Source organism: Sphaerisporangium fuscum (assembly GCF_018531465.1).
Taxonomy (GTDB): domain Bacteria; phylum Actinomycetota; class Actinomycetes; order Streptosporangiales; family Streptosporangiaceae; genus Sphaerisporangium; species Sphaerisporangium fuscum.
Genome location: NZ_JAHDTF010000035.1, coordinates 1 through 57,671, shown reverse-complemented (window position 1 = coordinate 57,671; position 57,671 = coordinate 1). Strand labels below are relative to the sequence as shown.

Annotated in this window: 45 protein-coding genes (1 of these 45 running past the window's edge); 19 read left to right on the top strand and 26 right to left on the bottom strand. The window is 68.0% G+C overall.

Annotated elements, in window-relative coordinates:
- From KIK05_RS36990 to menC, 4 genes are all read left to right on the top strand, one after another.
- A protein-coding gene (locus tag KIK05_RS36990; protein WP_214415520.1) for a metallophosphoesterase family protein crosses the window boundary here: on the top strand, positions 1–84 show its end. It extends 657 nt beyond the left edge of the window; 84 of the gene's 741 nt are visible here — the last part of the coding sequence; its start codon lies beyond the left edge, outside the window; its stop codon occupies positions 82–84.
- A 257-nt stretch (positions 85–341) separates the two neighbouring features.
- Positions 342–1,469, top strand: a complete 1,128-nt coding sequence (locus KIK05_RS36985; protein WP_214415519.1) for a M20 family metallopeptidase — start codon at positions 342–344, stop codon at positions 1,467–1,469.
- A complete protein-coding gene (locus tag KIK05_RS36980) occupies positions 1,466–2,374 on the top strand; it encodes a GNAT family N-acetyltransferase (RefSeq protein WP_308250267.1) in 909 nt (302 codons plus the stop codon). The genes KIK05_RS36985 and KIK05_RS36980 overlap by 4 nt, the downstream gene beginning before the upstream one ends.
- A complete protein-coding gene (gene menC / locus KIK05_RS36975; protein ID WP_214415518.1) occupies positions 2,371–3,471 on the top strand; it encodes an o-succinylbenzoate synthase in 1,101 nt (366 codons plus the stop codon). The genes KIK05_RS36980 and menC overlap by 4 nt, the downstream gene beginning before the upstream one ends.
- Before the next feature lie 8 nt (positions 3,472–3,479).
- Here menC and KIK05_RS36970 read toward each other — a convergent pair whose 3' ends face one another.
- The 9 genes from KIK05_RS36970 to xylA form a co-directional block, all read right to left on the bottom strand.
- Positions 3,480–5,066, bottom strand: a complete 1,587-nt coding sequence (locus KIK05_RS36970) for a PucR family transcriptional regulator (protein WP_214415517.1) — start codon at positions 5,064–5,066, stop codon at positions 3,480–3,482.
- 52 nt (positions 5,067–5,118) lie between these two features.
- Positions 5,119–6,444 (bottom strand): serine hydrolase, encoded by a 1,326-nt coding sequence (locus tag KIK05_RS36965; protein ID WP_308250266.1) that lies wholly within the window; start codon positions 6,442–6,444, stop codon positions 5,119–5,121.
- Positions 6,393–8,273: a S9 family peptidase gene (locus tag KIK05_RS36960; protein ID WP_214415516.1), complete on the bottom strand. Its 1,881-nt coding sequence runs from the start codon at positions 8,271–8,273 to the stop codon at positions 6,393–6,395. The genes KIK05_RS36965 and KIK05_RS36960 overlap by 52 nt, the downstream gene beginning before the upstream one ends.
- A gap of 103 nt (positions 8,274–8,376) precedes the next feature.
- Positions 8,377–8,739, bottom strand: coding sequence for a DUF742 domain-containing protein (locus tag KIK05_RS36955; protein ID WP_214415515.1), 363 nt, complete (start codon positions 8,737–8,739; stop codon positions 8,377–8,379).
- Entirely contained in the window at positions 8,739–9,125 is a 387-nt protein-coding gene (locus KIK05_RS36950) for a roadblock/LC7 domain-containing protein (RefSeq protein ID WP_214415514.1), read from the bottom strand. The genes KIK05_RS36955 and KIK05_RS36950 overlap by 1 nt, the downstream gene beginning before the upstream one ends.
- 2 nt (positions 9,126–9,127) lie before the next feature.
- Positions 9,128–11,365 (bottom strand): sensor histidine kinase, encoded by a 2,238-nt coding sequence (locus KIK05_RS36945; protein ID WP_214415513.1) that lies wholly within the window; start codon positions 11,363–11,365, stop codon positions 9,128–9,130.
- Positions 11,366–11,497: 132 nt separating this feature from the next.
- Positions 11,498–12,235 carry a DUF998 domain-containing protein gene (locus tag KIK05_RS36940; RefSeq protein ID WP_214415512.1) on the bottom strand — a complete coding sequence of 246 codons (738 nt, stop codon included), beginning with the start codon at positions 12,233–12,235 and terminating at the stop codon, positions 11,498–11,500.
- 99 nt (positions 12,236–12,334) lie between these two features.
- On the bottom strand, positions 12,335–13,720 hold the full coding sequence (gene xylB / locus KIK05_RS36935; RefSeq protein ID WP_214415511.1) for a xylulokinase: 1,386 nt from the start codon (positions 13,718–13,720) through the stop codon (positions 12,335–12,337).
- The gene (xylA, locus tag KIK05_RS36930) at positions 13,717–14,868 is read right to left on the bottom strand and encodes a xylose isomerase (RefSeq protein ID WP_214415510.1); all 1,152 of its coding nucleotides are present in this window, start codon (positions 14,866–14,868) and stop codon (positions 13,717–13,719) included. The genes xylB and xylA overlap by 4 nt, the downstream gene beginning before the upstream one ends.
- 133 nt (positions 14,869–15,001) lie before the next feature.
- Here xylA and KIK05_RS36925 point away from each other — a divergent pair, with 133 nt between their 5' ends.
- Together KIK05_RS36925 and KIK05_RS36920 are read left to right on the top strand one after the other, a co-directional pair.
- Positions 15,002–16,168: an ROK family transcriptional regulator gene (locus KIK05_RS36925; RefSeq protein WP_214415509.1), complete on the top strand. Its 1,167-nt coding sequence runs from the start codon at positions 15,002–15,004 to the stop codon at positions 16,166–16,168.
- A 362-nt stretch (positions 16,169–16,530) separates the two neighbouring features.
- On the top strand, positions 16,531–17,040 hold the full coding sequence (locus tag KIK05_RS36920; protein ID WP_214415508.1) for a VOC family protein: 510 nt from the start codon (positions 16,531–16,533) through the stop codon (positions 17,038–17,040).
- Between the two features lie 32 nt (positions 17,041–17,072).
- Here the strand turns inward: KIK05_RS36920 and KIK05_RS36915 are convergent, their stop codons facing one another.
- Positions 17,073–17,447 (bottom strand): STAS domain-containing protein, encoded by a 375-nt coding sequence (locus tag KIK05_RS36915; RefSeq protein WP_250564065.1) that lies wholly within the window; start codon positions 17,445–17,447, stop codon positions 17,073–17,075.
- 85 nt (positions 17,448–17,532) lie between these two features.
- Positions 17,533–20,451, bottom strand: a complete 2,919-nt coding sequence (locus KIK05_RS36910) for an AfsR/SARP family transcriptional regulator (RefSeq protein WP_214415506.1) — start codon at positions 20,449–20,451, stop codon at positions 17,533–17,535.
- Between the two features lie 232 nt (positions 20,452–20,683).
- On the opposite strand from KIK05_RS36910, the gene KIK05_RS36905 reads away from it, so the two are divergent.
- Positions 20,684–21,580 (top strand): M23 family metallopeptidase, encoded by an 897-nt coding sequence (locus tag KIK05_RS36905; protein WP_214415505.1) that lies wholly within the window; start codon positions 20,684–20,686, stop codon positions 21,578–21,580.
- 319 nt (positions 21,581–21,899) lie between these two features.
- Here KIK05_RS36905 and KIK05_RS36900 read toward each other — a convergent pair whose 3' ends face one another.
- Positions 21,900–23,120 (bottom strand): MFS transporter, encoded by a 1,221-nt coding sequence (locus KIK05_RS36900; protein ID WP_214415504.1) that lies wholly within the window; start codon positions 23,118–23,120, stop codon positions 21,900–21,902.
- 132 nt (positions 23,121–23,252) lie between these two features.
- Between KIK05_RS36900 and KIK05_RS36895 the strand changes: the two genes are divergently transcribed.
- Entirely contained in the window at positions 23,253–23,972 is a 720-nt protein-coding gene (locus tag KIK05_RS36895; RefSeq protein WP_214415503.1) for an ArsR/SmtB family transcription factor, read from the top strand.
- Here the strand turns inward: KIK05_RS36895 and KIK05_RS36890 are convergent, their stop codons facing one another.
- On the bottom strand, positions 23,973–24,302 hold the full coding sequence (locus KIK05_RS36890) for a hypothetical protein (RefSeq protein ID WP_214415502.1): 330 nt from the start codon (positions 24,300–24,302) through the stop codon (positions 23,973–23,975).
- A gap of 119 nt (positions 24,303–24,421) precedes the next feature.
- On the opposite strand from KIK05_RS36890, the gene KIK05_RS36885 reads away from it, so the two are divergent.
- The gene (locus tag KIK05_RS36885; RefSeq protein ID WP_250564064.1) at positions 24,422–24,973 is read left to right on the top strand and encodes a hypothetical protein; all 552 of its coding nucleotides are present in this window, start codon (positions 24,422–24,424) and stop codon (positions 24,971–24,973) included.
- A gap of 3 nt (positions 24,974–24,976) precedes the next feature.
- On the opposite strand, the gene KIK05_RS36880 is transcribed toward KIK05_RS36885, so the two are convergent.
- Positions 24,977–25,951, bottom strand: coding sequence for an ArsR/SmtB family transcription factor (locus tag KIK05_RS36880; protein ID WP_214415501.1), 975 nt, complete (start codon positions 25,949–25,951; stop codon positions 24,977–24,979).
- Positions 25,952–26,007: 56 nt separating this feature from the next.
- Here KIK05_RS36880 and KIK05_RS36875 point away from each other — a divergent pair, with 56 nt between their 5' ends.
- Positions 26,008–27,240, top strand: coding sequence for an MFS transporter (locus KIK05_RS36875; protein WP_214415500.1), 1,233 nt, complete (start codon positions 26,008–26,010; stop codon positions 27,238–27,240).
- 56 nt (positions 27,241–27,296) lie between these two features.
- A complete protein-coding gene (locus KIK05_RS36870; protein ID WP_214415499.1) occupies positions 27,297–29,648 on the top strand; it encodes an ATP-binding protein in 2,352 nt (783 codons plus the stop codon).
- Between the two features lie 18 nt (positions 29,649–29,666).
- Here the strand turns inward: KIK05_RS36870 and KIK05_RS36865 are convergent, their stop codons facing one another.
- Positions 29,667–30,137, bottom strand: coding sequence for a hypothetical protein (locus KIK05_RS36865; RefSeq protein WP_214415498.1), 471 nt, complete (start codon positions 30,135–30,137; stop codon positions 29,667–29,669).
- 339 nt (positions 30,138–30,476) lie between these two features.
- Here KIK05_RS36865 and KIK05_RS36860 point away from each other — a divergent pair, with 339 nt between their 5' ends.
- Positions 30,477–30,977, top strand: a complete 501-nt coding sequence (locus KIK05_RS36860; RefSeq protein WP_214415497.1) for a hypothetical protein — start codon at positions 30,477–30,479, stop codon at positions 30,975–30,977.
- A 90-nt stretch (positions 30,978–31,067) separates the two neighbouring features.
- Here KIK05_RS36860 and KIK05_RS36855 read toward each other — a convergent pair whose 3' ends face one another.
- Complete coding sequence (locus KIK05_RS36855) at positions 31,068–31,418, bottom strand: serine hydrolase (RefSeq protein ID WP_308250265.1); 351 nt, start codon at positions 31,416–31,418, stop codon at positions 31,068–31,070.
- A gap of 313 nt (positions 31,419–31,731) precedes the next feature.
- Complete coding sequence (locus KIK05_RS36850) at positions 31,732–33,303, bottom strand: alpha/beta fold hydrolase (protein ID WP_214415496.1); 1,572 nt, start codon at positions 33,301–33,303, stop codon at positions 31,732–31,734.
- 485 nt (positions 33,304–33,788) lie between these two features.
- On the opposite strand from KIK05_RS36850, the gene KIK05_RS36845 reads away from it, so the two are divergent.
- Together KIK05_RS36845 and KIK05_RS36840 are read left to right on the top strand one after the other, a co-directional pair.
- A complete protein-coding gene (locus KIK05_RS36845) occupies positions 33,789–34,871 on the top strand; it encodes a M48 family metallopeptidase (RefSeq protein WP_214415495.1) in 1,083 nt (360 codons plus the stop codon).
- Positions 34,872–36,089: 1,218 nt separating this feature from the next.
- On the top strand, positions 36,090–36,434 hold the full coding sequence (locus tag KIK05_RS36840; protein WP_214415494.1) for a hypothetical protein: 345 nt from the start codon (positions 36,090–36,092) through the stop codon (positions 36,432–36,434).
- Positions 36,435–36,466: 32 nt separating this feature from the next.
- Here the strand turns inward: KIK05_RS36840 and KIK05_RS36835 are convergent, their stop codons facing one another.
- Together KIK05_RS36835 and KIK05_RS36830 are read right to left on the bottom strand one after the other, a co-directional pair.
- The gene (locus KIK05_RS36835) at positions 36,467–36,703 is read right to left on the bottom strand and encodes a hypothetical protein (protein WP_214415493.1); all 237 of its coding nucleotides are present in this window, start codon (positions 36,701–36,703) and stop codon (positions 36,467–36,469) included.
- Between the two features lie 1,964 nt (positions 36,704–38,667).
- Positions 38,668–39,381, bottom strand: coding sequence for a restriction endonuclease (locus tag KIK05_RS36830; RefSeq protein ID WP_214415492.1), 714 nt, complete (start codon positions 39,379–39,381; stop codon positions 38,668–38,670).
- A 959-nt stretch (positions 39,382–40,340) separates the two neighbouring features.
- On the opposite strand from KIK05_RS36830, the gene KIK05_RS49580 reads away from it, so the two are divergent.
- Positions 40,341–40,817, top strand: coding sequence for a helix-turn-helix domain-containing protein (locus KIK05_RS49580; RefSeq protein WP_372455642.1), 477 nt, complete (start codon positions 40,341–40,343; stop codon positions 40,815–40,817).
- 232 nt (positions 40,818–41,049) lie between these two features.
- On the opposite strand, the gene KIK05_RS36820 is transcribed toward KIK05_RS49580, so the two are convergent.
- The gene (locus KIK05_RS36820) at positions 41,050–43,500 is read right to left on the bottom strand and encodes an ATP-binding protein (RefSeq protein WP_214415490.1); all 2,451 of its coding nucleotides are present in this window, start codon (positions 43,498–43,500) and stop codon (positions 41,050–41,052) included.
- A 152-nt stretch (positions 43,501–43,652) separates the two neighbouring features.
- Positions 43,653–44,066, bottom strand: coding sequence for a hypothetical protein (locus KIK05_RS36815; protein ID WP_214415489.1), 414 nt, complete (start codon positions 44,064–44,066; stop codon positions 43,653–43,655).
- Positions 44,067–44,568: 502 nt separating this feature from the next.
- Between KIK05_RS36815 and KIK05_RS36810 the strand changes: the two genes are divergently transcribed.
- Complete coding sequence (locus KIK05_RS36810) at positions 44,569–44,898, top strand: hypothetical protein (RefSeq protein WP_214415488.1); 330 nt, start codon at positions 44,569–44,571, stop codon at positions 44,896–44,898.
- A 172-nt stretch (positions 44,899–45,070) separates the two neighbouring features.
- Here KIK05_RS36810 and KIK05_RS49575 read toward each other — a convergent pair whose 3' ends face one another.
- The 4 genes from KIK05_RS49575 to KIK05_RS36790 all read right to left on the bottom strand — a co-directional run bounded on the left by KIK05_RS49575 (position 45,071) and on the right by KIK05_RS36790 (position 48,842).
- Positions 45,071–45,346 (bottom strand): CPCC family cysteine-rich protein, encoded by a 276-nt coding sequence (locus tag KIK05_RS49575; RefSeq protein ID WP_372455644.1) that lies wholly within the window; start codon positions 45,344–45,346, stop codon positions 45,071–45,073.
- A 453-nt stretch (positions 45,347–45,799) separates the two neighbouring features.
- Positions 45,800–45,940: a hypothetical protein gene (locus tag KIK05_RS36800; RefSeq protein ID WP_214415486.1), complete on the bottom strand. Its 141-nt coding sequence runs from the start codon at positions 45,938–45,940 to the stop codon at positions 45,800–45,802.
- Positions 45,941–46,353: 413 nt separating this feature from the next.
- Positions 46,354–47,307: a restriction endonuclease gene (locus KIK05_RS36795; RefSeq protein ID WP_214415485.1), complete on the bottom strand. Its 954-nt coding sequence runs from the start codon at positions 47,305–47,307 to the stop codon at positions 46,354–46,356.
- A 179-nt stretch (positions 47,308–47,486) separates the two neighbouring features.
- Positions 47,487–48,842: a hypothetical protein gene (locus KIK05_RS36790; protein WP_214415484.1), complete on the bottom strand. Its 1,356-nt coding sequence runs from the start codon at positions 48,840–48,842 to the stop codon at positions 47,487–47,489.
- A gap of 2,305 nt (positions 48,843–51,147) precedes the next feature.
- Here KIK05_RS36790 and KIK05_RS36785 point away from each other — a divergent pair.
- The 3 genes from KIK05_RS36785 to KIK05_RS36775 all read left to right on the top strand — a co-directional run bounded on the left by KIK05_RS36785 (position 51,148) and on the right by KIK05_RS36775 (position 56,968).
- Positions 51,148–51,459 carry a trypco2 family protein gene (locus tag KIK05_RS36785; RefSeq protein ID WP_214415483.1) on the top strand — a complete coding sequence of 104 codons (312 nt, stop codon included), beginning with the start codon at positions 51,148–51,150 and terminating at the stop codon, positions 51,457–51,459.
- A gap of 4 nt (positions 51,460–51,463) precedes the next feature.
- Entirely contained in the window at positions 51,464–55,585 is a 4,122-nt protein-coding gene (locus KIK05_RS36780; protein ID WP_214415482.1) for a S1C family serine protease, read from the top strand.
- Between the two features lie 613 nt (positions 55,586–56,198).
- Positions 56,199–56,968 (top strand): IS5 family transposase gene (locus KIK05_RS36775; protein WP_214415574.1). Its coding sequence is split into 2 segments (ribosomal slippage): positions 56,199–56,496 and positions 56,496–56,968, totalling 771 coding nucleotides; the frame shifts between segments, so codons are not numbered across the junction.
- A 50-nt stretch (positions 56,969–57,018) separates the two neighbouring features.
- Here the strand turns inward: KIK05_RS36775 and KIK05_RS36770 are convergent.
- The gene (locus tag KIK05_RS36770; RefSeq protein ID WP_250564063.1) at positions 57,019–57,579 is read right to left on the bottom strand and encodes a tetratricopeptide repeat protein; all 561 of its coding nucleotides are present in this window, start codon (positions 57,577–57,579) and stop codon (positions 57,019–57,021) included.
- Between the last annotated feature and the right edge of the window lie 92 nt (positions 57,580–57,671).

The following is a 57,671-nucleotide window of genomic DNA, read 5'->3' as shown; positions in this document are numbered from 1 at the left end:
GAGCAGTGGGTGGCCGAGTACGTGACCGTCACCTACTCCGACACCGAGGCGCTGAAGGTCTTCGCCGAGCTCGAAGGACGCTGAGCCCGGCCACCGGCCCCCACGTGATCTTGGACGAACGGACGAAGGAAGGCGCGGGTCTTCGGAGCGTGGTACGAATTGCGCCGCGCCCGGCCTGACGTACGGTCGCGGTAAGCACAGATCGGAGGGTCGACCTTGTCCGGTGAGCCACACCGCCAGGCCGTCGTCGCGGGTGCCCGCGACGGCCGGGCCGGCCACGGTGAGACCATGAAGACGTCCGGCGGCCGGAGGCCGTCCCGTGCCGGGTTCGGGGCGCTCCGGTGAATCTCGCCACCATGCTGGACGACCTGGGCGAACTGGTGTCGTGCGAGTCGTTCTCCGCCGACCACCAGGCGGTGGCGCGCAGCGCGAAGGTGGTCGCCGCGCAGGGACGCGCGAGGCTCGGGGCTCCCCCCGAGACGATCGTGATCGACGGGGTCACGCACCTGCGCTGGAGCTTCGGCGCGCCGCGTGTGCTGCTGGTGGGTCACCACGACACGGTGTGGCCGATCGGCTCCCTCCGGACGCGTCCCTGGTCGGTCACCGACGGCGTCGCGACGGGGCCGGGCGTGTTCGACATGAAGGCGGGGCTGGTCCAGATGTTCCACGCGCTGGCCACGCTGCCGTCCTTGGACGGGGTGTGCGTGCTGGTCACCGGGGACGAAGAGGTCGGATCGCCCTCCTCCCGCCCCCTGATCGAGGAGGCCGCACGCGGCTGCGCGGCGGCGTTCGTCCTCGAGGCGAGCGCCGACGGGGGCGCGCTGAAGACCGCGCGCAAGGGCACCTCGACGTACGAGCTCGTGGTGCACGGCCGCGCCGCCCACGCCGGCCTCGACCCCGGCAAGGGCGCGAACGCCGCTGTCGAGCTCGCCCACCAGATCCTCACCGTCGCCGGCATCGCCGGCCGCGTGAACGGCGCCGCCCACACCCCCGGGGAGGCCGCCGGAACGGCGCGGGAGACGACGGTCACGCCGACCGTGCTCTCCGCGGGGACGACGGTCAACACCGTGCCCGCGCTGGCCCGCGTCGCGGTGGACGTCCGGGTGCCCACTCTCGCCGCGCAGGCGCGCGTGGACGAGCTGATACGGGCGCTGGCTCCCCGCACGGCCGGAACGCGGCTGGAGGTCCAGGGCGGCCCGAACCGCCCTCCCCTGGAGGGCTCCTCGTCGGCGGAGCTGTTCGCCCTCGCCCAGCGGGTCGCCACCGGCCTCGGGCTCCCGCCTCTCCGGGGCGTGGGCGTGGGCGGCGCGTCCGACGGCAACTTCACCGCCGGTGTCGGCTGCCCCACCCTCGACGGGCTCGGCGCGGTGGGCGGCGGCGCGCACGCCGAGGACGAGCACGTGGTCGTGGCCGAGATGCCCAGCCGAGCGGCCCTGCTCGCGGGCCTGATCCAGGCGGTGGGCCGGTGAACGACGTGGTGGTGCGCGAGCTCCACACCATCGAGGAGTTCGAGGAGGTCTTCCGGTTGTTCGACGCCATCTGGCGGCCCCAGCCGGGAGCCGCCCCGCTGACCGTCGAGTTGATGCGGGCGCTGTCGCACTCGGGCAACTACGTGGCCGGGGCCTACCGGGGCGACCGGCTGGTGGGCGCGTCCGCCGGCTTCCTGGCGGCTCCCCCGGGGCAGGCGATGCACTCCCACGTCACCGGGACCACGGCCGGGCAGGGGGTCGGCCTGGCGCTGAAGCTGCACCAGCGGTCGTGGGCGCTGGCCCGGGGCCTTTCGACGATCACGTGGACCTACGACCCGCTCGTGCGGCGTAACGCCCACTTCAACCTGGTCAAGCTCGGGGCCCGGCCGGAGGAGTACCTGCCGTCCTTCTACGGTCCGATGGACGACGCGATCAACGCCGGCGACGAGTCGGACCGGATGCTGGCCGTGTGGCGGCTTTCGGATCCGGCGGTGCTGGACGCCGTACGGGGCCGGCCGCGCCGCGTGGAGGTCCCCGAGGGGGCCGTGGTGGGCGTGGCGGACGCCGGGGGCGGGCCGGTGACGGGACGAACGGACGCCGCCACCGTGCTGGTCGCCGTGCCCGAGGACATCGAGACCCTGCGGCTGAAGGACCCGGCCGCGGCCAGGGCGTGGCGTCTGGCCGTGCGCGAGGTGCTCGGTGGCCTCCTGGCCGAAGGAGCCCGCGTCACCGGATTCCACGACAAATCCTGTTACGTGGTCGAACGCGGCCCCAGCCTGCCGGAAGGGCCGGAACCCCCCGCGTGGCCCGTACGCCGCGGGCTGAGCCACCCGGCATCCTGGAAGACGCCGCCTGGGCGGCGAGGCATCGAAGGGAGAGGCGGCGCACGCCGCACACCACCATGAAGATCACTGGAATCGAGCTGCGGCGGATCGCCATGCCGCTGGTCGCCCCGTTCCGCACCTCCTTCGGGACCGAGACGCGACGCGACGTGCTCCTGCTGCGGGTCGTCACACCCGACACCGAGGGATGGGGCGAGTGCGTGGCCATGTCCGCCCCGCTCTACTCCTCCGAGTACGTCGACGCGGCCGCGGACGTGCTGCGGCGCTTCCTGATCCCCGCCCTGCCCGCGCAGGCCGACGCCTACGCCGTCGGCCGGGCCCTGCACCCGTTCAAGGGCCACCGCATGGCCAAGGCCGCCCTGGAGACGGCGGTGCTGGACGCCTGGCTGCGCGGCACCGGCCAGTCGCTGGCGTCCTTCCTCGGCGCGACGGCCGACCGCGTGGCCGCCGGGGTGTCGGTGGGCATCATGGACTCGATCCCCGAGCTCCTCGACGCCGTCGCCGGATACCTCGACGAAGGCTACGTCCGCATCAAACTCAAGATCCAGCCCGGCTGGGACGTCGAGCCGGTGCGCGCGGTGCGCGAGCGGTTCGGCGACGGCGTGCCGCTTCAGGTGGACGCCAACGCCGCATACACCCTCACCGACGCCTCCCACCTCGCCCGGCTCGACGAGTTCGGCCTGCTGCTCATCGAGCAGCCGCTCGCCGACGACGACCTCGTCCAGCACGCCCGGCTGGCCAGGAAGATCGCCACCCCGATCTGCCTGGACGAGTCGATCGAGTCCGCCGAGCACGCCGCGGCCGCCATCTCCCTGGGCGCCTGCTCGGTGGTCAACATCAAGCCCGGCCGGGTGGGCGGCTACCTTGAGGCCCGCCGCATCCACGACGTGTGCCGGGCCCACGGCGTGGCCGTCTGGTGCGGCGGCATGCTGGAGACCGGCATCGGACGGGCCGCGAACGTCGCCCTGGCCGCCCTGCCGGGCTTCACCCTGCCCGGTGACACCTCCGGCTCCCGCCGCTACTACACCACCGACATCACCCCGCCGTTCGAGCTCGAGGACGGCCACCTGACCGTGCCCACCGGCCCCGGCATCGGCGTCGAGCCGATCCCCGCCCTGCTGGACGAGGTCACCACCGACACCGAATGGATCACCCTCTAGCCGTCCCGCTACGACCCGAAGATCCGCATCTGGAGCATCACGGCCAGCCGCGCCTCCGGGTCGTCCAGGTCGAGGCCGCTGATCTCGGTGAGCCGCTTCAACCGGTAGCGGAAGGTGTTGGTGTGCACGTGGATGCGGGCCGAGGCGGCCTTGACGTCCCCGAACGCGTCCAGGTACGCCCGCAACGTGTCCACCAGGTGGCTGTCGTGCTCGGCGTCGTGGGCCAGGAGCCGCTCGTACGGCCCGGTCGGGGCCTGCTCCTCGGCCTTGGCCAGGTCCGACAGCTGCAGGAGCAACGCCTCGAAGTGCACGGCCGTGTACCCGGCGGCCTCACCCGCGCTTCCCCGCGCGCGCAGCACCCGCAGCGCCCGGTCGGCGTCGGTCCGTGATCTGGCCACATCGGTCAGGTCCGCCGCCAGGCGTCCCACCCCGATGTTGGCCCGGTGGCGCGGCCCGACCCTGGTGAGGAAGCTCTCGGCGATCCGGACCGCCCGGGCCTCCTCGTCCCCCTCGGCCGAGTGCAGCGGCAGCACGGCGTAGGCCACCGAGCCGACCAGCGCGGCGGCCGCCTTGGGGTGGATGGCGCCGACGTGCAGGGCCAGCGCGTCGCAGAACCGCTGCCTGTCGCTCTCGCGCCGCGCGACGTCGACGTACGGCTCCTCGACGAGCTGGGCCGCCAGGACGCACAGGCGTTCGCTGGCGACGCCGAGCCGCCCGGCGGCCTCCACGGCCTCCTTGCCGCCCTCCAGCACCGTCGACAACAGGTCGGCGTGGAGGCGCCGCCGGGTGTCCGACCCGGCGCGCTGGCGGAGCAGCTGCAGCGCGACGACCTTCGCGGCGTCGGCCAGGGCACGTTGCCGCTGCTCGCTCAGCGGCTCCCGTACGGCCGCCCAGATCGAGCCGAGGATCTCGTCCCCGGAGCGGACGGCCACGGCCGCGCGGTTGATGCTGTCGCCCTCCAGCTCCATGTAGACCGGCTCCCGGCTCTGGTAGAGGCGGCGCAGCCAGCCGCGCTCCACCAGCATCCGCCGGTACCGTTCGGGCACCTGGCGGCCGAGGACGGTCTCCACCCGGCCGGCGTCGGCCTCCTCCTGCCGCTCGGAGTAGGCCAGCACCCGCGAGGAGCGGTCCTCGATGGTGACGGGCGCGTCCAGCAGGGCGCACACGGCGTTGGCCAGCGAGAACAGGCCGTCGGACGGGGTCTCTCCGGGTTCGGCGAGGTCGTCCTCGGCCAGCAGGGAACGCAGCAGCGCGGCGACCTGCGCCCACGAGGCGGCGCGGGTCAGGCCGAGCAGTGCGACGCCGGTCTCCAGGACCTTCGCCCGGACGAGCTCGTCGACGGCCACCGGCTGCTTGACGACGATGCCCGCCGCGCCGCCGGCCGTCTCCAGCAGGGCGAGGATGCGCTCCACCGAGTCGACGCCGACGGCGAGCAGGATGTCGCCCTCCATGACCGGCAGCTCGTCGAGCGGGTCGTAGATCTGCACACCGGTGACCTCGGTGTCCAGCTCGCCGGGCGAGGCGGCCACGTCCAGCACGGTGCTGCCCAGGTCTTCCAGGATCCGCCGCAGGCTGGCGCGCGGACGTGCCGTCATGTCGCCATACTCACCCGCCGCGACGCTCACCCGCAACGGGCCGCCTCGCTCATCAGGCGACCTTCGGTGTGGCGCGCACGCCGAGGTGGACGTACGGCGTGCCGTCGGCGAGCCGGTAGAAGACGGCCGACAGCCAGTCGGGCTGGCCCTCCGGGCGGCCGACGAAGGTGGTGTCGTCCACCGGGACCAGGTCGAACTCCATCGGCGGCTGCATGCCGGCGAGGGCGCCGGTGGCCTCCATGCGCAGCCGGAGCGTGCCGTCGTGCACGGTCAGCGTGATGCGCGCGCCCGCCCTCTCGTACACCCCGGCGTACCGCTCGACGTCGGTCTCGAACGGCACGGCCGGCGGTCCGAGCACGGGCGGCACCTCCAGGCCGAGCAGCTCGCCGAACAGTTCGGTCGCCAGGGCGTGCTGGAAGGCGGCGGTGTGCCCGCCGTTGGCCAGCACGCACGCCACCGTGCCGGTGTCGGGGATAACCCACAGCATGGCCGCCTGGCCGATGGTGTTGCCCCCGTGGGACAGCACCCGGTGGCCCTGCCATTCGTCGAGGATCCAGCCGATGCCCCACTGCTTGCCCAGCGTGTGCGGGTTCGGGATGTCGACCTGCGGCTCCCACATCGCCCGCGGCTCGGCGAGCAGCCCGGTGCCCAGGTGGGCGCGGCCGAAGGCGACGACGTCGGCGGCGCGGGCGCAGATCAGCCCGGCCGGGCCCGCCGAGCGCATGAGACCCCAGACCGGCGCGGGCGCCCCCTCCATGTGTCCCATGGCCGCGCGGAAGCGCAGCACGTCCTCCGGAAGGGTCCAGGTGTGGGTGAGCCCCAGCGGCTCGATGACCTGCTCGCGCAGCGCGGCGTCCCAGACCTTGCCGGTGAGGCGCTCGATGACGCGGCCGGCGACGGTGAAGCCGGAGTTGCAGTACGACTGGGTGGCGCCGAGCGGGTGGTTCTGGGCGAGGTCGGCGCAGGCGGCGACGTACCTCTCGATGCAGTCGTCACCGCGGCCGGTGTCGAGGAACAGGTCGCCGTCGATGCCGGAGGTGTGCGTGAGCAGGTGCCTGAGGGTGACGGTCTTGGTCACCTCCGGGTCGGCGACCTTGAACTCGGGAAGGACCTCCACCACCGGCGTGTCCAGCGTCAGCCGGCCCTGCTCGACCAGGAGCATGATCTGGGTCGCGGTCCAGACCTTGGTGACCGAGCCGATCTGGAAGAGCGAGTCGGTGGTCGTCTCGACGCCGGTGGCGACGTTGAGCACTCCCGCGGCGAACTCGTGCACCTCCCCCTCGTGCAGGAAGGCGAGGCCCGCGCCGGGAACCTCGTACCGGGCGGTCAGCTCGCCGAGGCGGGCGTGCCATCTGCCGGGATCCACTGTTCCAGCCACTGGAGGATCCTTTCGTTGTAGTCCACCCGGTGCGACGGGCGGCCGTTGAGGATGAACAGGTGCGAAGCGCCGGGGTAGCGGACCAGCCTGACCGGCACTCCGCGCTCGCGCAACGCGGCGAACCACTGCTCGGCCTGGCCGACCGGGCAGGTGTCGTCGCTCTCACCGTGCAGGAGGAGGGTCGGGGTGGTGACCCCGTCCACGTAGGTCATGGGCGACTGCCGTACGACGTCGCCCGCGCATTCGTGGAGCTTCAGGAGGAGGCCCGCGTCGGAGGGGCCCACCATGCTCGCGATGTCGCTCACGCACCCGCCGGGGACGGCGGCCCTGAACCGGCCGGTCAGCGTCGTCAGCCGGCAGGTCATGTAGCCGCCGTAACTGTATCCGGTCACCGCGAGCCGGTCGGGGTCGGCGACCCCCTCGGCGACCAGCTCGTCCACGGCGCTCAGGAAGTCGCCGGTGTCGGAGATGCCCCAGGTGCCGACGGTGGCGGTGTAGAAGTCCTCGCCGTACCCGTCGCTGCCGCGCGGGTTGACCGTGAGGACGGTCCAGCCCCGGGCGGCGAGCGCCTGGTGGTACAGGTGCGCGCCGTCGAAGACGGGCGCCCAGGTGTTGTGCGGCCCGCCGTGTACGTCCAGCAGCAGCGGCCCCGGCGTGGCACGGCTCTCGTCGCGCAGCACGAACCCCTCGACGGGAGTGCCGTCGGGGGCGGTGAAGGTGCGGGTGACCGGCGTGAACAGCTCGATGCCGTCGGGCGCGTGGCGGGTGAGACGGACGGGGGCGGCGCCGTCCGCCGCGTCGAGGATGTGAACCTCTCCCGCGCTGTGCGGGGTCGCGGCGACGTAGGCGATCCTGCCCGCGGCGACGCTGACCCCGGAGACGGACCGGTCACCGCCGATGATCTTCTCTCCCGGCGCGCGGTAGACGTGGGTGAACCCGCCGTCCCGGGCGCAGAAGATCAGGTCGCCGCCGAGGATCTGGGGCGCGGCGCCCGGGTAGCCGGGCGCGCCGGTCATCACGTTGCGGTCGAGGTCCGTCGCGACCTCCGTCAGGCCGTCCGCCGCCGCTTCGAACAGCCTGGTGTGGCCCACGGGGCCGCCGACGTGCCCGGCGAGCACCAGCCGGCCGTCCAGGCACCAGACCCCGGTGCACATCACGTCGCCGCCCGTGAGCCGCTCGGGCTCGCCGCCGGACACGTCCACCTCGTGGACCGCCCCGCCGGGGGTCAGATCCCGGTCGCGTTCCAGGTCGGCGGCGAAGAAGAGCCGCCGCCCGTCCGCCGCCCATGAAGGCTCGCCGGCGTCGAAGTCGCCGCGGGTGACCTGCCGGATCGCCCCGGTCGCCACCGTCACGACGAACAGGTGGGCGGTCAGGCCGCGGCGCAGGCCCACGCCGTCGGCCTTGAAGTTGAGGCGGTCGGCCACCACGGGCGCGTACGGATCGGGCTCGGTCCCGCTCGGGCCGCTGTAGGCGATGGCGTCCCCGGCCGGGGACCAGACCGGCGTGCCCGCCCCGAGCGGCGCGGCGGTGAGGACGGACGGCTCGCCTCCGTCGGCCGGCAGCAGGTGGATCTGCGGCCTGCCGTCCACCGGGCGCAGGAAGGCCAGCCACCGCCCGTCGGGGGACCAGCGCGGGGAGGAGTCGCGCGGCCCCGCCGTCAGGCGGCGCGGCTCCCCGCCCGGTGCGGCGAGCCAGATCTCCGAGACGTTCTCGTCCGTCTCTCGATCAGGGGTGGTGAGGACGTACGCCACGGCGTTCCCGTCCGGGCGGAGCCGGGGATCGCTCGGCACCGCGAGACGGTAGAGATCGCTGGGAGAAAGGCGAGCCATGCACGAACGCTAGGCGCCTGTTTCCGCCGCTTCTTCGTCCTCCAGAACGAACCGGCGCCCCTCTCGTCGTCCGGCCGTCCAACGATCGTCCCGCCGGAGGCGGTCAGAGGGCCTGGAGCCCCTTGATGACCTCCTGCAGCAGGGACGCCTCGGGGCGCTTGGCGACGGCGGCCGGGGGGCGGGTGGTGATCAGGCCGTGGGTGAGCAGGTCGCTGAGGAGCAGGCGCATCACGCCGAGTGGCAGGTCGAGGTCGGAGGCCACCTCGACCAGCGGCCGCGTCCGGCGCGCCAGCGCGAGCAGGCGCAGGTGCTCGGGGCCCAGTTCCGCCGTGTCGGGAGGCGGCGTGCCGGTGGCGACGACGAGCGTGAGCATGTCGAACGACGCCGCAGGCGGCGGGGTCCTGCCGCGGGCCAAGGCGTACGGACGTAGCACCGGCCCGTCGTCGATCAGCTCGGGTTCCTCCATCACACGGCGCCTCTCGGCTGCGTGGTCAGGTGCTGGCCCACCCTGCCGACCAGCCGGGCCATCTCGTAGGCGATCAAACCGGCGTCGGCGTTCATCACGCTCAGCACGGCGAGGCAGCTGCCGTTGCCGGCGGAGGTGACGAACAGCAGGGCCTGCTCCATCTCGACGATGGTCTGCCGTACGGCGCCGCCGCCGAAGCGCTGGCTGGCGCCTTTGGCGAGGCTCTGGAAGCCCGCCGCCACCGCCGACAGGTGCTCGGCGTCCTCTCTCAGCAGGCCGCCGGAGGCGGCGACGCGCAACCCGTCGGTGGACAGGATGATCGCGTGCCGGACGTCCGACACGCGTGACACGAAGTCGTCGAGCAACCAGTTCAGTTCCGTGGACATCGTCACACCTCCTCGCCGTCTCGTTCACTGTCGGCCCGGCCGCGCCGCCAGCCCGACTGGAGGGAGTTCAGCAGCGCTCGGGACTGTTCGGGGGACCGTTCCGGGAGCGGCCCGGACGCCTGCGGGGCGCTCGGGGGCTCCTGTCTCAGCTGCGGGGCCAGGTTGGCCTGCCGTACGCGCCGGGGCAGCCCGCCCTCGCCCGCCGGCGGCGCGCTGCCAGACTGGCGGCGGTGAGGAACGTCGGCCTGCTGGCTTCCGGGCGAGCCGGTCGCGGTCTCCTGCGCGAGCGGTTCGAACCGGGCGGGCGGCCGGGGAGCCGGTTCCCCCAGGCCGCTGAGGTCGTCCGGCGCCCGCTCGGGCGTCCTGATCAGGTCTTCCGGGAGGAGCACGATCGCTGTCGTCCCGCCGAACGGCGAGGGACGCAGCTCCACCTTGATGCCGCGCCGCGCCGCGATCCGCCCGATGACGTACAGACCCAGGCGTTCGGTGTCGGAGGGGTCGAACTCCGGCGGGCGCGACAGCTTCCGGTTCAGCGCCTCGCGCTCCTCCGGCGTCATGCCGAGCCCGCGGTCCTCGATCTCGACCGCGAAACCCCTGGCCACGAGGTCGCCGCGCACCGAGACCTCGGTGTTCGGCGGAGAGAAGGAGGTGGCGTTCTCCACCAGCTCGGCGCACAGGTGGATGACGTCGGCGACGACGTTCCCCCTGATGGCGGCCTGGGGCATGGGGTGGACGCGCACCCGGGTGTAGTCCTCGGCCTCGCCCACCGCGGCGCGCAGGGCGTCCATGACGGGCACCTCCTGCCGGAACGTACGGCCCGGCGACCCGCCCGACAGGATGACCAGGCCTTCGGCGTGCCGGCGCATCCGGGTGGTGAGGTGGTCGACCTTGAACAGGTCGCGCAGCGTCTCGGGGTCCTCCACGCGCCGCTGCATGCCTTCGAGTTGCTTGAGCTGGCGCTGGATCAGCGACTGGCTGCGCCTGGCCAGGCCGCGGAACGCCTTGCCGACCGAGACACGGAGGTCGGCCTGGTCGACCGCGGCGGCGACGGCGGTGCGCTGCACGCTGCCGAAGGCCGCCGAGACGTCGCGGATCTCCCTGGTGGTGGCCGCGAGGGCGAGCGGCGGGGCCTCGGCGTCGACGTCGACCTCCTCGCCCCGGCGCAGCCGCTCGATGACGTGCGGCAGCCGTACGGCGGCGAGGTCGGCGGCGGCGTCCCGCAGCTCGCCGAGTTCCCTGGTCAGGCGGCGGCCGACGCGGAGCGACACGACCAGCGAGACGATGACGCCCGCCAGCCCGAGCACCCCGGCGAGGCCGGTCCGGACGAAGGTGGCGATCGCCTTGGGTTGCGCGGAGGCGGCGAACGCGTCCCCGGCCTTGGTGAGGGTGACCAGGTAGGCGGCGTCGATCTCGTCGACCTGCGACCGCCACAGGGCGTGGGTGAAGGTCTGCTCCCGGCCCGCCAGGACGTTGTCCTCCATCACCGTGAACAGGATGTACTGCTGGGAGTCGGCCAGCTTGTCGAACGGGTCGCGGACGCTCTGCTCCAGTTCGGACACGCCCTGATCGAACAGGAACCGCCGGTTGGCGGCGAGCTCGGCGAACAGCCGTCGTTCCGGAGGCGACATGCGGCGGCGGGCGAGCAGCGCGCCCGCCGTCAGGGCCCGCTCCCGCGAGAGGAGGTCGTGGGCGTAGGCCATCGTGTTGAGGCTGCGGGCCTGCCGGTAGGCCGCGACGTCGTCGACGAACGCCATGCTGGCGATGAGCTTGTAGGCGGCGTCGGGGGTCTGCGAGAAGTCGCGGGTCAGCGTGACGAGGTCCGTCCTGCCGTTGTCGACGAGCGCCCGGGTGAGGTCGAGGCGGCCGATCATCGCCATGAGGTGCCCGAACCTGTCCCGCATCTCCGGGGTGACCAGCGTCGCCTGCGCCTCTTCGGTCAGCGCCTGCCGCAGGCGCTCCCTGGCCTTGTCGGTCTCCTGCCGCTGCTGGACCAGCGCGCTCTGGGTGACCGCGGAGCGCCGGCTGAGGTACTCGGCCGACAGGAGGTGCTCTTTCTGCAGGGCGATCGTCAGCTCCCCGGCCGGCTTGACGATCTCCTGGTAGAGGGTGTCGACCGAGAGCAGCTTGACCGATTCGCCGGTCGTGAGGCTCGCCACGAAGATCCACAGGGCTGCGAGCGAGAGGAGCGGGATCACGAGCAGCGCGGAGATCTTGAAGCGGATGGATCTGCTCGTTGCCATGGCACCTCATCGGTTGGCGGGTTGCCGTCAGGACCGGCAGCCGAGGGTGAAGATCGGCGACGAGACTAGCACTACAGAGGCTGATATTTCTTGATACAGATGTGATATTTCATGAATTGAGTGCTTCTACGGTCAGTGACGGGTCAGCAGCGCGGTGGCGGTCCGTCCGCCACTCGCGGCGTTCTCCGTGGTCACCGTCATGGCCGTCGCCGCGCGGCGTCCGCCTGTGATCATCTCCAGGGCCTGGGCCTGCACGTAGGTCCCGGCGTGGCGCAGCACCTCGACCGGCGGGAGACTCCACGCCAGGCGGGTCAGGTGGGCGGTGGCGAGCGCGAGCGCGGCGATCTCGATCGCCAGGAGCGCCCACTCGACCAGCCCGATCATCACGCGGTGCCCCGGCAGCGCGACGTACGTCAGCACCGCGAGCCCGCCCCCGGCGCCGAGGGCCAGCCATTCGAACGGCCGGGCCACCGCCCGCCAGCGCTCGTCGCCCGCGAACCGCCGCACCATCAGCGCGACCGCGCCGGCGAGGCTCATCAGGCCGGCCACCAGGACGATGTCAGAGAACGGCGTGCCGGGGAACACGGCCGCGCAGGCCAGCGCCCCCGCCCCCGCCGCCGTCAGGCGCTCGGGCCAGCCCGAGAGCGGCGCCCCCACGGCCCGCATGCCCGCCAGCAGGGCCACGCAGGACAGCCCGAGCAGCGCCATCGCGAAGACGCCCGCGCCGCCCTGGTCGAGGGCGGTGGCCTGGCCGATGGTCAGGTCGAGCACGTCACGGGAGGCGCTGGCGGGGCCGGACACCAGCATGATCGACGCGATCAGCAGACCCGACCCGGCGGCCAGGGGGTAGAGCGTTCTCAGGTGCCGCATGCATACAGACTGACCCGAAACGATCGCTTGGAACATCGGGTGCCGCCCCTGACCCACCCCTGAGACGATCTCGGGGTGAGTCAGGGTAGGGGGCAGTGCCTATGGCGCGCGGTGCGAGGGCGCGGTGACCTCCGCGTACCGGGCGCGCACCTGGGGCGCCGGGTCCGCCTCGAAGACCTCCGTCTCGCCGGCCCGCCACGCCGGGGGCTCGGGAGTGCCGGCGAGCAGCCACGCCGCCTGGCGGGCCGCCCCGTCGGCGACGTACTCGCCGGGCCGGGGGACGAGGACCGGACGCCCGAACACCGACGGCGCGATCGCCCGTACCGCCGCCGACCTCGCGCCTCCGCCGATCAGCAGCACCCGCCGGGGCTCCAGCCCGAGGGCGTCGAGCCCGTCGGCGAGGCCGCACAGCATGCCCTCCACGGCGGCCCGGGCGAGGTGCGCCGGGGTCGAGTTGGACAGCCGCAGACCGTGCACCGACCCCGTGGCGTCGGGACGGTTGGGGGTGCGCTCCCCCTCCAGGTACGGCACGAGTACGAGGCCGTCGGCTCCCGGAGGGGCCTTCAGCGCCAGCTCGTCCAGCTCCTGCGGCGTCACCCGCAGCATCGCCGCCGCCGCGTCGAGCACGCGGGCCGCGTTGAGCGTGCACACCAGGGGGAGGAACCGCCCGGTCGCGTCGGCGAAGCCCGCCACCGTCCCCGAGGGGTCGGCGCTGGGCGCGTCGGCGCAGGCGAAGACCGTGCCGGAGGTGCCGATGGAGACCACCACGTCACCGGGGAGCATCCCGGCCCCGAGGGCCGCCGCCATGTTGTCCCCGGTGCCCGGCGCGAGCCGCAGCCCGCCGGACTCCCCCGCCTGCCCGGTGGGCCCGAGCACGCGGGGCACCACCGGGGTACGGCCCAGGGCGAGGCCGAGCAGGTCGAGGCGGTAGTCGCCCGTCGCGGGCGACCAGTACCCCGTGCCGGAGGCGTCGCCCCGGTCGGTGGTGAGGGCGTCGAGCCCGGGGGATCCGGCCAGGCGCCAGGTGAGCCAGTCGTGCGGGAGGCAGACCGCCGCCGTGCGGGCGGCGTTCCCGGGCTCGTGCTCGGCCAGCCAGCGCAGCTTGGTGACGGTGAAGGACGCCACCGGCACGCTGCCGACCGCCTCCGCCCAGGCCTTCGGCCCGCCGGCCTCGGCGACCAGGTCGGCCGCCGCGCGGGCCGAACGGGTGTCGTTCCACAGCAGCGCCTCCCGGACGACCTCGCCCTGGTCGTCCAGGCAGACCATGCCGTGCTGCTGCGCGGCCACCGACACGGCCGCCACGTCGGACAGGCCGCCGGCCGCGTCGACGGCCTGCTGCAGGGCGGTCCACCAGTGCTCGGGGTGGACCTCGGTGCCCGGCGGGTGCGGGGCCCGGCCCTCGCGGACCAGGGCCCCCGTCTCCGCGTCGCGGACGACGACCTTGCAACTCTGCGTCGAGGAGTCGACTCCCGCGACGAGTGTCATCCGCGCACTCCGAGAAGGTGCTCGAGCGCGAGCTGGTTGAGCCGGGTGAAGTGGAAGCCGCGCTCGGCCGCCTTGTCGAGGTCGAAGTCGTCCTTGGCGAGGTCCTCGTAGGTCTCGCCGGGGGCGAGGGTGGGCTCGGCGAGCTCGGTGACCCGCGAGTTGCGCAGCGCCTCCTGGACCTCCGGGTCGGCCCGGAACGCGGCCGACTTGGCCTTCAGGATGAGGTAGGTGCGCATGTTGGCGGCGGCGGAGTCCCAGACGTCGGCGGCGTCCTCGGTGCGCAGCGGCTTGTAGTCGAAGTGGCGCGGCCCCTCGTAGCCGCCGTTCTCCAGCAGGTCGACCAGGAAGAACGCGCTCTTCAGGTCGCCGTGCCCGAAGACCAGGTCCTGGTCGTACTTCGGGCCGTGCTGGCCGTTGAGGTCGATGTGGAAAAGCTTGCCGTGCCACAGGGCCTGGGCGATGCCGTGCACGAAGTTCAGCCCGGCCATCTGCTCGTGGCCGACCTCGGGGTTGAGCCCGACCATCTCGGGGTGCTCCAGCTCGTTGATCAGCGCGAGCGCGTGGCCGATCGTCGGGAGCAGGATGTCGCCGCGCGGCTCGTTGGGCTTGGGCTCCAGGGCGAACCTGATGCCGTACCCCTTGTCGAGCACGTACTGGCACAGCAGGTCCAGGCCCTCCTTGTAACGGTCGAGAGCGGCCCTGACGTCCTTGGCGGCGTCGGACTCGGCGCCTTCGCGCCCGCCCCAGCAGACATACGTCGTGGCGCCCAGCTCAGCCGCGAGGTCGAGGTTGCGCATGACCTTGCGGAGGGCGTACCGGCGGACGTCGCGGTCGTTGCTGGTGAACGCGCCGTCCTTGAAGACCGGGTGGGTGAACAGGTTCGTGGTCGCCATGGGAACCTCGAGGCCGGTGTCGCCGAGGGCCTTCTTGAAGTTCGCGATGGCCTTGTCGCGGTCGGACTCGGTGGCGAGGAGGTCGTCGTCATGGAATGTCACGCCGTAGGCGCCCAGCTCGGCGAGGCGGTGCACCGACTCCACGGGGTCGAGGGCCGCGCGGCTGGCGTCGCCGAAGGGGTCGCGCGCCTGCCAGCCGACCGTCCACAGGCCGAACGTGAACTTGTCTTCCTTCTTGGGTGCGTACGCGTCCACCGCTGCCCTCTCCCCAATTAGTCTATGTTGTGGACTAAATATCGGACGCCACTCGCCGCAGGTCAAGAGGGACGCGTCGGCGAGTTCACCGAGAGAGGTTCCGCCAGGTGATCGAAACCGGAGAGACGCCCTGATGGCGCAGGCCGTCCGGCACGACGCCATGCGCGCCGGCAACCTCGCGGTGGTCCTCGGCGAACTCGACCGCCGCGGCCCGCTGACGCGCGCCGCGCTCGCCGAGAACACCGGCCTGACCAAGACCACGGTCTCCAAGCTGGTCGCCGACCTGATCGACGCGGGCATGGCGGTGGAGTCCGGCGCGGTGCGGGACGGCGAGCGCGGCCGCCCCGGCGTCGCCGTCCACCTCAGCGGGCACCGCGTCGCCGCGCTCGGCCTGGAGATCAACGTCGACTACCTGGCGGCCCGCGTCGTCGACCTCACCCGGACGGTGCGCCTGGTTCGTACACAGCCTGTGGACAACCGCTCGTCCTCGCCGGATGAGGTGATCGGACGGCTGCGGGAACTCGCCGACGGCATGCTCGGCGAGGCCGCCGGGCTCGGGCTGTCGGTCGCGGGTGCGGCGCTGGCCCTGCCGGGCCCCGTCGACCGCTCCACCGGCACCGTCCACAGCGCCCCCAACCTCGGCTGGCGCCAGGTCGCCGTCGCCGACATGCTCGACCTGCCCCTCCCCGTGGTCGTGGACAACGAGGCGAACCTCGCCGCCCTGGGCGAGCTGTGGTTCGGGTCGGGGACGTCGCTCGGCGACTTCCTCCACGTGTCCGGGGAGATCGGCATCGGCGCGGGGCTGGTGGTCGGCGGGGAACTGTTCCGCGGCGCCCACGGTTTCGCGGGCGAGCTCGGGCACGTCGTCGTCTCCCCTGACGGACCGGAGTGCCGGTGCGGCGGCAGGGGGTGCCTGGAGCGGTACGCCGGGCAGGACGCCCTGCTGCCCCCGGGCGCGGAGATCGGCGATCTGCTGGTCCGGCTCTCGTCCGGCGACCGTCCGGCGAAGGAGGCCTGTGAGCGGGCCGGGGCGGCGCTCGGGATCGCCCTCACCACGGCGGTCAACCTGCTCGACCCGGACACCATCGTGCTCGGCGGCATCTTCGCTCCGCTGTTCCCCTGGGTGTCCGGGCCGGCCGAGGAGGCACTGCGCGCCAGGCTGGGCCACATGCGCGCCCACGTCCCCGCTGTGGTCGTCTCCCGCGTGGGCGCCGACGCCGCCACCCTGGGCGCGGCCGGCCAGGTCGTCCAACGCGTCATAGCCGACCCGATGTCCTTCCTCCCCACCCCCCAACGCTGACCCCATCCCTCATGCCGGCCCCCCGCACCCCGGCCGCCCCTCCCCGCTGACGTGCCGCTCTCCACTCGGGCGCCGCGCCCTCTCTCCGCCGCCCTGCCCCTCTCCACCCCGCACCGCCTCCTCCGCGCTGACGTGCCGCTCTCCACTCGGCGCCGCGCCCTCTCTCCGCCGCCCTGCCCCTCTCCACCCCGCACCGCCTCCTCCGCGCTGACGTGCCGCTCTCCACTCGGCGCCGGGTCGGCGGGACGATGGGCGGTGAAGCCGGCGCCGTCGTGCGTCGGCCAACCCGGCCGAGAACATTGGTTGAACTCTCAATATTTCTGGCGTATGTTATTTGAGAGTTCAAGTTACTGGAGGCGTCCATGCCTGTTCACCGTCTCAACCACGCCGTCCTCTACGTGCGCGACGTGGAGCGCAGCGTCGCGTTCTACCGGGAGGCGCTCGGCTTCCGCCAGGTCATGGGGTTCCCGGGCGCGGCCTTCCTCCAGGCCCCCGGCTCGAAGAACGACCACGACCTCGGCCTGTTCGAGATCGGCGCGCAGGCGGGGCCCTCCCAGGCCGGGCGCGCCACCGTCGGCCTGTACCACCTCGCGTGGGAGGTCGAGACGCTGGACGACCTCGACGAGATCGCGAAGAAGCTGGGCGAGATCGGCTCGCTCGTCGGCGCCTCCGACCACTCCACCACCAAGGCGCTCTACGCCAAGGATCCCGACGGCATCGAGTTCGAGGTCTCCTGGCTGGTCCCGGCCGACCTCCTCACCGAGGAGACCCTGGCCGGCCGTTCGAGCATCAAGCCGCTCGACATCGCCCGCGAGAAGCAGCGGTACGGCGCGCGCACGCGGGGTGGCGTCGGCGTCTCCGTCGCCGTCTGAGCCGCCGGCGGAGCGAGACGGGCAAGCGCCGCTCAGACGACGTCGGCGTCCTGTACGGCCTGATCGATGGTGTCGCGGCACTCCAGGTGCCGGTCCAGGCCGCTCATGCGCATCCGCCGGCGAAGGTTGTCGGGCACGGCGACCAGGACGAACCGTCCGTTGGCCGCGGTCACCTGGTTGTAGGCGTAGATCAGCGCCCCCAGGCCGGCGGAGTCGCAGAAGGTGAGCCCGGCGAGGTCGACGATGACGCGCGGTCCTCCGCCGGGGGAGATCCATGCCTGATCGAGGTGGGCGTAGAAGGCCGGGACGTCGTGGAAGTCCAGTTCACCCGCTACACGGAGCACTATGTGTTCATCATGGCGTTCAACACGGATTTCCAGATCACGACCGTGCTGCGACGCTGGCATGGGATTGAGCCCCTTCTCGCCTCAAGTCCTTTCGCTTGTATGAAAGCAGGCTATGTCCCTGCCATCCCCGGAGGCATCCCGGCCTTCATCCGCTGTACTCCCTCACGGCCTCCTCGCCCAGCCGCAGCTCCCTCTTCAGGGTGAGCGCGTGGTGCAGGTAGTCACGGGCGAGATCGGCACGGCCCGCCGCACGATGCAGCTCGCCGAGCATCTGCGTGGTGCTCGCCTCCCCGCTGCGGTCGCCGAGCCGCTGGAAGATCGTCCGTGAGCGTTCGAGCTGGGCCGAGGCGTGCAGCGGCTCGCCGCGCACGGCCCGGCGCCTGCCGAGGTTCTGCATGGCGTACGCCGCGCAGTGGCAGTCGCCGAGGCTCTCGAAGATGTCCAGCGCCTGGTCCTGGTAGTGCATGGCCCGGTCGAAGTCGGCGGCCAGGTCGTGCAGACGTCCGAGGTGGTTGAAGACGCAGCCCTCCCTGTGCCGGTCGCCGAGGGCGCGCGCCAGCCGCAGGGCCTGGTCGAGCCAGGTGGACGCGGCCGCCAGGTCGCCCGCGTCCAGGCACACCTTGCCGATGGCCTGCCGCGCGTAGGCCTCGCCCGCGCGGTCCTCCAGCCGGATGAACATGCCGAGGGCCTGCTGGAACCGTGCGAGCGCCCTGCGCCGCCGGCCGCGCGCCTGGTCGACGGCGCCGGTCCCGCAAATCGCGATCGCCTGGCCCCTGCGGTCACCGAGCTCGCGGAACAGCGTGTGCGACCGCTCGAACATCTCGGCCGCCTCGGCGTAGGCGTCCTGGTAGAGGTAGACCTGCGCGAGGCCGCGCAACAGCGCCGCCTCTCCCCGCAGGTCCCCCTGCGCACGCGCGGCCGACAGCGCCGTCTCATGGGTGCCGCGCCAGGCGTCGTAGTGGCCGCGCAGGTCGAAGTACGGCACGAGGGTGGCGGCGAGGTTCCACGCCGCGTCCGCCATCCCGGCCTCGGCGGCCAGGCGCACCATGACGACCAGGGCCTCGCGTTCGGTGTCGAACCACGACAGCGGGTTGCCCCGCACCTGCCCGAGGGTCGCCTCCGCCGGCTCCCACAGGGTGGCCGTCGACGAGGGGAGGCCGAAGACCGTGGTGGGCAGCCGGGAGGTGGCCTGCTCGGCGATGGCGAGCCACGCCCCCACCACCCGGCGCAGCGCGTGCCCTTCGGGATCGGCGTGCGCCTTCTCCCTGGCGTCGCAGCGGATCAGATCGGGCAGCCGGTAGCGCGGCTGGCCGAAGGGGTCGCTGCCGACCAGTTGCAGGAGGTTGGCGTCCACCAGGTCGTCGACCACGTCGTCCGAGCGGTGCCGGTCGAGGGCGGCGTCGACCACCCACGCCGGGAGCGGCTGCGGGCCGAGCAGGCCGAGCACGCGGAACGCGCGGGCGGCGTCCTGCGGAAGCAACCGGTAGCTGCGGTCGACGCTGGCCCTGACCTCCAGGTCGCCGGCGCGCAGCTCGCTCAGCCTGCGGGCCTCGTCCTCCAGCCGCTGCTCCAGCATGCTGAGCGGCCAGCCGGGCCGTCCCACCAGGCGCGCCCCGGCGATGCGGATCGCGAGCGGCAGGTACCCGCAGGAGCGGACGATCGCCGCCGCGGCGTCCTTCTCGCGGTTCAGCCGCTCGGCGCCGACGATCCTGCGCAGCAGGTCCTCGGCCTCGGCCGGTTGGAGGACGTCCAGCTCCACCGGGATCGTCCCCGGCAGCTCGGTGATCCGGCGCCTGCTGGTCACCAGGACCGAGCATCCGGTGCCCGGCAGCAGCGGGCGTACCTGTGCGCTGCTCGCGGCGTCGTCCAGCAGGACCAGCACCTTGCGGCCCGCCAGCAGCGAGCGGTAGAGCGCCGAGCGCTCGTGGACGCCGTCGGGGATCGCCGTCTCCGCCACGCCCAGCGCCCGCAGCGCCTCGGCGAGCAGTTCCTCGGGGTGGGGCGGGGAGAGGGTGGTGCCGGCGAGGTCGAGGTAGAGCTGCCCGTCGGGGTAGCGGGGGCGTACGACGTGCGCGCAGTGCACCGCGAGCGCCGACTTGCCGACACCCGGCGGGCCGGCCACGACGGTGATCGACGGCGGCCGGTCGTCGCGGTCGGGGGCCAGCCTCCGGACGAGCGCGGCCACGTGCTCGCACCTGCCGGTGAAGTCGGGCACGTCCGGCGGGAGCTGCTGCGGCGTGGGACGTTCGCCGGTGGCGGCCTGCGGGAGGGGGCGTTCGCCGGTGGGCTGCGCCACCGCGGTCGCGGGCGGCTCGGCGGCGAGGACGGCGGCGTGCGCCCGTCGCAGCTCGGCGCCGGGCTCGATGCCCAGCTCCTCCACCAGGCGGTCGCGGATCGTGCCGTAGGCGCGCAGCGCCTCGGCCTGGCGCCCGCTCCAGTGCAGGGCGAGGATGAGCTGCTGCCACAGGCTCTCACGGAACGGGTGCTCCACGGTCAGGCCGCGGAGCTCGGTGATGGCGCTGGTGTACTGCCCGAGTTCCACCCGCATGGCGAGCAGTTCCTCGGCCGCGGTGAGCCGTGCCTCGGCCAGGGGTTCGACCCGGCCGTCCCAGAAGGGGCTGCCGGGCAGGTCCTCCAGGGGCGCGCCGCGCCACAGGGAGAGCGCGCGGCAGAGCAGGTCGACCGCGTCGGCGGTACGGCCGCCGGCGCGCGCCCGCCGCGCCTCGGCCAGCCGTTCCTCGAAGCTGAACAGGTCGAGATCCTCCGGGCCCACCTCGATCATGTAGCCGGACTGCTGGGCGCGGATGGCTGTGGGGGCGCCGGCCTCGGCGAGGCCGGCGCGCAGGGAGCTGACGTAGGTGCGCAGGTTCTCGACGGCGGACCGGGGGCGTCGTCCGGGCCATAAGACTTCGACGAGAACGCTCGTGCCGACCACGCGGTTGGCGTGGAGCAGCAAGGTGGCCAACAGCATTCGTGGTTTCGTGCCACCGAGGCGCGTGGGCCGCCCGTCGACGCGGACGTCCAGCGGACCGAGCACGTTGTAGATGGGCCGATCGTCCATCATGCCCGCCTTTGCTCCTTTTAGAGACTTTTCACCGGTTTGTCGATGGGACTCCTGAGGCCTGGTCTTCCTGTTGTATCCGTTTTGGACCTTTCTTATATGGCTAATCCGGACCCTGAACGCCAATACGGAGCCTTCGGACACGCGTTCCGGAGTCTCCGGGAACCCCCCGCGACCGGTCGGACAGACCCGGCGTGCGACGCCGCGGCCAACCGGAGCTACGGAAAGGATCCGCATGAAGCTCAAAGGGTTTTTCACCACGGGTGTGGCGTTGCTGCTGAGCCTCGCGGGCGGCGTCGCCCTCGCTCCGAGCGCGAGCGCCGCCGGGCCGCGCCCGAACTTCCAGCTCCCCTTCCCGTGCAACCAGACCTGGACGGGCAACTCCAACGGCAGCAGCGCCCACCAGTCCTGGGAGATCGACTTCAACCGGGGCAGCACCCCCGACGCCGACCTCGGCGACACCGTGGTCGCCGCCGCGGCCGGCAAGGTGGTCATCTCCGCCAACCAGGGCTCCACCAACGGCTTCGGCAACCTGGTCAAGATCGACCACGGTGGCGGCTGGTCCACCTACTACGCCCACCTGCGGGTGCGCTCGGTCAGCGAGGGCCAGCAGGTGTCACAGGGGCAGAAGATCGGCGAGGTCGGCAACACCAGCAAGCCGGGCAACAACATCTCTCCCCACCTGCACTACGAGGTGCGCACCACCGACACCTCCTACCCGGCCAACATCCAGAAGGCCGTGTTCAACGGGGCGACCTTCGGCTACCCGGTCCAGACCGTGACCTCCCACAACTGCTCGGGCAGCAACAACCCCTACTCGCCCGAGGAGGTCTGCGGCAGCGGCTACAGCGTCATCGACTCCGCCGCGCTCGGATCGGCCGGCAAGGTGTACCTGCTCTACAACAACTCCAACGGGTACAACTGCGTGACGACGATCAAGACCGCCTCGGTCGGCACCGACAGCGCCGTCTCCGCCTACCTGGAGGTCAAGGGCAAGAGCAGGATCACCGACTCGGGGAACTTCTCCTACTACGCGGGCCCGGTACGCGCCTCGGCCGACAACACCTGCGTGAGGTGGGGCGGCAAGGCCGGCTCGTCCACCTACGACAGCCCCTTCGAACACTGCGGCTGACCAGGACCCCTGGGACGTCAAGAGGCCTGGCAAGCCACGGCCACTTCCGGCCTCCGCCGGAGGTGGCCTTCCGGCCGTGCTCCTCGGTGATCGGACCGGTGACGTTCAGGTGAGGGCCGCCACGGCGGCGACGATGTGCTGGGCGGTCGCCTGGACGGGAGCGCCCTGCACGAGGACGGTCGGCGTCGCGGTCACGCCTCGCCGCTCCGCCATCGCCGTCACGAACCCACCAGGTGGAACGGCGTTGCCGGGAAGGCTGTTCTGGCCGGGTGTCAAAGGTCCGACAAAGGTCGGCCCGCCGCAGCGGGGTCGGGGACGGTCACCGGGCGCGTGCCGCCCGCCGGGCGAGGGCGGGGACCGGCAGGGAGCAGGCGAGGAAGACCGCGGCGGCCAGCAGCCAGCCCCAGGCGGCGAACGTCGTGAGCACCAGGCTGAAGAAGGCGGGGGCGAACATCTGCACCGTCGCGGTGGACGCCTCCGACGCCCCCTGGTAGGCGCCGCGGGCGTCCTCCCGCATCAGTTCGACCGACAGTCCCCAGCCGCCGCCGACGTACCCGAGCTCGCCCGCCACGTGGAACAGCGCGGCGACGATCACCACGACCATCGCCACGGCCCCCGACCCTCCCGCCGTGGTGGCGAGCAGGACGCAGGCCACGGCGAGGGAGGCGCCCGCCCAGACGATGGTGCGTGCCGCCGCCGAGGTGGTCGCGGTGAACCGGGTGACGAAGATCTGCAGCGCCGCGATGCCGACGGAGCTGATGACGACGACCACGCCGCTGACCGACAGGGGAAGCCGGGTGGAGTTCGCCACCCACAGCGGCAGGCCGGTCGAGAGCATGGCCCAGCACAGCGAGAGCACCGACGTCGTACCGACGACGGCGAGGTAGGGACGGTCGCGCAGCACGACCGCCCACCGGCCCCGTTCCCGCTCCCCGGCCGGCGTCCCGTGCGCGGAGGGGGCCGGGACCGTGGCGGTCAGGATGGCGAGCGCCCCGAAACTGATCGCGTTCCCGGCGACGGCGAACGCGTAGATCCTGGGGTCGTCGGCCGCGAGCACGAGCGCCCCCATCCCGGCGCCGGCGGCGTATCCGACGTGCTGGGCCACCCGCTGCCGGGCGAGCGCCTTCACCCGCGCGTCCGTCCCGTCGACCAGGCCGGCGACCAGGGCGGTGCGGACGGCGCTCGCCCCGTTGGCGGGGGCGACGAAGACCGTGGTGACCAGGACGAACGCCCACGGGTCCCGGACCAGGGCGTAGCAGCCCATCGCGATCCCGCGGACCACCGTGAGGACGACCAGGATCGTCCGCGCGTCGAACCGGTCGGCCATGGCCCCGAGCGGGATCGCGGCCACCAGCCCGGTGCCGCTCGCCACCGCCATGCCGGCGCCGACCAGGGCCGGCGACAGGTGCAGGATCCGGGTGAAGTACAGGGCCCAGATGGTGAACCACAGCCCGTCGCCCAGGGCCGACACGCCGCGTCCCCACAGCAGGCGGTCGAGCCCAGAGGCCGGTCGTGTGTGCCGGCTCGATGTGACCACCATCGTAACGACCACCCTTCAGCATTTGCTTAAAAGTGACTGTAACGACGGCCTTCCCTTCCTCGCAATCATCATTCACGTTTACCTGAAGCTTGATAGGATGCCCGGCAGGAGCAACCGAGGGAAGAAGGCGCCATGCGAGGGTGGGTCGACTCTCAGCAACCGGTCCTCGCGTCGGTCATCGCCCTCACGCGCGAGCTCGCCGACCCCGTACGCCTGACGGCCCTCCAGCTGCTGTCGGCCGAGGGCCCCCACACCCTCACCCAGCTCGCCGACGCGCTCGGCGTCTCGGCGCCCCGTCTCGGCAACCACCTGGCACGCCTGCGTTCCACCGGGCTCGTCACGGTCGAGCACACCGGCCGCCACGCCGTCTACCGCGTGGCCTCACCCGGGCTCGGCGACGTGCTCACCGCACTCGCCCGGTACGCCCGCGCCGACCTCGCCGTACGACCCGGTCGCCCGCCGAGCCCCGGCGACATCGCGCACACCTGCTACGACCACGCGGCCGGCCTGCTCGGGGTGGCCGTCTTCACCACGCTCGTCGACCGCGGCGCCCTGCGCCCCCCGGACGGCACCGCCGGCACGCTCGCCCTCGGGGACGACCCCAGCGCCTTCGCCGAGCTCGGCGTCGACCTGGCCTCGCTCGACACCGGCCGCCGCAAACCCGCCACCGCGTGCCTCGACCGCGTCCACCGCCTCCCCCACCTCGGCGGCGCGCTGGGCAGATCGGTCCTCGACGCCTTCATCGAGCGAGGGCTGGTGCGGGCGCACGACGGCACCCGCGAGCTGACCGTGACCCCCAAGGGTGCCACCGAGCTCCCGGCCCTGCTCCCGACCTTCAGCCCCGACGCGTGATCAGACCGCGCGGAGTCCGGCCCGCGAGCCCACGGCCCTGGCGGCGGCCTCGACCTCGAGCTCGGAGGCGCGCGTGTGACGCTCCATCTTGTGGACCGCCTCCCCTATCCGGTTGAGGTTGCCGTGGACGTGTGCACAGCTCTGGTGGAGCAGATCGGCGAGTTCGTTCATGACCATGCCGGTGACGCTGCCGCCCCAGGCCGTCCCTCCGGTGCCGCGCACCGCCGCGAGCAGGTCGCTCGTGTGCCGCTGGAACAGGTCGGCGGCGTCCAGCAGCCGGAGCCCCGCCTCGTTCAGCGACGAATGCTGGGACAGATACTCCTGACTCATCTCCGCCTCCACGGTGACACCGGCGTGCGACCGATCTTCATACTATGGGCGACGTGCGCGCGGCGGACGATCTCGCTCGGCTCGCGAACCAAACACCGTCTGCGACACTCTCATGTGACATGAAGACTTTCCCGAAGCACCCCGCGTCCCTCAGCGCACTCCTCCGCACCACCACGGTGGCCGCCGCGGTCACCGCGGCCCTCGTCGGCGGCGCCGTGGCGGCCGACGCCGCCACCGGGATCCCCAAGTTCACGCAGCCGAAGGTGTTCGGCACGACCTTCCAGAGCGACCCGGGGCACGACTTCACCAAGCACATCAGCAGCCGCCACGACGGCATCCTCCGCGGCTGGGTCACCCACTACAAGGGCGGAGTGGCGGAGTACGTGCCGATCAAGTGGGTGAAGGACAAGTCCGGCCACGTCGAGGGATGGTTCGAGGGCCCGAAGGAGGGTGACGCCATGGCGTACGCCTCCCCGATCTCACCCAAGCTCGCCTACTACAGCGCGACCGAGTGCGGTGGCACCGGCATCTCCATGGACCGCCAGGGCCTGGGCAAGAGGCGCTGCTCGAGCAAGCAGACCGCCTCCCTGCTCAAGCGGGGCCACCACGCCGGCCTCATCACCGTCTACAAGGGCAAGATCGTGAAGTTCCAGGAGATCTACACCCCCTGACCGTCAGCCCGGCAGGCCGGTGAGCCGGTCACCGAGATCGCTGCGGCGGTACAGCACCTGCCGGCCGTCCCGCGCCCGGGTGACCAGGCCTGTGGCGTGCAGCACGCGCAGGTGCTGGGACACCGCGCTCGGGGTCACCCTGAGCCGCCGGGCGATCTCGACCGTCGGCAGCGGCTCCCCGAGCAGGCCGAGCAGGCGCGCCCGAGGCGCGCCGAGCAGCGAGGTCAGGGCGGCGGCGTCCGCGGCCGGCGCCTCGGCCCACAGCGTCGCCACCCCACGGCTGGGGTACGCCAGCAGCGGCGGCTCCTCCGGGCTGACCGGAGGAGCGGGCTTGTGGGCGAACACCGACGGCACCAGCAGCAGGCCCCGCCCCGAGGCCTCCGTCCGGTAGCCGCCCATCACCTTGTCGACGTGCAGCACGCCGTCGTGCCACCGCAGGTTCGGGTGCATGTCGGCGAACAGCAGGCGGGCACCCCCGACGGCCAGTCGCCGCGCGCGGTACGTCATGTCGGCCTCCAGCACCAGCCTCATCTGGGGCCACCGCGGCCTGATGGCGAGATCCCAGTACTGCCGCAGGAGTTCGCAGACGCTGTCGCGCAGCTCCGCGACGGAGGTGTCACAGGCCTCCCGGAGCACCTCCGGAAGCGGTCCGGGCGCGTGCGCGGCCAGCAGATCACGCCGGACCAGGTCAGGGGAGGTGGCCCGGACGACGGCGAGCTCCTCCTCGAAGGCCGGGGCGAACCCCGCAGGCCGCGGGGTCAGGAAGTCGGGAAGGGTGAGCTTCTCGGCGACCAGGGACATCAGCAGGCGGGTGTCCAGCGCGGCGAGCTCGCCGAGAACCGACCTGCGCCAGGGCAGGTGCAGGGCGTACAGGCCCGGATCGCGCAGCACCCGCAGGCTGAGCACGGTCTCGTGCAGGGGCGACAGGGCGAAGCGGGTGTCGGCGAGGTCCTCGACGCCGAGCACAAAGCTGATCATTAAGTCTCAGGCTACATCCATTGGCGGCGCGTCTCCGGTGCCGTGGACTTCATGGCATGAGCCGCCGATTCCTCCTGCTCCTGGCCCTCACCTGCGCGGTCGCGGTCGGCAACCTCTACTTCCCGCAGGGGGTCAGCCCGCTGATCGCCACGGGCCTCGGGGTGCCGCCGGACTCGGCCGCCCTGGTGGTGACCGCGACCCAACTCGGCTACGCGGCCGGGATCTTCCTGCTGGTACCGCTGGGCGACCGGCTGCCGTACCGTCCGTTCATCGTCACCCTGCTCGCCCTCACCGGCCTGGGCCTGCTCGCCGCGGGATGCGCGCCCGCCCTGCCGCCCCTCGCCGGCGCCGCGGCCGTGATCGGCCTGACCACGGTGGCCGCGCAGATCGTCGTACCGCTGGCCGCCGGGCTCGTGGCCGACGACCGCCGCGGGACGGTGATGGGGACCCTGCTCAGCGGATCGCTCGGCGGCATCCTCCTGGCCCGCACGTTCGGCGGGGTCCTCGGCGAACGGCTGGGGTGGCGCGCCCCCTACCTCGTGGCCGCGGTGCTGGTCCTGCTGCTCGCGGCGGTGCTGGCGTTCACGCTTCCGGCCACGACCCCGCCGTCGCGGCAGCCGTACCCGGCGCTCGTGGCCGAGTCGCTGCGCCTGCTGCGCGCCGAGCCGGACCTGCGGCGCTCCTGCCTGTACCAGGCGACGGTCTTCGGCGGGTTCTCCGCCGTCTGGACGTGCCTGGCGCTGCTGCTCACCGGGCCGGTGTACGGCCTGGGCGCCCAGGCGTCCGGCATGATCGCCCTGGTCAGCGCCGTGACGATGTTCTGCACCCCGGTCGCCGGACGCCTGGTGGACCGGCGGGGGCCGGACGCGGTGAACCTGGTCTGCATGCTCGGCGTGCTCGCCTCGGCCGCGGTCCTCGCGACGGGCGTTCTGGGCGGCACGGCGGGCCTGGCCGGCCTGACCGCGGGCACCCTGCTGCTGGACGTCGCGATGCAGTCCGGCATGGTCGCCAACCAGGCACGGGTGCTCGCCCTGCGTCCCGAGGCCCGCAGCAGGATCAACACCGCCTACATGACCTGCGCCTTCCTGGGCGGCAGCACCGGTTCCTGGCTCGGGACGCGCGCCTACGCCGAGGCCGGCTGGTACGCCGTGTGCGCGCTCCTGGCGGCCCTCGCCGTGTCGGCCCTGGCCCGCCACCTCGTGGCCCTGCGCCGCCGCTCCACCAGCCCTCTCCCGCGGCCGGGAGCCGCCCCCGGGGACCTGCCCGCCGCGAAGCCCACCCCAGGCTGACATAAGCTGGCGTATCGGATTCCGCAGGGTGTATCGCCTGGTCGGGGGGCCAGTCCATGAGCGTTACGGCGACGGGCTCGACGCGTGAGCGCGGCGGGAACCTTCCTGCCGAGATCACCAGTTTCGTCGGCCGCCGGCAGGAGATCGCCGAGGTCAAGCGCCTGCTGTCGGAGTCCCGGCTGGTGACGCTGACCGGGCCCGGCGGGGTGGGCAAGACCAGGTTGGCGTTGCGCGCGGGCGACCAGCTGCAGCGGTCCTTCCCCGACGGCGTCTGGCTGGTGACGTTGGCCGACCTGACCGATCCCGGGCTGCTCCCCGAGACGGTGGCCGCCGCCCTGGGCGTCAGGAACCGCTCGGCCGACGACCTGATGACCACGCTGACCCAGGTCCTGAAGTCCAGGCACCTGCTGCTGGTGATGGACAACTGTGAGCACATGGTGGACGCCACCGCCCGGTTCATCTGGACCGTCCTGCAGTCGGCGCCCGGCGTGCGGGTGCTGGCGACGAGCCGGCAGTCACTGGGGATCACCGAAGAACAGTCGTGTCCTGTCCCTCCCCTGTCGATACCTGAACAGCCCAAGCCGTCCAACGGATCACCGGGGCAGGTCCCGGCACAGGTGCTGGCCCAGTCGGAGGCGGTGAACCTCTTCACCGAACGCGCGCACGCCGTGCACCCGAGCTTCAGCCTCACCCCCGAGAACGTCCCGGCGGTCGCGCGGATCTGCCGGCGGCTGGACGGCATCCCCCTGGCGCTGGAGCTCGCCGCCATGCGGGTCCGCGCCCTGTCGGCCGAGCAGATCCTGCAGCGGCTGGACGACCGCTTCCGGCTGCTGACCTTGGGCAAGCGCGTGTGCCCGCCGCGCCAGCAGACGCTGAGCGCCTTGATCGACTGGAGTTACGACCTGTGCACCGACGCCGAGCGCATGCTCTGGGAGCGGGCGTCGGTGTTCTCGGGCGGATTCGACCTGGAGGCGGCCGAAAAGGTCTGCGCGGGGGACGGCATCGGGGCCGGCGAGATGCTGGACCTGATAGACGCCCTGGTGGACAAGTCGATCCTGAGCATGGACGAGAGCGGAGGCGGCGTCCGCTACCGGATGCTGGAGACCATCCGCGAATACGCGCGTGACAAGCTCGCCGCCTCGGACCGGCTGACCGCGCTGCGACGGCGTCACCGCGACTACTTCCGCGATCTGACCGAGTCGGCCTGCCGGCAGTGGTTCGGCCCGGACCAGGTGGCCTGGTCCGCGCGGCTGGAGCGCGAGCACGCCAACCTGCAGGCCGCGCTGGAGTTCTGCCTGACCGAACCCGGGGAGGCGCAGTCCGCCCTGACCATCGCCGCGAACCTCTCGGTCTTCTTCGAGTCGGGGTATGTCAGCGAGGGCCGCCGGTGGTTCGACCGGGCTCTGGCCATGGCTCCCGAACCGACACCGGCGCGGGCCGCCGCGCTGCTGGCCAACGCCTCCGCGCTCGAACTGCAGGGTGACATCGCCGCGGCCAAGAAAGTGCTGGCCGAATGCCGCGGCCTGGCGGAGCAGCTGGACGACCGGGCGACGGTGGCGATGGCCGACGCCTGTCTGGGCTGGGCCGTCATGTGCGAGGACGACCCGGCCTCGGCCGTCACGATGCTGGAGAGGTCGCTCGCCGAGAACGTCACCCCCGGCGCCCCGGAGGAGATCGTCACCTCCAAGATCATATTGGCCATGGCCTGCCGGCAGACCGGCGACACCGACCGCGCCGCGGCGCTCTGCGAGGAATGCCTGGAGATCAGCGAGGCTCACGGCGAGCTGTGGTACCGGTCCTGGACGCTGCTCTACTTCAGCTGGGTGGTGTGGCGACAGGGGGATCACCGGCGCGCCGAGGCCTTGGCCAAGGAGTGCCTGCTGATCAATCGTGAGCTCGACGACCGGGTCGACATCGGCTACTGCCTGGAGTCCCTGGCCTGGTCCGCCGTCTCCGACCAGCCCGAACGGGCCGCCCGCCTGTTCGGCGCGGCCCAGGCCACCATGGACGCGCTCGGCGCCCCCCTGTATTCGTTCGTGCGAGGCGACCACCACCGCTGCCTGGCGACCGCCCGGGCGGCGCTCGGCGACAAGAGGTTCGACGCCCTGTTCGCCGCGGGCGCCGCGCTGTCGCTGGAGGAGGCCATCGCCGAGGCGATGGAGGAGAGCGAGGGCGGGCAGGCGCCGGCTCACCGTTCCGGGCACGGCGGGGCGACCCCCCTCACCCGCCGGGAGAGGGAGGTCGCCGCGCTGGTCGCCGAGGGCCTGACCAACAAGGAGATCGCCGAGCGCCTGGTGATCAGCCGCAGGACCGCCGAAGGCCATGTCGAGCACATCATGAACAAGCTCGGCTTCACCTCCCGCACCCAGATAGCCGCCTACGTCAGCCGCCCTCCCGGCCCGGCGTAACGGGCTTCCCGGTTCGGGTCAGGCCTTGACGACGAGGACGTCGGCGTCGTCGGCGAGCCCGCCCGCGGTCACGCTCACCTTGTGCGGCCCGGGCCCGAGATCACGGGCGACCTTGAAGGTCCCGATGGCCTCGCCGTTCTTGACGGTGAGCGTGTGCCTCCTGCCGTCGATGCCCGTCACCTGGACCGTGGCGCCGTCCTTCAGGCCCCCGCACCGGACGGTGACGGTGTAGGTGTCGCCCTGGCGGACCTTCTCCCGGGGGACGGTGACGTCGATCCAGGACGCGCTGGGCTTGCGGCTGAGGGTGTCCTGCTTCTTCTCGGCGACCGGGGTTTTCTCGGTCGCCGGGAGCCGGTGCGCGTCAGCGTCGATCTTGCTGGCGGTCGGGCCGGGAGAGCTGTCGGCGTAGGCGCCGCCGGTGAGGGCGGTTCCGGTGAAGAGGGTGGCGACGAGGATCCCGGCGACGGCGAGCGGCTTGCGGATCTGCATGAGATCAGTCCAATCCAGCACACCTCCGGAGGATCCCGGCGATCCCCCTACCTGGGAGGTGGCCACACCCGGAACTCTGGCGTCGCCACATGAGAGTGCTCTGATAACGAAATGAGCACGGGATGGGATCTCCGTGTGGACTCATTCAGGTCGAGCGGCCGAGGTGGGCCACTCGCAGAAGGCGCGGGTGCGCGTGTCGACGGTGGGCCCGGTCGGTGGGCGAGCGGTCGTGGTCGGGCCTTCAAGTCGCCTTTCAGCCCTCGTAAACGCCCTGCAAGCGGAGATCAAGGGCATCCGCCTATCTCTATGGCGTACGAGACACTCGAAAGGTTGTGAAAAATGTCCCGCAACGCCCTCATCATCGCCGCCGGAGCCGGGCTCGCCCTGCTGATCGCCGGGATCTACGGTATGAGCTCCCTGGCCACCATGGGCTGGGGCGTCCCCGTCTTCATCGTCGGGATGTTCGTGCTGGTGTCCGGCTCGATCATCCTGGTCACCCGCCTGCTGAGCGGCGGCGGCTCCTCGAACGGCGTCCTCGGCCAGATGAAGAACTTCCTCGGCACGAACAACCAGGACCTGATCGGCACCGGCGTCCCGGCCACCGCTCTCATCACCGGCATGCGGGACACCGGCACGTCCGTCAACGACCAGGTGGTCGTCGCCTTCGACATGCAGGTACAGCCCGAGGGCGGGCAGCCGTACCCGGTGAGCCACCGACAGATCCTGCCGCGCCTGCTCATGGGCGGCGTCCTCCCGGGGCGCACGGTACGCGTCTGGTCCGACCCCAGCGACCCCACACGCCTCATCATCGACTGGTCCGCCCTCCCCATGCAGTCCTAGAAAGGTTCGACTGGCGCGTCTCGCACAACGCGGTGGCGACCACCGGGTTCAGGTCGGCGTTGTGCCCGCCGTCGATGCTATACAGGTTCGTCACGACCGTGATCTGCCTGCCGTCGGGAGTCGCCCCGCCACTGGTCCTGAAGCCCAGAGTGTCGCCGCGTCATCGGGGACGAAGGTGGCGTTCAGTCGGAGCGGCCGCAGGATGCGCCTGCGGATCTCCGCGCCGTAGGTGTCGCCGGTGACCTTCTCCACGATCATGGCGGCGATGAGGTAGTTGGTGTTGGAGTAGCTCCACTGCGTGCCGGCCGGGAACTCCACCGGCTGCTTCAGAGCCGGTCCGACCAGGTCCATCGCGTTCCAGCGGTCGTAGCGGTGGGCCAGGACGTCGGTAATCACGGTGTCGCCGTGTTCGTCGTGGATCCGCGCCAGCGCCCCGGGCACGCCGTCCTCGTCGACCAGCCGGTGGAGGGCCTCACGTGACCGTGGATGACCGCTCGTCGCCGCCCCCGGGTCCCGCCAGTAGTGGCAGCGTCAGCACGCCCGCCACCGCCGTGATGATTGTTCGCTTGTACATGACCACAGAGTTCCAGCCGGTCTCCGGCGCGGGCATCATCCTCGGTGGCCAGTGCCGGGTCACGCCCTGGGACGAGACGCCCCTGAGCCGGACCATGGTCTTCTCCCCGTGACACCTGCGGCGCCCATGGCCTCGTACCGGCCATGGGCGCCGACCTGTGCGATCAGCGGCGGGCGCGGCTCAGCCGGACACCCTGGACGGGGCCGCGAGCGGGACCGACCAGGGGAGCCGGTCCGTGGGCCACACCTCGGGCTGCCGCTTCAGGGTGGTCCCGGCCTTGCCGCCCACAGGGCAGCGGAAGCCCGGCGGCGGTACCACCAGCGAGATCAGGTAGTTGTCGATGGGCACCGTGCTGCACTCGTCCTTGCCGTAGATCCGGTGGCCCCAGCCCTCGTAGGTCAGCAGGGCCGCCTTGGGGCCGAGCTGACGGGCCACGGCGGTGGTCCAGGCGTACGGCGTGGAGGGGTCGTGGATCGAGGTGCCGAGCAGCAGCGGAGCGCTACCGGTGTAGCGCGGACGGTGCTGCGGGTTGCTGGTGGGGTGGCCGAGGCAGACGGGCAGGTCCTCGATCGGCATCGGGTTCAGGCGCATGTCGGGAGCCTGGCGGGCGGAACTGCGCAGCAGCGCGGCGTACTCCCGGTAGTTGTGCACCGGCAGGTTGTAGTCCTGGCAGAGGATCGCCGTGGGCAGCTCGGCGACCTCTCCCGTGACCGGCTGCCGGCCCGGCAGCGGAGGCACCTCCTCCGGCAACGGCCCGCCGTCCAGGGCGCGCAGCATCTCGCTCAGCAGTTGCCAGGCCGGGCCTTCGGTACCCAGCACGCCCTGCCAGAGGACCTGCACCTCGGTCATCGGGCGGTCCGGGACTCCCGGGTAGTACAACTTGCCGTCGCGCGCCTTGGCCAGCAGCCTCTCCCACACGGCCCGGACGTCCTGCCCGTGCAGGGCGCAGGCGGCCTCCTGGTCACACCAGGCGACGAACTCGTCGAAGGAGTCCTCGACGCCGGCCGCCTCGGTGTCCAGGAACCTCTTGACGCCGAGACTGTGGTCCATGTTGCTGTCCAGGGCCAGGGCCCGGACCCGCTGCGGGAACAGCTCGGCGTACATCTGCCCGATCAGCGTGCCGTAGGAGACCCCGTAGTAGGTGAGCTTCTCCTCGCCGAGGGCGGCGCGGATGGCGTCCATGTCGCGCGCCACGTTGACCGAGTCGACGTGGTCGTACAGGGGGCCGGTACGCGCCCGGCAGTCCTGGCGCAGCCTCTTGGAGTAGGAGGTCCACTTGTCGAAGTCAGCCTGGCTCTTCATGATCGCGTACGGCATCTGGTTGTAGACCGACGCCGAGCAGATGACCGGGTGGCTGCGGCCCACGCCCCGGGGATCGAAGCCGACGAGGTCGAACCGGCGCTGGATCTCCTCGGTGAAGAAGCCGGGAGCCCCGTAGGCGAACTCGACACCGGACCCGCCCGGACCGCCCGGGTTGATCAACATGGAACCGATCCGGGCCGCCGGGTCGGTGGCCTTGCGGCGGGCGAGAGCGAGGTCGATCTTGGGCCCGTCCGGCCGGGACCAGTCGACGGGGACGGTCAGCGTGCCGCATTCGGCGGCCGGCTCCTCTGCGCAGGGCGCCCAGGTGATACCGCCCTTCGCGACGTCCGCCGTGGTCTCGTCACCGGTGGCCGCACCCGCCGCGGAGACGGGTAACAGCGCCGCCACCGTGACGAAGAGGGCTGCGAACAGGGGGAACTTCCGTCGCACATTACTCCAATCGTCGTCGGCTGGCCTTCCGCACGGCACGCAGCCGACTCTGATCACCCCGTCGACGGCCCCGAAGCTGGCGGCGTGGTAACCGGCCACCAGGGGCAGGCCGCGCGCAAACCATCCAGCCGATCTACAAATTCGCGTTTACCTCCTACCACGAAATATGTGGATCATGTCAGGGAAATAGCCCGGCAACGCCCCTGACTCACGTGTGCGGAAGGTGCGATTCCGGCAAGATCTCTCTCGTGACGTCGTCGCCCGCCGCCCCGTCTGACAGCAGTTGCCCCTCGTGCTCCGCCCCCGTCTCGACGGATCCCCGGTTCTCCACCTGGTGCCCGGCATGCGACTGGAACGTCGACCCCGCGGCCGCAACACCCGCTCCCCCGCGCGGACGCCGGCGGCGGAAGAGGCACGACAGACGCCGCGCAGCGGAGCGGGCGGCCGTCGAGCGACTGTACGCACAGCTCAGCGCCGGGCAGAGCATGACCGACGCACGCGACCGAGCCGGGATCGCCGCCATGCTGCTCGCGGGCGTAGTACACCTGATCTCGGCGGCGATCGCGGTGGGCTCGGTGTGGCTACTGATCGTCGGGCCGCTGGTGCCCCGCATTCTCGGCGTCATCGGCCTGATGGTCACCGTCCTGAACCGTCCCCGCCTGGGACGGTACCGCCAGGACACGTGGTCACTGAGCCGCGCCGAGGCACCCCATCTGTACGGCCTCGCCGACCGGATCGCCGCCGAACTCGCGGTGCGCCCCGTCGACCTGATCAGGGTCACGCCGTACTACGACACCCACTACGGGCGGTTCGGGCTGCGCCGGCGCAGCGTGCTCACCATCGGCCTGGCGCTGTGGGAGGTGCTGAACCCACAGGAGCGGGTCGCGCTGCTGGCGCACGACTTCGGGCACGACCGCAATGGGGACAGCCGCCGGGGCCTGTGGCTCCATTCCGCGTCGGCGACCCTTGCCCACTGGCACTCGATGACGCGCGCCGGCGAGATCATCCCCGTGGGTTCGTACTTCCTCACGATAATCGCGCACGTGATCGCCAGAGTGCTGCTGTTCATCCCGAACAAGCTGACGGAGCTGAGCCTGTTCCTGCTGTACCGCCTCACCCTGCGCAGCGGCCAGCGGGCCGAGTACCTCGCCGACGACCTGGCCGCGCGGGTCGCCTCGTCGGCGGCGACCCGATCGATGCTGGAGGCCCTGGTGCTCGGCCAGAGCGTGGAAATCCTCTTCCAGCGCCAGACGGCCCTGCACCAGAAGGGAGGATTCCGCCCCACGCTTCACCAGGAGAGCGACGTGGACCTGTGGCAGGAACTGCGGGAGCACATCCGCTCGATCCCCGCGACCGAACGCCTCCGGCAGCTGCGGATATCGGCCCTCCGCATGTCCGCGGTGGACACGACCCACCCGCCCACGCACCTGCGGATCCAGATGATGAACGCACGCCGACCACGCGAAGCCGCGATCGTCCTGGACGCCCAGGAAAACGCCGCCATCACCGCCGAACTCGCCCCCCTCCGCACCCAGGCGGCCCAGGCCGTACTCACGGCCGAGTATTGACGGCCAGAATGCGATTGAGGTGCGGCCGACATCATCGGGCCGCGTCGGACTGCACAGAGAGTGAGGCAGGGCGGCCCCTCAAGCGCCAGACGGCTCCAGCGAGCCGGCCGAAGCGAAAGTCTGAAGCGCCACAGCACTGTAAGGAATCTCTGGATGAGCGAAAGCGCGCACAACCACGCTTCTCCTGGCCGACGTCTCCATCCAGCAGCCGCGACCCGTGGCGACAAAAAGCCCCTCACGATGATCGCAAGGGGCCTGTGAGCTGGAGCCGCCTAAGGGAATCGAACCCTTGACCTACGCATTACGAGTCAGAACTTGATCGTCTACCGCCGTATCCCGGCGTCCTATCGCACCTGGTCAGGGCGCCAACTGCGTGATCAACTTCTCGTAGCGTCTACAGCTGTTCAAAGACGCTGTTAGCAGTCGCGTTAGCAAGGCACGCCCTAGTTGATCACGTAGCCGGAGGCACAGCACCCGTTGCTACCAGCGGCGCGACTTCCTAGATTCGTAGGCGTGAAATCACGCATCGTACAAATCCTCCCTCCCCAGCCGCGATCGTGGTACAAGAACCCACACAGTACGGCCGCCCAGGGCGGCTGCAGCCAACACGGCACCCCTCCGTGTCACGACGACATCGTCGCAAGTGTCGTTCTGGCCGACGCCGGCAGCGACAATATCCAGTGGGCGGTTTGCCAGCGCGGCCTTCGAGATCTGAGTGATTCCTGAGGCGCGCGGCATCGAAGGCCCACCTACGGCCACCGAGGTAACTTGCTTGCAGAGAAACGCTGTCCGATATGTCTGATCACTCGAAAGTACTCAAATTCCGCGCTCTCAGCCGATGAAGCTGCAGCTCACGCAGTGTGCTCCCCGCGCACGCGGGGATGGTCCCCCAGCCTTCGGCGATGCGTTCAGCGTTCATGAGTGCTCCCCGACCGCTACCTCGCTCGCAGCCTCCCTGCCAGCCTCCAGGAAAGAGCCGAACCGTACGACAGCCACGGGAGAAGATCACTTACCTCGAGGTTCTACACAGGGAACATGGATCGTCAATTCACGAAAATACTCACGTTCATCCGGATGACCTGCGGCCGCGGTCTGCGTGCTGTTCGGCTTCTACATGGCCGAGACCGCCGCCGCCCCTGAACTGCGGCATCTGGTCTCCAGCCTCGTCCGTGCCGTCTCAGGGCACGGCTGAGTCACCCAATCGGCCTATCCAAGGAGGTGGTCACCACGCGATCGACCCAGATACGTCCGCTCGTCAGCCTTCAGGAGGTACGCACCCGCCACGCCGACGCCATCCGTACCCTCGATGACCAACCCGCCCTACGAGCCCTGCTCCACAGCACCGCAGGACTCCCTCTGGGCGAAGCTGTCGCCGACATTCCTGATCTGTCCGCTGAAGTCGAACCTCTCCGGCACCTGATCGCCGATCTCCGGCTCGACCTCGCCAACCTCGTAGCTGGCTCCCGCGCAACCCTGGCGGCAGAGCAGGACGGCGAGCTGGACCCGCTCTTCTATCTGCGCGACGAGCTGTCCGCCCAGGGTGAGGCCGGCGGTGCCCCTTGATGAAGCACCGTCCCCGATCGCGCCTGGCCGGATCACGCCTCAAGCTCACGCTGAGCGGAGTCGCTGACCTCTTGTTGCACCCCATCGGGAGTGGGAGCTGGCTGATCGTCGGGGGTCATCTGAGGACGTGTGGTGATGGCCTTGAAGAGCTCCGTAAGTTGCGCAAGGACCTTCAGGCCGTGTTCTTGCTGCTCACGGGGCAGCCGAAGCGTTGCGTGATAGATCATCCCGATCCAGACGCTCGCGACGACCAGCGCGAGAGCGGCCACGGACAGGAAAATAGCTAAGGCGACAGGGAGAGCGGGCACGCCGACGGTTCCCCTTCCTGGGATCCGGTCTGTGCCGCGCTACTTCACAGAGCTGTTCGACGAGCCACGTACGCGCTACTGAGTGTTTTCTTGTGTCTCCGACGGTACCGCATCTTCGGGGCGTACGGGCCCATAGACGCCTATGAGGTTCCATGGGATCTCGTCGAGGTCAGATGATGCAGTAGTAATGCCGTGGGCTACACGAGGCGGATGCAGTATTAATGGTTTCGCGCTTCCGGTTGCCAGAGCCTCACCAGTCAGATAGTCCATAGCGAGCGAGTCAATCACATAGGTGGATCGACAACGTCCGCATGAGCTTTGCGGGCCTCCTGGATATGCAGTTTCGATCTGATATTGTGTATATCTGCTATAAGTCTTCTCAGGGTCGATACTCAATCGATAAGCACCACACGGAAAATCTTTTGATCTCCGAACCCCTTCTAGATCAATTTCCGCGTCCACGTTCAGGTGATCTTGAGATGTTTCCGAATCCTCAGAGCTTCGAGCAGTCGCTGTCCACTCGGCGGCCTCATCGATCACCTGCTGCGTTGACCACCTCTGGCCCACGTACCACACCCAAAAACGATCTGGCAGACGGTATACAGCCGCAAGCAATCGATTGTCGTTACGGCACCGAGCTTCAACAAGTGCGCGCAGCCGCTTGTGGTTCTTTGTCAGATATGACGCCACCTCATGGGCACGTCTATCGTCTAGGTGCACCAGTTCACCTCGAACCTGCTATGAGTTGCCAAGGCTTTGCTTGCCATGAATGCATGATCCCATAAGCGGGCGCGTCCTTCAGGAGAGAATCCGATCCTGCAGGAACAACTCGTCCAGGAAGGATGAGTGCAGGTTTGTACAGCTTAGAGGATACCGCAAGCCCGACGGCAAAGATTGCTGCACGGTATTCGACTATGAACGTCGATCTACACTTGCCGCAATTCGCGAATTCGCCCCATATTTCGCGAGATGTTGCAGCAACTTCAGCAAATGTGTTACTCAAGTAAAATTGGACACATTCTTGTACATCTGATAGTCGAGTTAGATGTTGCGTTGATTGGCCGCTACGATCTCGAGAAGACGTGGAGATGTCATCTGCAGCGCCGATGATTTGAAGCCAAACGGACGCATGGTTGTAGCCCAACTCCACCATAGTCTCGTACTCGTCGACTGCCACCTCTAGTGATTCACGCACGGCCTCTTTCGGAGTCAGTCGCTCGCCGACGTGCCACATCCATAATTCGTCATACACGTTGTAGACGGCGCCCAATAGGCGTGAATCAGAGGAGCATCTGAACTCAGCGAACGCGCGAAGCGCTGCCCGATCCCTTGTGATCTTTTGGAGAACCTCTTCCTGACGGTCCCACCACGATGGGGAGCCTCCCATGCGGAAAGTCTTCCACACTCAGCAGCGCTAGCCACATGGCAGCACTACCTACATCAGGACCACCAGCCGGTCCCCTGCCGACCCCTGGGCCAACTGGGACCGGCAGACTCAGAGTGTGCCAGGCGATAACTGAAACCAGAAACGAGACCACGAGAGCGACGGAGCCCCGGACTCGATCAAGGTTGGCGATCGATAGAACGGCGAAGCCCCAGCTCAGGATTAGTGAGCTGGGGCTTCGCTGTGGAGCCGCCTAAGGGAATCGAACCCTTGACCTACGCATTACGAGTCTCGTAACCACCGCTTCGGAGGTGTCCGCTGCTGTCCGTACGCCAAGGTGAGCACCCTCGACGGACACGCACGGCCACCAGCGATCACCCTCGAACTGCAACCCCAATTGCAACTCTCTCGGCGTACCCCTGAGGTCTCAGGCAACTCGACCATCCGCGTTCGATGACTAGCAAGACACCCCTCAGACAAGAAGCCGATAGCTCTGCTGCTTGATCAGAGTGACAGGCTGAGCTAAGCCGGGCGGTATTCGTCAACCGTGCGTGGACGGCCTCCGCCGGAGGCTTCTCTTCCGGGCTCGATCCGCTGCTCCTGCCATGCGCCATGAGCGGCGATGCCAGCGCAGTCGTCCACGCTGTCCGCTCCATCCCCTTCTCACCGGGCTCAATTTGAGGAGTTCATGAAGCGCGACGCCTCTTTGCGCCCAGTCTCGTAAAGCGTCACGATCGATCAGGTGGATCCCTACCTTGGCAGCGTATTCTGCTGCGTTCCTGGTGAAAGACCCGTTAGTGACCACGATGGCGACATCTGCGCCGTGCGCGTGTTGGGCAGTGCCGTTGACCTGGTAAATGACCTTGGCGGCGACCTTGGCTCCCGTAAGGGTGTGTTTGCACTGAACTACGATCACTCGCCCGTTTCGATCACGGCCGATCACATCCGCAGCTTTATCATCCGCTCCACCCACCCGCACCGCCTCGATGCCATCACGGATCATGAGATCGCAGATGGCGTATTCAAAGACGGTGGGAGAAAGTTTGTCGATGTCCTGGACAAGATCGAGTCGCAGATGAGCAAGGCGTTCGGCCTGGCGACGCCGAACGATAGCCTTCCATCGCAACCATCCGGCCACCAGACCGGCAGGCGTCAGGGTCGCTGCCACCGCCAGATACCAGTGGCCGAGCAACAACTCGATCAGCGCTCGCAGCGCGTCGAAGAGCAGCAGAGCAGTGAACAGCACTGCCACCATCGCCGCTATCCATTCGCCGAGAGTGCCAGGGCCCGCAGGTTGACCCGTGACCGCAACCAGTCCCACACCGCCTTGCTCACGGCGTCGTAGCCTCTGGTGGTGCGACGTCGGCGGGAGCGATCTGTTGTGTAGTGGCCGGTTGAGTGGAGGCCGACGGGTCGGATTTGGCTGCTTGCACGGCGAACCAGGCAGCGCCGGCAGCGACCGCCATCATCAGCCAGCCCGCCCCTTTCTTCGATTTTCGGCCAGACTTTTTCACCCAATGACCCCGTCGATAGTACCGATCCGCCATGACTGCCCTCCAGTTCTCAGATGCCAGAACTCGAAAGCTATGTAAACAGGTCGGACCGACAAACATCTCCTGTTCTATATCCCTTCAGTGCTACTAATTTGTGACGCAGACAATACTTAACAACATCCAACTCGAGACTAGCGCTGAAATAGAGACCTGACCGAACTGTCATAGTGGTGCGACATCAAATCGGCCAGCGCATGTCTCGCCAGGAGCGATGTCCGGCCCGCTATAGCGCGTGACAGCCAGCAGAAGAGCCTCGCGACACCCTGCTTGGCAACGGGCGCCAGTCACCAGGCAGGGGACTGTTCGGCCTGCTAGGGCGTGTGTTGCCGTACGAAGAAGTAAGGGCTTGAGCGGCCCTGTTGCTGTACTACGCTGCTGTACGCGCACCCGGCCGACAGCCCGCCTCGCCATCCAATGACAAGGGGACCCGCACCCTAGGGCCGGCAGGCCCGAGGACCGGAGATCCCGCGGCAGCCAAGAGCACCCCTTTAGGAGTGTGGCTCTCCCCAACCTTCGACGAGTAGGTCGGCATCTCGAAGATCATTTTATGCATGCTTCGCGTCCATGACTGAACCTGACGTGCCGCCGAAGCTGGCCAGCCAGCCTTAGTTGCCCATTGGATAGCGAATCGTCTCTTAGTGGCGACTGGGTTACGTCGCCGATGGTCCCTACGGTCCTGGCCATGCCCACAACGAATGTCAGAAAGCACGTACGAAGACTTCGCGACGGTAGAGTTATACAGGTTAGAGCGCATACGCGTCGCCTAGCGGCAACCCCGATGGTAGTCGGCGCTGGAGGCATCGTCGTTGTATTGTTCATGATTTTCGGTGTCGGTTTAATCCTGTCCCAAACGAGTCAGAACACCGCTCTCCCGGAACGCGGTGTGTCCACCGCTCCCGTACGGCTAGCCAGAGTCCAGGCTGACTTGGCGCAGGCGTTACGTGCTGCTCGACAACTCGCAGGAATATCACAGAGACAAGCCGCAGCACTGGCTGGAATGTCACAGTCCGAAATAGCGAGCTTCGAAGAAGGGACATTAGTGCCCGATGCCGCGGAGGTGGACGCCCTCTGCAAGACCTACGGCGTGACGCCAGAAGCGCGGAACGAACTGATGGAACTTCAGTGGAAGACTCAGTAGAACCCGGCGCCGGAGGACTCCGCCCGCATGGCGCCCATACTGTCACTTCGTCCCGAACTACCGGCAGATCCCCCATCACCACCTCCCGGTGCAGGCCAAGAGTGTGAGCCCAGCAGAGCCCGCGAGTCCTGGTGTGGCGGTGTTGCTGTATCGCGTTGCTGTACAGCAGGCGCACGGTGCGCCCATCCGGGGGCGTGCCTACAGAGCCAGGCGGAGGGTCTGAGATTCGTCGCTATGCCTGGCTGCTGCCCTCAAGGGCTGCCATACGCTCTGCAGCTGATACAGCCTCGGCAGCCCCAATGTGTTTGTAGATGGCTATTGCTGAACCTAGATCGACAAGGGCAGCCTCCCGCTGGCCGGAACGTGTCAGGCACTGGGCAGCTCCCTCGAGAGCCTGCGCCTCGTCCAGAGGGCTCTGTACCTTACGTGCCAGCGCTAGGGCCTGCCGGTACACGACAAGTGCTTCCTGTGGTCCAGCGGAGTCGGCTAGGAGAGCACCCATGCAGTTCAACACTTCCGCCTCGCCCTGATCATCGGCGAAGTGGCGGAATAGTGTCCGAGCCCTCTCCAGTAGATCGGCCGCTGCCGAATGCTCCCCAGACAGATGGCGTGCCTGACCCAGAAGTCGGATCGCGTTGGCCTCGCCGTGGCTGAATTCGAGAGCCTGATAGAGCGCCAGGGCTTTCCCCGCCAGATCGGCTGCCGCCTGGAACTTCCTGGTCATGACCCGCACTCGGCCAAGAATCAGCAGTGCCTCGGCCTCGCTGTGCCGATTACCGAGAGAGCGGTACAAGGCGAGAGCTTGCTCTGCGAGATCTGCCGCCACCTCATAATTCCCCAAATAGCATCGTGCCCGGCTCAATCCCCGGAGCGCGTCCGCTTCACCGCTCCGGTTGCCGAGTGCACGATATAGCGCCAGTGCCTGCTCCGCCAGGTCCACTGCTCTCGAGTACTCTCCGAGTTGATGCCTCACCACGCGAAGGTTGGTCAGTGCACCGGCTTCGCCGAAGCGGTCACCGAGAGTACGGTACAGGGCGAGCGCCTGGTCAACCAGATCAGCCGCTTCCCGGTATTCACCAAATATCGCGCGCCGGAACCAAGCCTGAGCCTCCAGAGCCTTGGCTTCACCGGACCGATCCCCCAGGGAGCGGTACAAGACCAGAGCCTGGTCTGCCAGATCCCCCGCCACCTTGTAATTTCCTGTCAAACGCTGTGCGTGACTCAAATTCAGCAGGGCATTGGCCTCCCCGTGTCGGTAGCCGAGGGCGCGATACAGGAGCAGTGCCTGTTCCGCCAGATCGCCCGCCGCCGAGTAGGTGCCTGCTCCACGTCGAGCACAGGACAGATTTTGAAGGGCGTCGGCCTCGGCGAGACGATCACCGCTGTGACGTGCGGCGGAGAGGGCGGCCTCATGTAGTACCACGGCTTGGTCCCAGGCGCCTTCCTGCGCGAGGAAGGCCCTCATGGCATGCGCGAGACGGATGACATAGGAGTCAGGAACGCTAATGGCAGTGGCGTCGGTACAAGAGAGCAGGTTGGAGCGTTCGGTGCGCATCCAGGTCAGCGCCTGCTCGCGGCTCCCTAGGTCCGGCGTGACGCACGGAATATCGGTTAGAGGAGTGCTGCCGGCGCGAGGATGTCTGATGAGACTGTCCGCGAGTTCCACGGCCCGCTGGTAGTAGGCGCATAAGCGATCAACTGCGTTCTCGCGTTCCTCAGCTGGATCCTGGGCTACGAGCGCCCCGGCATACGCGTGCAGGAGGTCGTGCAAGCGGTAGCGGCCCAGCGCAGGTTCGTCGATGAGATGATCGGCGTAGAGAGCATCCAGCTGGTGACGAGCCCGATCAGGGGAGATGTCATTCAGGGCGGCGGCGGCATAGGCATCGATTTCGGAGCCGGGATGTAGGCCTAAACGGCGAAAGAAACGCTGCTGGTCGCGAGACAACGCACGATAAGACAGGTCGAAGGCGGCCGTCACCGCACGGTCGCCTGCTTCCAGTTCGCTCATCCGATCCTGAGCAGTGGCAAAGGCGTTCGCGAAGGTTGGGATATCCCAATTGGGATGGTGAGCTAGGCGGCCTGATAACAGCGTGATGGCCAGCGGTAGATGGCCGCATCGTTCCACCAGGTCGGCAACAGCATCCTGCTCTAGCCCTATAGGCGTACGGCGGGCCACACGAGCGAATAGCTCAAGCGCTTGACCACTCGGTAGCGTACTCAGCGAGAGCGGCTCGGCATCAAAGGCGATCAGACGTCGGCGGCTGGTGACCAGGACTACGCACCCTGCCGTGCCGGGCAACAGCGGTTCTACTTGTGCGTGGTTGGCTGCGTCGTCCAAGACCAGCAATACCCTTCTACCAGCAAGACGTCCGCGCCATCGCTGTGCTCGCCCCTCAGTGCTTGCAGGGATCTCGCTCTGAGGCATGCCGGTGCAGGCCAACAAATCGCCGAGCACTTCACGGGGATCGGCGGGCTGTTGGCCGGGTGTGTGGGCATGTAAGTTGACGAACAGCTGCCCGTCCGGGAAAGCCTTGGCGAGCATGTGTGCGGCCCGCGTAACCAGTGCCGTCTTCCCTACACCGGGCATGCCATCGATGGTGTAGACGGGCATCAGGCCCTGCGCTCTCGATACGGCGGCAATGAGCCAACGCAACTCGGTGTCACGGCCAGTGAAGCCGACCACATCCCGCGGCAGTGTATGCATTGTCACTGCAGGGGTCGGCCTGGGCCGGATGTGAACTGTTTGATCTCGACCAGCGATGAACTGCCGAGCTTGCCCTTCGGCGACCGCTTCGACGTGTACCTGGGATGGCTCCATCTCCCCATCCCGTCTATTCATAATCCGGTGATGTGCTGGTCTCGGCCGGCGATGAACTGCCGCGATTGGTCATGAGCATGAGCGGTGATGTTCTGCTGGATACGAGACTGCTCGGTGGAGAGCAACGAAGGGGTCAAGTGCTCATCAAGCAGGCGCTGTAGCTGTGGGCCGATCGCCGGGTCCTCGTCGAGCATCTGCTGCAGCCGTAGCTGCCATATCCCTGCCAGGGCCTGCTCCGTGTCAGCATCCCCTCGCTCACGGGCGGCGAGCACCTGTACTTGGGTCGATTCCAGTTCGGTATGCACGGTCTCGGCCTGTTCCCGGCGGACCTTGCGCCACCAATCCACCATCGCGGTACGGGTCTGCTGCCAGGCATCGGTGGCCATCGCCCCCACCAGAGCCGTCGCTGCTGCCACCACAATTGGATCCATCCAACACTCCTTCGCGGACAAACCCCAGAAGACTCACTGTAGGCCTCTGTGACACTTGGAATCATCACTCGGGAACGAACTGAAATTGGATAGCCGTCGGAACCGTTCTGACAGATCGATGGCGGCTAGGTCCTTTGATGTGCAAGCAAGCCGTGCTGGCAGATCAACTGCGCCCACCGCTGGTTGACGTAGTGCACCTTGCTGAGAGTCTGGGCTTGGCGCGTACCGGATGGTCGGGCCTTCGATCCTGCGGCCCTTTCTTTAGGAGAGCGGCTGCGATCAGAGCTGCTTAGGGCTGTTGAGCTGCGGCTATGCCTGGTTCCAGGCTCGAGATTTGATCATTTCCGCATATGCTTCGCGGACAGTAGATTGGATGATCCTGACCTCGCCTGTTGAACGGACGCTCGCTCTGCTGCGGGACGCTTGTCTGTCGTGTAAGACGTCCTCTAGCCGTCCTTGACGAAGTTTTCCCGTCCCACTCGGCTTCCCCATCCTGGCACTCATGGAACTTGGAACAGGCCCGTTCCTGCAGGTGCCGGCAGTCATGACCAGCCACATCCCGTTCGATACAGAGGAGCCGCTGTGGACGTGGCGCGCCGATAGTGGCGACGGTACTCGCGGGGCATACGGCGTCACCAACATGCTCGCCGTCGCCCGGGAGCGACTGCTGGACGCGTTGCGCGCCATGCCAGGAGCCGGGATGGGGGCGATTCGTCAAGCGCAGCTAGATATCACGTTGCGCCCTTACCCGGGGTACGTCCACGGCGTCACGGTGATGACCGCTGAGCGGCACCTAACCGGGCAGATCATGATTCGAGGTCGGTTGCTGTAGCGCGACCGGGAAGACTCGAGCACCTATGCCTTCTGATCCGTAGCAAGATCGGTGATGTCCACCGGCGTCCACATTCGACACGAGCACCTGATCAGAAGAGGTGTCCGAGCTCGGCGATTCCACACTCGTCCACGGTCGTCCAGGGCTGTCGTTAGCAACGCCGTTAGCAAGATCACCCGCCGGGATACTCCTCAGGGCGAGTAGGACGGACATGCGGAAGGTCTTGTCTACGACTCGCGCCGAACTCCGCGAAGTTCCGCCGCCCCTGCGTGAGGCTCAGCTCGTAGTTCGGGCCTCCGCGGACTTCGTCGGCGTCATGATCGTCCTGTCCATCGTCTTCCCAGAAACAAACTGGACAGATCTCGTACCCGCCTCGCACGTTGAGAGTGAGAAAACCGCAGCAAGGGCACGGATACGGCTTATCTCTCTTGGGGCGGTGAACGCTCACGAACTTCACCTGAACACCGTAACGTTCACGCTCGCACCGAAGGAAAAGCACCGCCGGAAGGCTCCGCACCGCACTGATTGCCCATACCGACCCCTCGGCAACTGGTTATCCTCCACCTGGAGGCGATGCGATGTCGAAGTATGGTCGCGATGACGAGACCTGGGCCCAGCTCACAGAAGCCGGTCTAAAGTTCCTGATCGAACGCGCACGGCTTGGGAAGACGACGTCGTACACAGAACTGAATGCCGTACTGGAACGCCGAACGGGAATCCCGGCTTCGACTTCGGACGGCAGGACGAACGCGCTGCGATGGGACATCTGCTGTGGCGCGGGCCGCTTTAACGACGTAGAGAAAATCCTCATCGAGCACGAACAGGGCTGCGCTAACCGGCGGAGCTGCTCCTGCTCTTCAAGGATGCCGGGAGGGCTGAGACCCGCTATCCGGCTGCCCGATCAACTGTGCTGTTCCTTGCCAGCCTCAATGACTGTCCTGTCCGCGGGAAGCTTACGGACCTCGCCGTCCGGCTCGGTGATGACCAGGATGGGGACGCCTTCGGCGATGCCGAGTTGCCGGCGCTCGGGCTCGGTGGGCATGCGGGCGGTCACCTGGGCGCCTGGCGTGATGGAGATGGGACGGCCTGTCCTTGCTCGCGAACGCGTGAGCCTCGCAGCTCGGTCACGATCAATCCCTCTCCCCTCAATACGGCGATGGCGCGGCGTACCGAGTCGCGGGAGATGCGTTCCCGTCCACGTAGTTGCCGCCCGCCTCGGCCACGTCGACCCATCAGTCACCCTTCGCGTCTACGCGCACATCATCCGCACGGCAGAAGCCTCGGCGGCAGATGTTTCGCCAAGGCGATCACAGGCTGGTAGATCGACGAGCTTCAGGCCCGTTTTCTAGCTTCTGGGAACGGGCCTGTTGCATCAACACATTCCCAGACGATCAGTGCGACATTACATGACTCACGCCGATCTTTTTAGGCAGGTATCAGTCAGACAATCACGATCTAGGACTGAATCGCCGCCTCGGCAGCTTGACTCTCCTGCTGTTTGGTCAAAGCCTCAAGCTCATCGAGACGCTGTTCGGCGACACCGGCCGCTTGGCCAGCGCTCCAAGCACTGTAATTGACATTTCCAATGGTGAAGTAGATAGGAAACTGACCGAGCATGGCCGGGTCAACGACCCTCTCGCGTACGTCTGCGAGCCCGCCGATGACCTCGTTCAGCACGCTCGGATCTACGCCTCTCACCGCCTGCCGCGTGAAGATTCGAGGCATTTCGACATCTGAGGCGTCTACTGACGTCGGCGGGAACATTTGCAGGTAAGAATTCATTTGGTCAATGCCGACCGATTCAATTATTCGCTCGACCTCATGGGACTGCTCCCATGCATCTGGAGACTGTGCGAGCTCCGCTCGCCCATCCTCTCCCAACATATTCAGCAGAGCCCTCGTAGTATCGCGAGCGTATCCCATTGCCTTCGTCGAGATATGCAGTGCGTTCCATCGTTCATTCAGGTTCAGTATGCGACTACGGCAGGTCGCCAACCTGGCGTCGGCAAGGTCATCACCGGCGTTCGAGGCGAGGTCACCCAAGCTCGTCAGGGTGATATTGCGACGCAGCGCATAACGGACGGCGCCGGACTGGAATCCCGATTCCGACATAAGCAGCCCTCGGTCGGCGCCCAAGTCATCAACCTTGGCCTTCAACGTATTGACCATGTCTCGGGTAACACTGGAGTTGTGGAGCTTACACTCCACGATCCACAGCAGGCTCACCCCGGCGAGCTGGCGACGAGCTGTAACATCGATCTTGTAAGGGACGTCGTCTGCCCCATACAGGGTGGCCTGCACCTCGGTAGCGAACCCCAGGTTGGCCAGCAAGAGAGCGGTCTGCTGCTCGTAGTCACGCCACTTCGCCACACGATCATTCTTCCATTGGCCGTCGCTGGTGTTGGCCATGCACGAGCATCACTGCGGAGCACCGGCACCATGCTTGAGAATCATTCAAGGCTCAGGTTTCGTCGATGAACCCGAGGCTTGCTCAACCTCAAACGGTAGATGCCCCTCGAAGCCGCTGCTGTTAGCAGAGGTGTTGATTAGCACCAGCCTCAGAGACCTTGGAGGCGATCGAAGCCAAACTACCTTCCTCCCTGGTCCCGCAGCCACGCGTCCATAATGAGCGCAGCCTCTCGCTCCTCGGCGGCCGACTGCGCCTCATCTTCTTCCCACACCACCGTGCGGAATAAGCCCTCGTCGAGCCAAGTGTTCAGGGGCTCATCCAAGGGCTCGTTGTTAGCGTCAGCGATGGCCCTGCTGGCAGCGCTGTACCGCAGGCGCAACTCGGCACCGACCACATGGTAACGGTCTTCTTCTGGGAAGAGGCTGCTATGCATACTCAGGGTCCGGTCGAGTTCCATCGCTCCGCAGTAAGCGGCCATTCCTTCCCGCATGGCTTCATCGAGATCCGCAGACTGTGTCTGGGTGACGCCAGAAACCACCGCAACGGCCAAATTGCGGGTCTTGATCAGCGCAGCCAAGCCGGGCACGGTAAACGTCTTCCAGAGGGCCGGTTCCCTCGCAAGAAGGCGTGCGGAGAGATCGGCTGCGCCGGCACCCTTCGGAGGTAATAGGCTTGCCACCGCCACGCCTATGTCGCGGCGAAACTCCGGCACCACTCGCACCAGCTGGCCCAACACAGCGCGGTCGATTTCGCCTGGGACAACCTGGTCCTCGTCGAAAACCAGCACGACACCCAGAGGTTGCATACTTTCCCTCTCAGTAGAGCTGCCAGCCAGAGGCCGTCCATTTTCCGACGTGGAAAATTGGTTACGGAAATCATTGACAGACAGGCCGCGTGCAATCGACAGCCCAGCCGAGACCGTATAGTCCCATAGAGCCTGGTCAGCAGATTGAGGCTGTCCGAATACAAGAGACGAAACACGGACCCGCCCCTCAGACACGGTCACCACCTGCCCGAGACCGGAGTAAAGCTGCGGATGCTGGGCGGCATCATGGAGCGTCAGGCCTGCGGTCGTCGTAGTAAGCCATTGAGAATCGAAGCTTAAAATCACATGGTGACCGCTCATCTGGAAGGTGAAGTGAGGATCCTTGGTAAGGTCACCTGTAGGTGCCTTCGGCGGCAGCTCAGGCGGGTTAACGCACCGCATGGAGGTTTCGAAGGAGACCAGCATGCCACGCCGAACTTGATCCACAGTACGCTCGTCAAGCACTACCGCTTCCGCATCCCAGGTCTCAAAGATAGATCTAACCTCTCCTATGAAAAGGCCTGGAGCCATTCCCTGCCCGTAGAATGGCCTGAAAGTATTGAGCCCTACTCTTCTCGCAGCAACCATGACCGGCACGCCAGAGGTGAGCATGGCGATCCGGGGCATATTGACGAAGTCGACGCTAGAAAATCTCATGCGCCAGGTACTCGCTGCCAACTGCAGCTCTTCAGCAGACCCTGGCAGTGCTTCTTCTTGGGTCTGCTCCACCGGCGCAGCACTTTGCGAGCGGTTGACAGGCGGGCGCGCTCGGTCGGCAGCCATCAGCCGACCCCAGTCCCGTGTCGACGGAGCAGGTTCACCCGCCCACCTAGCCAATGCAGCGCCGACCTTGACCAGTTGATCTAGGTCACGAGGCGCTGCTTTTCCCGTCGCCCACCCGTTCACGGTCGAATAGGGAACACCCGACGCGGACGCAAGCTCCTTCTGATTCACCTGATCTGGGCTGCGAACGCGAGCCTGATCCCACAGCCGAGCCAACTCCGCCAGGACCCTAGAGGTCGACCCCTGCGGACGGAAAACCTCCACGGCGCCCCTCCTTCTCAAGCAAAGCTCACGTCCCGGATCCGGAACGGACCGGGCCGGACCCGCGCTCACCAGCAGGTTAACCCCACAGATCCGGATCCATCCGTCATACCTTCAAGAACTGCCACAGCCTCGATTCCATACAGCCATGTCGCAAATCAACAAAGCCAACCCCCGCACGCGTGCGCCGGAACACGGCCCCAGTACCAGCCGGCGACTCCGCCTCGCAGTGGCCTTCGCCCTTGCCCGCGGCGCCGCACATGCCACCGGTGCCGGCCTTGTCGGCCTGCTGTTCTGGTGGATCACCCATCACTAGTCCGATCGCGGTGCGGTCCGCGCCGGTTTGGCGGGGACCGCGCAGGCTTCCTAATCACCCCCGAGTTGGAGGCTCTTACCGAACCTGATCGGAGCTACAACAAGCCTAAGGATGCCCCGAAGCCTGCCGCCCGCTCCCACATACACGGCATCACGACCTCCGGCCCACGCGACCAGACTCTTCTTTCTGTCCAGCGTCCCGTCCCGTGGTCGCCGCCCGCCTCGGCCACGTCGATTCGTCGATCACGCTCTGGGTCTATGCCCATGTGACCCACGCGGCCGAGGCCTCGGCGGCGAACATCTCCGCCGAGGCGAGGCGATGGCTCCCTGGACACGGAGGTGTCCGGCAAATGTCTTCACACAGACAGGGAGGGATCATGGAGATAGAGGTTGTGCAGCTCGGGGTCCCTGGCCCCGCTCAGTCGGACACCTTGATCCACTTCTGTGGTCGCCCTGCCGGCCGGAAGCTCACTCCCGGGGTTCCTAACGACATCGGAGATCTGTCCCCCGAGGGCCGCTTGAGCAGCATCCTGTGGGACGAAGGCTGGCGCGGTTTCCCTCCGTTCGGAGCGGACCCCGACCAGCCCGCAGTCTGCTTCTCCGAAAGTCCCCACGAGCACCTCAAACATCTACTCCATGAGCGACGCTGGCCGGCATGGGGCATCGTGGTGACTCGGCAGTCACTTTATGCAGCGGGAGGTGGTCCCGTGTACTACGCACGCCCAGAGAGGTACGACAAGAGATCGAAGGATGACAAGCCGTGGATGGTCCGCTTCGAAGCCAACCCCAACAATTGGTCCGATTGGACTCACGAGCGCCAGTGGCGGGTAGTGCTCCCCGCCACTCGGCCCTTCCTATCCTTCAACGCGCTACAGCCCGTGGCCATCTTGGTTGGTGATCCGATGTGGGAGCCTGCCCGGGGCACGGGCTACTACATAGACAGGGCGTCGGGGGAGTTGTGCGGACCTGATTCCGTCTACGCCGAGGAGCTGTCGTCGCTCCCGGGTTGGTGGGACCGACTGCAGCGGTGGTGGTGGCACGAAGAAGCCGGGGAGGTCGTCCGCCTTTCACCCACCGTCGTTCCGCGTTCGTGACCAAAGACGCAGGGCGGCGCCAGCGGGCAGCATAGATGCTGACAGCAGACCGCACACGGACGGTAGACGTTTGAGACGAGCTGTTAGCAAGGACGTTAGCAAGATCGCGAAGTGTTCCGACACACCCAAAGGCCCGCGACCATATTTTCCCTGGTCACGGGCCTTCTGTGTGATGTGCGCGGCCGAGAGGACTCGAACCCCTAACCTTCTGATCCGTAGGGAAGGGCAGACACCCCGTCAGCGACCTCCCCGCCTGCTCAGGCGGTAGATGCGGTGTGATGGCGTGTGATCGCGTAAGGCGGTGTTGCTGTACGGACTGCTGTACAGCAGTAACAGTGACCGTCCATTTTTCAGGCGGAACAACCACCCTGCCCAGGTGCCGGAGAGCGTGGTCCGAGGGTGATGGACAGGCCCGTGGTGAGGCCGAGTGTGCGGATGTTGCTATCAGCACTGCTGTCACCGTCCAGTTGGTCGGGGATACGCTGCTTTCAGATGTGATGCCATACAAAGGCTCACATCCGTCAGGCATTATCGACATGTGGCCGGTGGGCTTACATAGCAATATGCGAAGGCGGGATCTGATGAATGAGTCTGAGGGCGTGCCCCTGGCCGACTACATCCGCATGCTCCGCGACCAACTGGAGAAGGCACAGCAGGAAGGGCATGGCCACGGGGTCAAGTTCGGGGTCGGGGCCGTAGAGCTGGAGTTCGAGGTCGCTGTGACACGGGAAGCGGGCGGGAAGGGTGGGCTGAAGCTGTGGGTGGTCGAACTAGGTGCTGAGGGCAAGAGGAGCGGCGGCCAGACCCAGAGGATCCGTATGACCCTCACGCCCACCGATGAGGACGGCCGTCCGCTCTCGGTGACCGACCGACTGTCCGAGCTCCCACGCTGAAACGGTGCCTGGCGTGGTCGGCTCGCTCGTTGGACGGTGCGTCGAGGTTCTGCTCGAGCGCGAGGGTGAGACGGGGTACGGCTCAGGGCTGCGGCTGGCGACGTCTCTGGTGGTGACGGCCGGGCACGTCGTCGAGGGCGGGACCGCGGTCAAGGTGCGGCTGTTCGGAGGGGACCCGGACGAAATCACCGTAGAGGGCCGGACCGTCTGGAAAGGCGATCAGGTGGACATCGCGCTGATCGAACTCATCCCGGACGTCCCTCTTGGCGAAATCGCTCCGGGGGCCATTGGAGTAATTCTGGAGGAGTCCCACGGGCGACTGCCGTTCACCGCGATCGGATTTCCACGCCACCAGATCTGGAGAGACGGGGACGAGGCGACCTGGCGCGACAGTGACCAGATCGACGGGATGATCCCATTGGGCTCGAGCGTGAAGCGGGGGCGCCTGGTCCTCCATCGAGCAGACGGGCGCCTCCTTAAGGCGCGTGACTGGAGCGGTTTCTCGGGTGCCGCCGTCGTTTGCGAGGGTTCGGCCGTCGGCGTCGTCGTGGAGTCGGCACACTCCGGCGGCCTGGAAGCCGTACGCCTGGCCGCAGCGATCGGCAGGTACGAACCGCGTGCGGAAGCCGAGCGAGAGCCCGACTCGAGCACCGCAGCCGCACGCGCACTCCTCGCCCGTCACGGCGTCTTACCGGAACAGATCAGCGTTCCCTACCCGAGGGAGGAGCGGCGCCGTCCGGCCTACGAGGCCCTACTGCGCCAATACGCGGCCCGCTGCTCCGAACTGACCGGGCGCGAGCAGGAGCTTGCCGACCTCAGTGCGTTCGCGACCGGGCAGGAGCCGTACCTGATGCTCGTCGCTGGCCCCTGGGCGGGAAAGACGTCGCTGGTCACGCACTTCGCCACGGGTTCCCACTCTGAGATGGACGTGGTGTCGTTCGTCATCTCCCGGCGCGACGGGCAGATGCGTGTCCACCAGTTCCACCGCGCGATGTGCGAGCAACTCGCAGCTTTGCTGGGTGAGTTCCCTCCCGCCGAACCGGACGCGGCAGTCTTCCTCAGCCTCTGGGAACGTGCGGCGAGGAATCATGAGCGGCACGGACGTCCCCTGGTGCTGATGGTTGACGGTCTGGACGAGAACGACTTTCGGGAACTGGCCGAGCCCAGCATCGCCTCGCAACTGCCGGCCATCCGGGGAGCAACGGCGCACGTCCTGGTGACGAGCCGCCACCCCCGCGTTCCCCTGGACGTTGACAAGAGCCACCCTCTACGCAGCTGCCGTCGCCAAATCCTGGCACCCTTTCCCATGGCAACCAGCCTGCTCCTGCGCGCCCGCCAAGAATTGGATCACGTTCTCACCGAGCCGCTGCCGCGCAGGATCCTGACTGCGATGGCGGTCGCCAGCGGCGCGCTGAGCAGCAGGGACATCGCCTCGATCACCCACGACGACCCACTGGCGGTTCGCCGGACCCTGGAACGGAGTCTCTCGCGCGTGGTGGAGCCGCGGCCCGGTCCTCTGACCCGGTATACGCTCGCGCACGACACCCTGGCAACTACCGTACGGGGGGATCTGGAACAGGAGGAGGTCGCACACACCCGCGCCTCCATCGACAAGTGGGCCTTTGGCTTCGCCGAGGCCGGATGGCCCGACGAGACTCCGGCCTACCTGACCGAGGCCTACCCGACCCTTCTGGTCACCGAGAGCGCCGGCGGGACCCTGGCCACGCTGGCTTCGCCCGAACGGCGTGCCTTGCTTCGCCGCCGGACCGGCGGCGATCCGGCCGCATTGTCCGAGGTATCGCACGCGTCCAGGCTGCTCGCGGCGACTCCAAACTGCGACCTCACCTTGCTTGCACGCGCCTCCCTGCTGAGGATGCGCATCGAAGATGACAGCCGCAACGTGCCCTCCTCATATCCACAGCTTTTGGTACGGCTCGGTCGACCCGAAGAAGGCATCCAGCTGGCCCGTACACTTCAAAATCCCTATTCGCGCGCCCAAGCCCTACTAGCGATCGGGGAGCGCCTGTTTGACTCCCAGCCGATCGAGGCACGGAACCTCGTTCTCGAGGCGATGGCCGTACCGGGAAGGCTGGAACTGGAGCGAGTGGAACATTCGATGCACGCAGCCCTCGCGTTGGCGCGACGGGGCGAACCCGATGCCGCCGAAATCGCCCGTCAAACCGTCACCGACCATCTGCACGGCGTGTACGGGTATCAGCGAGCCTGGTCTATCAGCGCGGTCGCCGGCCCCTTGGCCGAGATCGACCCGACGCTGACGCGGATCCTGGTCGACGAGGCCGTCGTGCATGCCGATGACGAGGATCGGCCAAGCATATACGGCTACCTCGCCCAAGCGTGCGATGTCCTCGGGGAAACCGACCGCCTGCTCTGTTACCTTTCGAACCTAGACCCAAGAGGCAGAAGAAAGGCTCTGCTCTGCGCCTGCGAAGACTATTTCACCAAGGGAGGACGTCAGAACGTCCCGGAGGAGCTTCTTGCCGCGCTAAACCGCGAATTCTCCACGACGGAACTCGTGGAGTCGGCGGCCTACCAGGACGAAGAACGGGCTCAGCAACTACTCGCGATGCTGCCCTCGGATGAGACAGTCCTTCCGTTCCACGATCCCGGCAAGCTCATCTACATAACCCTCGCAGCGCATGGTCATGACCCCCGGCATAGCGAAGCCGGAGCGGCTGAAGATCTCGACGACCTTCTGGCTGATGCCGCGACGTCCGCCAGGAACAACGGGCATCTACTTCTGGCCACCTCCCTCGGACGAGACATCGCTAGCCCCGCCACCCGGGCGGAAACTCTCACCGAGATCGCCCTGGCGATTCTCGATACTGGTACACCCCAGGATGTCGATCCCCTGGTGAGAGAGATAGACACGGCGCTCGACGCAACTATGAGCACGCCGCCTCCTACCCTTCTTGCAGAATTCACACGTGCCGCCGGTACCGCTGGAAGAACGGAACTGGCTGAGGCAGCCCTTGAAATGGCCCTGCACACGGTGTTGAAAAACGTGAATGACTTCAAGACCAAGTGGGAGGCAGCCCCCGTGGCGGCCGCGGCCGCGTCCTTAGGTCATATGGAACATGCGCTCGCGGTTGCCGCGGCGTTCCAATCGGAGGAAATGGACCGGATCGAGATCCTCCTGAACAGTGCAAAGGCCATCGAAGCGAACGACCACCGATCAGCCGATGTCGACCTGCTCATCGACCTGGTGACCGAAGGCATCGAGAACTCGGAAGACCAGAAAACCAGCGGATGGCGGTCCCGCATAATTTGCGATCTCATAAACCTCCTCCTTCGCACAGGGCGCATCGGGAGGGCGGTGAGCCTGACCACACTTGTGGAGGAGAGCGACCGCCTGGCCCGCACCCTCAACATGCGTGCTCACTTGCTGTCGAATGATATCGCTGGAGCAATCTCGCTAATCCGCAAAACAGGGCTGGAGGCGCCCGCTGGCTCCCCTTCCGACCTCGCACGCTGGCAAGAACAGGCTGCCGAAATGGTCGTCGAAATGTGCGACTCCGGCCACCAGGCCCTGTGTCGCGACTTCACGGCCGAGCTCACCAGAATCGCGGACATGAGCTTGACTTTCGAGGACGCCATATGGGCCCGTCCATGGCTCGCCTCAGCCTGTCAGGCCACAGAACTCAGCGAGGAGTACATCCAAGTGCTGGACACCGCCCAGCACGCCGCTCTGGTGACAGGAAGCGTTTCGACGACCTGCACCGTGCCACTGGAGGCGGTCATACGCCTGCGTCTATGGGATCGCTACCGCGACGAAGCCCGCCGGATGAACGAAGTGCTGGCCGAGGGCGCCCTCACTGAGTTGGTCAAAGCAATGCTTAAGTCAGGTCTCCTGAATGAGGCAGTCGCCATCATCGATGACCTCAAAGAAGACGCGGCCTACTGTCTGGCACTCGCCGCGGCCACTGGTAGCCAGCCGACCCTCGACCTGGTCAAACATTCACTCGCCCTCGACTTCAGAAGCGAAATAATCGCACCGCTGGCCCGGCTGGAGCCGCGGTGCCTGGATGAGATCGCGGCACAACTCACGTTCGGCGCGGCCGCGCGAGGGGCATCCCCTAGACATGGTACGTCAACGTCCAGAGCCTGAGCGGCCAGCTGGAGAATTGGCCGTCGGGAAAGGCCGGTACGAAGAGAACGCCGACGAAGGCAGTGAGACGCAGGAAATGCGACGTTAAGAGGTGGCTCGGCGGCGTCTGTCATGGGCGCTTTGTCGTCAAATAGAACCAAGAACGCCCCGGCCGTAATTGGGGCAGGACGTTTGGGCTGTTCAGGTGATGCGGTCAGGGGCGGGGTCGAACCGCCGACCTTCCGCTTTTCAGGCGGAACAATCACTCTGTTCCCCCTTCTGCGGCCAAGGTCAGAGGGTGGTGTACGGCTGCGCTCGGATGCCGCTGGTGGCTGACGTTGCTGTCACCCCTGCTGTCATCTGGTCGTCCCACGAGCTGCACATGAAGCCGAGGCTCTCCTGGGCTCGTTAGCCCGGCTCGGTAACCGCACATCGATCGTCGCCCCTGGGCCTCGTTGCTGTACGGCATTGCTGTATAGGCCGTCGTTCATCCCATTGCTCGGGGCTCCTGGAGCCGACTAAGAGGTCCTAACAGAATGATCTCTGTTGTGCTTTGATCTCTCGCTGTAGCTGAGCGAGAGGAGCGCGAGTGGCCAAGCTGAAGCCATGGGAGGTCAGCGACGAACTGTGGGCGATGATCGAGCCGCTGTTGCCCCAGCGTCAGCGGCGGTTCCGCCATCCTGGGCGCAAGCGGCTGGGTGATCGACTGGCGTTGCAGGGCATCCTGTTCGTGCTGCACACCGGGATCGCCTGGGAGCACCTGCCACAAGAGCTGGGCCACGGCTCGGGCATGACCTGCTGGCGACGGCTGGCCGAGTGGAACGCCTCCGGGGTCTGGCAGCGCCTGCACGAGGTACTGCTGGACCGCCTGCGCGCGGCCGACGCGCTCGACCTCTCCCGAGCCGCGGTGGACTCTTCCCAGATCAGGGCATTAAAAGGGGGCCGCAGACCGGCCCGTCCCCGGTCGATCGCGGACGGGCCGGCAGCAAGCACCACCTGATCACCGACGCCACCGGTATCCCACTGGCCGTCATCCTCACCGGCGCCAACCGCAACGACGTCACCCAGCTCATCCCGCTCCTGCAGGCCATCCCGAAGGTTCGTGGTAAGCGCGGCCGTCCCCGCCGGCGCCCCGACGTCGTGTTCGCCGATCGAGGCTATGACCACGACAAGTACCGCCGCCTGGTCCGCGAGCTGCAGATCCGGCCCCTGATCGCCCGCCGCGGCACCGCACACGGCTCTGGCCTAGGCAAACACCGCTACGTCGTCGAGCAGACCTTCGCCCTACTACACGCCTTCCGACGCCTGCGCATCCGCTGGGAAGTCCGCGCTGACATCCACCAGGCCTTCCTTAGCCTGGCTTGCGCCCTCATCTGCTGGCGACGCCTCACCTCATTGCGTTAGGACCTCTAAGAGCCTGCAGTCGCTCGCATGATTGCTACGGCGGGTACACATCACCCAGATGCCTGAGATCGTCTGAGATCCGTCAGCACGCGGGCAAGGCTGTTTCGGCTGATCAACGTATCCGGATGCTGATCTCCCAGTATGCGGCGGCGTGCTTCCAGCACAGCACGGTGCTCGGCCTCAGCCTCGTCCAACCGCCCCAGATCGGCCAGCACACGAGCCAAGTTGTTCCGACTGTGCAAGGTGTCGGGATGCTGATCACCCAGCACCCGGCGGCGTGCTTCCAGCACAGCGCGATGTTCGGCCTCAGCCTCATCCAACCGCCCCAGATCGGCCAGCACACGAGCCAGATTGTTTCGACTGATCAACGTATCCGGATGCTGATCCCCCAAGAGCCTCCGACGTATATCCAGCACGGCCCGATTCTCGGCCTCAGCTTCCCCCAGCCTGCCCAGCCCTCGGAGTACGAGCGTAAGGTTGTTCCGGCTGATCAAGGTGTCGGGGTGTTGGTCACCCAAGAGCCGCCGACGTATCTCCAGCACGGCCCGGTTCTCGGCTTCGGCTTCCTCCAGCCTGGGGACTGTAAGAACAACGGTGTAACTCCTGATCATGGAGGACACCCCTGATGAGTACTGTGATCCAGGCATCGACGGAGATCGACCTGGAGGACGCCACCGTGGCGCGCAAGAAGCCGGAGGATGCA

What these genes read in the sequence shown, in the direction of transcription:
- menC (WP_214415518.1), top strand. Translation starts at nt 2,371, where the DNA reads ATGAAGATCACTGGAATCGAGCTGCGGCGGATCGCCATGCCGCTGGTC.
- KIK05_RS36970 (WP_214415517.1), bottom strand. Translation starts at nt 5,066, where the DNA reads ATGACGGCACGTCCGCGCGCCAGCCTGCGGCGGATCCTGGAAGACCTG.
- KIK05_RS36960 (WP_214415516.1), bottom strand. Translation starts at nt 8,273, where the DNA reads ATGGCTCGCCTTTCTCCCAGCGATCTCTACCGTCTCGCGGTGCCGAGC.
- KIK05_RS36955 (WP_214415515.1), bottom strand. Translation starts at nt 8,739, where the DNA reads ATGGAGGAACCCGAGCTGATCGACGACGGGCCGGTGCTACGTCCGTAC.
- KIK05_RS36950 (WP_214415514.1), bottom strand. Translation starts at nt 9,125, where the DNA reads ATGTCCACGGAACTGAACTGGTTGCTCGACGACTTCGTGTCACGCGTG.
- KIK05_RS36945 (WP_214415513.1), bottom strand. Translation starts at nt 11,365, where the DNA reads ATGGCAACGAGCAGATCCATCCGCTTCAAGATCTCCGCGCTGCTCGTG.
- KIK05_RS36940 (WP_214415512.1), bottom strand. Translation starts at nt 12,235, where the DNA reads ATGCGGCACCTGAGAACGCTCTACCCCCTGGCCGCCGGGTCGGGTCTG.
- xylB (WP_214415511.1), bottom strand. Translation starts at nt 13,720, where the DNA reads ATGACACTCGTCGCGGGAGTCGACTCCTCGACGCAGAGTTGCAAGGTC.
- KIK05_RS36925 (WP_214415509.1), top strand. Translation starts at nt 15,002, where the DNA reads ATGGCGCAGGCCGTCCGGCACGACGCCATGCGCGCCGGCAACCTCGCG.
- KIK05_RS36920 (WP_214415508.1), top strand. Translation starts at nt 16,531, where the DNA reads ATGCCTGTTCACCGTCTCAACCACGCCGTCCTCTACGTGCGCGACGTG.
- KIK05_RS36915 (WP_250564065.1), bottom strand. Translation starts at nt 17,447, where the DNA reads ATGCCAGCGTCGCAGCACGGTCGTGATCTGGAAATCCGTGTTGAACGC.
- KIK05_RS36910 (WP_214415506.1), bottom strand. Translation starts at nt 20,451, where the DNA reads ATGATGGACGATCGGCCCATCTACAACGTGCTCGGTCCGCTGGACGTC.
- KIK05_RS36905 (WP_214415505.1), top strand. Translation starts at nt 20,684, where the DNA reads ATGAAGCTCAAAGGGTTTTTCACCACGGGTGTGGCGTTGCTGCTGAGC.
- KIK05_RS36900 (WP_214415504.1), bottom strand. Translation starts at nt 23,120, where the DNA reads ATGGTGGTCACATCGAGCCGGCACACACGACCGGCCTCTGGGCTCGAC.
- KIK05_RS36895 (WP_214415503.1), top strand. Translation starts at nt 23,253, where the DNA reads ATGCGAGGGTGGGTCGACTCTCAGCAACCGGTCCTCGCGTCGGTCATC.
- KIK05_RS36890 (WP_214415502.1), bottom strand. Translation starts at nt 24,302, where the DNA reads ATGAGTCAGGAGTATCTGTCCCAGCATTCGTCGCTGAACGAGGCGGGG.
- KIK05_RS36885 (WP_250564064.1), top strand. Translation starts at nt 24,422, where the DNA reads ATGAAGACTTTCCCGAAGCACCCCGCGTCCCTCAGCGCACTCCTCCGC.
- KIK05_RS36880 (WP_214415501.1), bottom strand. Translation starts at nt 25,951, where the DNA reads ATGATCAGCTTTGTGCTCGGCGTCGAGGACCTCGCCGACACCCGCTTC.
- KIK05_RS36875 (WP_214415500.1), top strand. Translation starts at nt 26,008, where the DNA reads ATGAGCCGCCGATTCCTCCTGCTCCTGGCCCTCACCTGCGCGGTCGCG.
- KIK05_RS36870 (WP_214415499.1), top strand. Translation starts at nt 27,297, where the DNA reads ATGAGCGTTACGGCGACGGGCTCGACGCGTGAGCGCGGCGGGAACCTT.
- KIK05_RS36865 (WP_214415498.1), bottom strand. Translation starts at nt 30,137, where the DNA reads ATGCAGATCCGCAAGCCGCTCGCCGTCGCCGGGATCCTCGTCGCCACC.
- KIK05_RS36860 (WP_214415497.1), top strand. Translation starts at nt 30,477, where the DNA reads ATGTCCCGCAACGCCCTCATCATCGCCGCCGGAGCCGGGCTCGCCCTG.
- KIK05_RS36845 (WP_214415495.1), top strand. Translation starts at nt 33,789, where the DNA reads ATGACCGACGCACGCGACCGAGCCGGGATCGCCGCCATGCTGCTCGCG.
- KIK05_RS36830 (WP_214415492.1), bottom strand. Translation starts at nt 39,381, where the DNA reads ATGGTGGCAGTGCTGTTCACTGCTCTGCTGCTCTTCGACGCGCTGCGA.
- KIK05_RS49580 (WP_372455642.1), top strand. Translation starts at nt 40,341, where the DNA reads ATGGTCCCTACGGTCCTGGCCATGCCCACAACGAATGTCAGAAAGCAC.
- KIK05_RS36815 (WP_214415489.1), bottom strand. Translation starts at nt 44,066, where the DNA reads ATGGATCCAATTGTGGTGGCAGCAGCGACGGCTCTGGTGGGGGCGATG.
- KIK05_RS36810 (WP_214415488.1), top strand. Translation starts at nt 44,569, where the DNA reads ATGGAACTTGGAACAGGCCCGTTCCTGCAGGTGCCGGCAGTCATGACC.
- KIK05_RS36800 (WP_214415486.1), bottom strand. Translation starts at nt 45,940, where the DNA reads ATGCCCACCGAGCCCGAGCGCCGGCAACTCGGCATCGCCGAAGGCGTC.
- KIK05_RS36795 (WP_214415485.1), bottom strand. Translation starts at nt 47,307, where the DNA reads ATGGCCAACACCAGCGACGGCCAATGGAAGAATGATCGTGTGGCGAAG.
- KIK05_RS36785 (WP_214415483.1), top strand. Translation starts at nt 51,148, where the DNA reads ATGAATGAGTCTGAGGGCGTGCCCCTGGCCGACTACATCCGCATGCTC.
- KIK05_RS36770 (WP_250564063.1), bottom strand. Translation starts at nt 57,579, where the DNA reads ATGATCAGGAGTTACACCGTTGTTCTTACAGTCCCCAGGCTGGAGGAA.